Origin of the sequence: Streptosporangium longisporum, from assembly GCF_039534895.1 — a bacterium.
GTDB lineage: Bacteria > Actinomycetota > Actinomycetes > Streptosporangiales > Streptosporangiaceae > Streptosporangium > Streptosporangium longisporum.
The window spans coordinates 57,672-115,342 of sequence record NZ_BAAAWD010000019.1 but is presented as its reverse complement, the minus strand read 5'-3'; the positions used below and the strand labels follow the sequence as shown (position 1 = coordinate 115,342).

General features: G+C 71.8%; 51 protein-coding genes and 1 riboswitch (2 of these 52 cut by a window edge). Of the genes, 41 read left to right on the top strand and 10 right to left on the bottom strand.

Going from position 1 to position 57,671, the window contains the following annotated elements; all coding sequences use genetic code 11:
- The 8 genes from metH to ABD832_RS32430 form a co-directional block, all read left to right on the top strand.
- A protein-coding gene (gene metH, locus ABD832_RS32465) for a methionine synthase (protein ID WP_413224736.1) crosses the window boundary here: on the top strand, positions 1-3,207 show its 3' portion. 228 nt of this gene lie to the left of the window's left edge; only the last 3,207 of its 3,435 coding nucleotides appear in the window; its start codon lies beyond the left edge, outside the window; the stop codon is at positions 3,205-3,207.
- Positions 3,204-3,881, top strand: a complete 678-nt coding sequence (locus ABD832_RS32460; RefSeq protein WP_344903088.1) for an HAD family hydrolase — start codon at positions 3,204-3,206, stop codon at positions 3,879-3,881. The genes metH and ABD832_RS32460 overlap by 4 nt, the downstream gene beginning before the upstream one ends.
- Before the next feature lie 135 nt (positions 3,882-4,016).
- Complete coding sequence (locus tag ABD832_RS32455; RefSeq protein ID WP_344903086.1) at positions 4,017-4,643, top strand: cellulose synthase; 627 nt, start codon at positions 4,017-4,019, stop codon at positions 4,641-4,643.
- 264 nt (positions 4,644-4,907) lie between these two features.
- On the top strand, positions 4,908-5,918 hold the full coding sequence (locus ABD832_RS32450; protein WP_344903084.1) for an ABC transporter permease: 1,011 nt from the start codon (positions 4,908-4,910) through the stop codon (positions 5,916-5,918).
- A gap of 59 nt (positions 5,919-5,977) precedes the next feature.
- Positions 5,978-7,759: an ABC transporter substrate-binding protein gene (locus tag ABD832_RS32445; RefSeq protein WP_344903082.1), complete on the top strand. Its 1,782-nt coding sequence runs from the start codon at positions 5,978-5,980 to the stop codon at positions 7,757-7,759.
- A gap of 81 nt (positions 7,760-7,840) precedes the next feature.
- Positions 7,841-8,854, top strand: a complete 1,014-nt coding sequence (locus ABD832_RS32440; protein ID WP_344903079.1) for an ABC transporter permease — start codon at positions 7,841-7,843, stop codon at positions 8,852-8,854.
- Entirely contained in the window at positions 8,851-9,894 is a 1,044-nt protein-coding gene (locus ABD832_RS32435; protein WP_344903076.1) for an ABC transporter ATP-binding protein, read from the top strand. The genes ABD832_RS32440 and ABD832_RS32435 overlap by 4 nt, the downstream gene beginning before the upstream one ends.
- 58 nt (positions 9,895-9,952) lie before the next feature.
- On the top strand, positions 9,953-11,068 hold the full coding sequence (locus tag ABD832_RS32430) for an ABC transporter ATP-binding protein (protein ID WP_413224733.1): 1,116 nt from the start codon (positions 9,953-9,955) through the stop codon (positions 11,066-11,068).
- A 132-nt stretch (positions 11,069-11,200) separates the two neighbouring features.
- Here the strand turns inward: ABD832_RS32430 and ABD832_RS32425 are convergent, their stop codons facing one another.
- Positions 11,201-11,884: a response regulator gene (locus ABD832_RS32425; protein ID WP_344903073.1), complete on the bottom strand. Its 684-nt coding sequence runs from the start codon at positions 11,882-11,884 to the stop codon at positions 11,201-11,203.
- Complete coding sequence (locus tag ABD832_RS32420) at positions 11,884-12,930, bottom strand: sensor histidine kinase (RefSeq protein ID WP_344903070.1); 1,047 nt, start codon at positions 12,928-12,930, stop codon at positions 11,884-11,886. Before ABD832_RS32420 ends, ABD832_RS32425 begins: the two co-directional genes overlap by 1 nt.
- Positions 12,931-13,322: 392 nt before the next feature.
- Here ABD832_RS32420 and ABD832_RS32415 point away from each other — a divergent pair, with 392 nt between their 5' ends.
- Positions 13,323-14,879: a DUF1996 domain-containing protein gene (locus tag ABD832_RS32415; RefSeq protein WP_344903068.1), complete on the top strand. Its 1,557-nt coding sequence runs from the start codon at positions 13,323-13,325 to the stop codon at positions 14,877-14,879.
- 147 nt (positions 14,880-15,026) lie between these two features.
- Here ABD832_RS32415 and ABD832_RS32410 read toward each other — a convergent pair whose 3' ends face one another.
- Positions 15,027-15,923: a RecB family exonuclease gene (locus tag ABD832_RS32410; RefSeq protein ID WP_344903066.1), complete on the bottom strand. Its 897-nt coding sequence runs from the start codon at positions 15,921-15,923 to the stop codon at positions 15,027-15,029.
- 167 nt (positions 15,924-16,090) lie between these two features.
- On the opposite strand from ABD832_RS32410, the gene ABD832_RS32405 reads away from it, so the two are divergent.
- The 4 genes from ABD832_RS32405 (at position 16,091) to ABD832_RS32390 (ending at position 20,778) form a co-directional block, all read left to right on the top strand.
- Complete coding sequence (locus tag ABD832_RS32405) at positions 16,091-17,182, top strand: site-2 protease family protein (RefSeq protein WP_344904427.1); 1,092 nt, start codon at positions 16,091-16,093, stop codon at positions 17,180-17,182.
- A gap of 157 nt (positions 17,183-17,339) precedes the next feature.
- Positions 17,340-18,875 (top strand): hypothetical protein, encoded by a 1,536-nt coding sequence (locus ABD832_RS32400; RefSeq protein WP_344903063.1) that lies wholly within the window; start codon positions 17,340-17,342, stop codon positions 18,873-18,875.
- An 11-nt stretch (positions 18,876-18,886) separates the two neighbouring features.
- A complete protein-coding gene (locus ABD832_RS32395) occupies positions 18,887-19,324 on the top strand; it encodes a hypothetical protein (RefSeq protein WP_344903060.1) in 438 nt (145 codons plus the stop codon).
- Complete coding sequence (locus ABD832_RS32390) at positions 19,321-20,778, top strand: FHA domain-containing protein (RefSeq protein ID WP_344903057.1); 1,458 nt, start codon at positions 19,321-19,323, stop codon at positions 20,776-20,778. The genes ABD832_RS32395 and ABD832_RS32390 overlap by 4 nt, the downstream gene beginning before the upstream one ends.
- Before the next feature lie 153 nt (positions 20,779-20,931).
- Here ABD832_RS32390 and ABD832_RS32385 read toward each other — a convergent pair whose 3' ends face one another.
- Positions 20,932-21,522, bottom strand: a complete 591-nt coding sequence (locus ABD832_RS32385; RefSeq protein WP_344903054.1) for a TetR/AcrR family transcriptional regulator — start codon at positions 21,520-21,522, stop codon at positions 20,932-20,934.
- An 85-nt stretch (positions 21,523-21,607) separates the two neighbouring features.
- Here ABD832_RS32385 and ABD832_RS32380 point away from each other — a divergent pair, with 85 nt between their 5' ends.
- Both ABD832_RS32380 and ABD832_RS32375 read left to right on the top strand, forming a co-directional pair.
- On the top strand, positions 21,608-22,540 hold the full coding sequence (locus ABD832_RS32380; protein ID WP_344903051.1) for a carbohydrate kinase family protein: 933 nt from the start codon (positions 21,608-21,610) through the stop codon (positions 22,538-22,540).
- A gap of 155 nt (positions 22,541-22,695) precedes the next feature.
- The gene (locus ABD832_RS32375) at positions 22,696-23,919 is read left to right on the top strand and encodes an aminotransferase class III-fold pyridoxal phosphate-dependent enzyme (RefSeq protein ID WP_344903048.1); all 1,224 of its coding nucleotides are present in this window, start codon (positions 22,696-22,698) and stop codon (positions 23,917-23,919) included.
- Between the two features lie 92 nt (positions 23,920-24,011).
- Here the strand turns inward: ABD832_RS32375 and ABD832_RS32370 are convergent, their stop codons facing one another.
- Positions 24,012-25,160, bottom strand: a complete 1,149-nt coding sequence (locus ABD832_RS32370; RefSeq protein ID WP_344903045.1) for a GNAT family N-acetyltransferase — start codon at positions 25,158-25,160, stop codon at positions 24,012-24,014.
- A 155-nt stretch (positions 25,161-25,315) separates the two neighbouring features.
- Between ABD832_RS32370 and ABD832_RS32365 the strand changes: the two genes are divergently transcribed.
- The 10 genes from ABD832_RS32365 (at position 25,316) to ABD832_RS32320 (ending at position 37,317) form a co-directional block, all read left to right on the top strand.
- The gene (locus tag ABD832_RS32365) at positions 25,316-26,194 is read left to right on the top strand and encodes a tRNA (adenine-N1)-methyltransferase (RefSeq protein ID WP_344903042.1); all 879 of its coding nucleotides are present in this window, start codon (positions 25,316-25,318) and stop codon (positions 26,192-26,194) included.
- A 205-nt stretch (positions 26,195-26,399) separates the two neighbouring features.
- Positions 26,400-28,163 (top strand): proteasome ATPase, encoded by a 1,764-nt coding sequence (gene arc, locus ABD832_RS32360; protein ID WP_344903040.1) that lies wholly within the window; start codon positions 26,400-26,402, stop codon positions 28,161-28,163.
- Between the two features lie 272 nt (positions 28,164-28,435).
- Positions 28,436-29,602 (top strand): acyltransferase family protein, encoded by a 1,167-nt coding sequence (locus ABD832_RS32355; RefSeq protein ID WP_344903037.1) that lies wholly within the window; start codon positions 28,436-28,438, stop codon positions 29,600-29,602.
- 87 nt (positions 29,603-29,689) lie between these two features.
- A complete protein-coding gene (dop, locus tag ABD832_RS32350; protein WP_344903034.1) occupies positions 29,690-31,207 on the top strand; it encodes a depupylase/deamidase Dop in 1,518 nt (505 codons plus the stop codon).
- Between the two features lie 119 nt (positions 31,208-31,326).
- Positions 31,327-31,443, top strand: a riboswitch (cobalamin riboswitch).
- A 29-nt stretch (positions 31,444-31,472) separates the two neighbouring features.
- On the top strand, positions 31,473-31,667 hold the full coding sequence (locus tag ABD832_RS32345; protein WP_344903031.1) for a CbtB domain-containing protein: 195 nt from the start codon (positions 31,473-31,475) through the stop codon (positions 31,665-31,667).
- 7 nt (positions 31,668-31,674) lie between these two features.
- The gene (locus ABD832_RS32340) at positions 31,675-32,439 is read left to right on the top strand and encodes a CbtA family protein (RefSeq protein ID WP_344903029.1); all 765 of its coding nucleotides are present in this window, start codon (positions 31,675-31,677) and stop codon (positions 32,437-32,439) included.
- On the top strand, positions 32,436-32,999 hold the full coding sequence (locus tag ABD832_RS32335; protein WP_344903027.1) for a histidine phosphatase family protein: 564 nt from the start codon (positions 32,436-32,438) through the stop codon (positions 32,997-32,999). Before ABD832_RS32340 ends, ABD832_RS32335 begins: the two co-directional genes overlap by 4 nt.
- A gap of 67 nt (positions 33,000-33,066) precedes the next feature.
- Complete coding sequence (locus ABD832_RS32330) at positions 33,067-35,250, top strand: VWA domain-containing protein (protein WP_344903024.1); 2,184 nt, start codon at positions 33,067-33,069, stop codon at positions 35,248-35,250.
- A gap of 148 nt (positions 35,251-35,398) precedes the next feature.
- The gene (gene cobO, locus ABD832_RS32325) at positions 35,399-36,001 is read left to right on the top strand and encodes a cob(I)yrinic acid a,c-diamide adenosyltransferase (RefSeq protein ID WP_344903022.1); all 603 of its coding nucleotides are present in this window, start codon (positions 35,399-35,401) and stop codon (positions 35,999-36,001) included.
- Positions 35,995-37,317 (top strand): cobyrinic acid a,c-diamide synthase CobB, encoded by a 1,323-nt coding sequence (locus tag ABD832_RS32320; RefSeq protein ID WP_344903019.1) that lies wholly within the window; start codon positions 35,995-35,997, stop codon positions 37,315-37,317. Before cobO ends, ABD832_RS32320 begins: the two co-directional genes overlap by 7 nt.
- Positions 37,318-37,423: 106 nt before the next feature.
- On the opposite strand, the gene ABD832_RS32315 is transcribed toward ABD832_RS32320, so the two are convergent.
- Positions 37,424-38,218 (bottom strand): serine/threonine-protein kinase, encoded by a 795-nt coding sequence (locus tag ABD832_RS32315; protein WP_344903016.1) that lies wholly within the window; start codon positions 38,216-38,218, stop codon positions 37,424-37,426.
- A 99-nt stretch (positions 38,219-38,317) separates the two neighbouring features.
- The gene (locus ABD832_RS32310; protein WP_344903014.1) at positions 38,318-38,722 is read right to left on the bottom strand and encodes a hypothetical protein; all 405 of its coding nucleotides are present in this window, start codon (positions 38,720-38,722) and stop codon (positions 38,318-38,320) included.
- A gap of 230 nt (positions 38,723-38,952) precedes the next feature.
- Here ABD832_RS32310 and ABD832_RS32305 point away from each other — a divergent pair, with 230 nt between their 5' ends.
- The 7 genes from ABD832_RS32305 (at position 38,953) to ABD832_RS32275 (ending at position 46,051) form a co-directional block, all read left to right on the top strand.
- Entirely contained in the window at positions 38,953-39,162 is a 210-nt protein-coding gene (locus ABD832_RS32305) for a ubiquitin-like protein Pup (protein ID WP_344903011.1), read from the top strand.
- 709 nt (positions 39,163-39,871) lie between these two features.
- Positions 39,872-40,690 (top strand): proteasome subunit beta, encoded by an 819-nt coding sequence (gene prcB, locus ABD832_RS32300; RefSeq protein WP_344903008.1) that lies wholly within the window; start codon positions 39,872-39,874, stop codon positions 40,688-40,690.
- Between the two features lie 25 nt (positions 40,691-40,715).
- Positions 40,716-41,528 carry a proteasome subunit alpha gene (gene prcA, locus ABD832_RS32295; RefSeq protein WP_344903006.1) on the top strand — a complete coding sequence of 271 codons (813 nt, stop codon included), beginning with the start codon at positions 40,716-40,718 and terminating at the stop codon, positions 41,526-41,528.
- Positions 41,529-41,716: 188 nt separating this feature from the next.
- Positions 41,717-43,075 carry a Pup--protein ligase gene (gene pafA / locus ABD832_RS32290; protein WP_344903003.1) on the top strand — a complete coding sequence of 453 codons (1,359 nt, stop codon included), beginning with the start codon at positions 41,717-41,719 and terminating at the stop codon, positions 43,073-43,075.
- Between the two features lie 457 nt (positions 43,076-43,532).
- Positions 43,533-44,462: an FKBP-type peptidyl-prolyl cis-trans isomerase gene (locus ABD832_RS32285; RefSeq protein ID WP_344903000.1), complete on the top strand. Its 930-nt coding sequence runs from the start codon at positions 43,533-43,535 to the stop codon at positions 44,460-44,462.
- A gap of 432 nt (positions 44,463-44,894) precedes the next feature.
- Entirely contained in the window at positions 44,895-45,533 is a 639-nt protein-coding gene (locus ABD832_RS32280; RefSeq protein ID WP_344902997.1) for a helix-turn-helix transcriptional regulator, read from the top strand.
- A gap of 32 nt (positions 45,534-45,565) precedes the next feature.
- The gene (locus ABD832_RS32275) at positions 45,566-46,051 is read left to right on the top strand and encodes a DUF3291 domain-containing protein (RefSeq protein ID WP_344902995.1); all 486 of its coding nucleotides are present in this window, start codon (positions 45,566-45,568) and stop codon (positions 46,049-46,051) included.
- Here ABD832_RS32275 and ABD832_RS32270 read toward each other — a convergent pair.
- Complete coding sequence (locus ABD832_RS32270; protein WP_344902993.1) at positions 45,988-47,142, bottom strand: DUF3866 family protein; 1,155 nt, start codon at positions 47,140-47,142, stop codon at positions 45,988-45,990. The two genes, ABD832_RS32275 and ABD832_RS32270, sit on opposite strands and share 64 nt — an antisense overlap.
- 40 nt (positions 47,143-47,182) lie before the next feature.
- Between ABD832_RS32270 and ABD832_RS32265 the strand changes: the two genes are divergently transcribed.
- From ABD832_RS32265 to ABD832_RS32235, 7 genes are all read left to right on the top strand, one after another.
- The gene (locus ABD832_RS32265) at positions 47,183-48,139 is read left to right on the top strand and encodes a helix-turn-helix transcriptional regulator (RefSeq protein WP_344902991.1); all 957 of its coding nucleotides are present in this window, start codon (positions 47,183-47,185) and stop codon (positions 48,137-48,139) included.
- A complete protein-coding gene (locus tag ABD832_RS32260; protein ID WP_344902988.1) occupies positions 48,136-49,092 on the top strand; it encodes a helix-turn-helix transcriptional regulator in 957 nt (318 codons plus the stop codon). Before ABD832_RS32265 ends, ABD832_RS32260 begins: the two co-directional genes overlap by 4 nt.
- A gap of 24 nt (positions 49,093-49,116) precedes the next feature.
- The gene (locus tag ABD832_RS32255; RefSeq protein ID WP_344902985.1) at positions 49,117-49,305 is read left to right on the top strand and encodes a hypothetical protein; all 189 of its coding nucleotides are present in this window, start codon (positions 49,117-49,119) and stop codon (positions 49,303-49,305) included.
- A 79-nt stretch (positions 49,306-49,384) separates the two neighbouring features.
- Entirely contained in the window at positions 49,385-49,747 is a 363-nt protein-coding gene (gene tatA / locus ABD832_RS32250; RefSeq protein ID WP_344902982.1) for a Sec-independent protein translocase subunit TatA, read from the top strand.
- A gap of 57 nt (positions 49,748-49,804) precedes the next feature.
- The gene (tatC, locus tag ABD832_RS32245; RefSeq protein WP_344902979.1) at positions 49,805-50,767 is read left to right on the top strand and encodes a twin-arginine translocase subunit TatC; all 963 of its coding nucleotides are present in this window, start codon (positions 49,805-49,807) and stop codon (positions 50,765-50,767) included.
- Between the two features lie 16 nt (positions 50,768-50,783).
- Entirely contained in the window at positions 50,784-51,659 is an 876-nt protein-coding gene (locus tag ABD832_RS32240) for a YegS/Rv2252/BmrU family lipid kinase (RefSeq protein WP_344902976.1), read from the top strand.
- A gap of 100 nt (positions 51,660-51,759) precedes the next feature.
- The gene (locus ABD832_RS32235) at positions 51,760-54,489 is read left to right on the top strand and encodes a DEAD/DEAH box helicase (protein WP_344902973.1); all 2,730 of its coding nucleotides are present in this window, start codon (positions 51,760-51,762) and stop codon (positions 54,487-54,489) included.
- Here ABD832_RS32235 and ABD832_RS32230 read toward each other — a convergent pair.
- Together ABD832_RS32230 and ABD832_RS32225 are read right to left on the bottom strand one after the other, a co-directional pair.
- Positions 54,419-55,693, bottom strand: a complete 1,275-nt coding sequence (locus tag ABD832_RS32230) for an MFS transporter (protein ID WP_344902970.1) — start codon at positions 55,691-55,693, stop codon at positions 54,419-54,421. The genes ABD832_RS32235 and ABD832_RS32230 overlap by 71 nt on opposite strands.
- Before the next feature lie 221 nt (positions 55,694-55,914).
- Positions 55,915-56,349, bottom strand: coding sequence for a MarR family winged helix-turn-helix transcriptional regulator (locus tag ABD832_RS32225; RefSeq protein WP_344902967.1), 435 nt, complete (start codon positions 56,347-56,349; stop codon positions 55,915-55,917).
- Between the two features lie 135 nt (positions 56,350-56,484).
- Here ABD832_RS32225 and ABD832_RS32220 point away from each other — a divergent pair, with 135 nt between their 5' ends.
- Both ABD832_RS32220 and ABD832_RS32215 read left to right on the top strand, forming a co-directional pair.
- Positions 56,485-57,321, top strand: a complete 837-nt coding sequence (locus ABD832_RS32220) for an NAD(P)H-binding protein (RefSeq protein ID WP_344902964.1) — start codon at positions 56,485-56,487, stop codon at positions 57,319-57,321.
- A 12-nt stretch (positions 57,322-57,333) separates the two neighbouring features.
- On the top strand, positions 57,334-57,671 hold the 5' portion of the coding sequence (locus tag ABD832_RS32215; RefSeq protein ID WP_344902962.1) for an anthrone oxygenase family protein. It continues 196 nt past the right edge of the window; the window shows 338 of its 534 coding nt (coding positions 1-338); it begins with the start codon at positions 57,334-57,336; its stop codon lies off the right edge, out of view.

Below are 57,671 nucleotides of genomic sequence, written 5' to 3'. Positions count from 1 at the left end.
TCCGGCCGCGTCTTCGAGTACTCCGAGGCCGGGGCCCGGGTCGCCCGGCAGGCCGCCGACGCCTGGTCCACCCCGGACCGGCCGCGCTTCGTGCTCGGTTCCATCGGCCCCGGCACCAAGCTGCCCACCCTGGGCCACAAGCCGTACGCGGAGCTGCGCGACGCCTACTACGACAACGCCGCCGGGCTGATCTCCGGTGGCGCCGACGCGCTGATCGTGGAGACCTCCCAGGACCTGCTCCAGGTCAAGGCGGCGGTGATCGGTGCCCGCAGGGCCATCGCCGACGCCGGGCGGGACGTGCCGGTCATCGCCCAGGTGACCATCGAGACCAACGGGGCCATGCTGCTGGGCTCGGAGATCGGCGCCGCCCTGACCGCGATCGAGCCGCTCGGCGTCGACGTGATCGGCCTCAACTGCGCCACCGGCCCGGCCGAGATGAGCGAGCACCTGCGCTACCTGGCCCGGCACGCCCGGGTCCGCCTGTCGTGCATGCCCAACGCCGGGCTGCCGGTGCTCACCTCCGACGGCGCCTACTACCCGCTGAGCCCCGAGGAGCTGGCCTCGGCGCACGAGAACTTCACCCGAGACTACGGGCTGTCCCTGGTCGGCGGGTGCTGCGGCACCACGCCCGAGCACCTGCGCCGGGTCGTCGAGCGGGTCCGCGGGCGCGAGACCGCGCCGCGCCGCCCCCGCCCCGAGGCCGGGGCCTGTTCGCTCTACCAGAGCGTCCCCTTCCGCCAGGACACCTCCTACCTGGCCATCGGCGAGCGCACCAACGCCGTCGGCTCCAAGGCCTTCCGCGAGGCGATGCTCGCCCAGGACTGGGAGGAGTGCCTGGAGATCGCGCGCGGCCAGGCCCGCGACGGCGCGCACATGCTCGACCTGTGCGTCGACTACGTGGGACGCGACGGCGTGGCCGACATGAGGGAGCTGGCGTTCCGCTTCGCCACCGCCTCCACGCTGCCGATCGTGCTGGACTCCACCGAGCCCGCCGTGCTGGAGGCCGGGCTGCAGATGCTCGGCGGGCGCGCGGTCGTCAACTCGGTCAACTACGAGGAGGGCGACGCCCCCGGGACGCGCTTCCACCGGAACATGACCCTGGTCAGGGAGTACGGCGCGGCCGTGGTGGCCCTGACCATCGACGAGGAGGGCCAGGCCCGTACCGCCGAGGCCAAGGTCCGCATCGCCCGGCGCCTGGTCGAGGACCTGACCGGGAACTGGGGCATGAACGTCGAGGACATCCTGGTGGACGTGCTCACCTTCCCCATCGCCACCGGCCAGGAGGAGACCCGGCGCGACGCGCTGGAGTCGATCGAGGCGATCAAGGAGCTCAAGCGCCTGCACCCGGGCGTGCAGACCGTGCTGGGCCTGTCGAACGTGTCGTTCGGCCTCAACCCGGCCGCCCGCATCGTGCTCAACTCGGTCTTCCTCAACGAGTGCGTCAACGCCGGCCTGGACGCGGCGATCGTGCACGCCTCCAAGATCCTTCCCATGGCGCGCATCCCCGAGGAGCAGCGCGAGGTCGCCCTGGACATGGTCTACGACCGGCGCCGGGAGGGCTACGACCCGCTGCAGCGGTTCATGGAGCTCTTCGACGGCGTCGACGCCGCCGCCCTCAAGGCGTCCAAGGCCGAGGAGCTGGCCGCGCTGCCGCTCTGGGAGCGCCTCAAGCGCCGCATCGTCGACGGCGAGCGCAAGGGCCTGGAGGCCGACCTGGACGAGGCCCTGGCCCGGCGCCCGGCCCTGGAGATCGTGAACGACGTCCTGCTCGACGGCATGAAGACCGTGGGGGAGCTGTTCGGCTCCGGCCAGATGCAGCTGCCCTTCGTCCTGCAGTCGGCCGAGGTGATGAAGACCTCGGTGGCCTACCTGGAGCCGCACATGGAGCGGGTCGAGGGCGAGATCAAGGGCCGCATCGTGCTGGCCACCGTCAAGGGCGACGTGCACGACATCGGCAAGAACCTGGTCGACATCATCCTCTCCAACAACGGCTACGAGGTCGTCAACCTCGGCATCAAGCAGCCGGTCTCGGTGATCCTGGAGGCCGCCGAGGAGACGAGGGCCGACGTCATCGGCATGTCCGGGCTGCTGGTGAAGTCCACGGTGATCATGAAGGAGAACCTGGAGGAGATGAACTCCAGGGGCATCGCCGGCAGGTTCCCCGTGCTGCTCGGCGGGGCCGCGCTCACCCGCGCCTACGTCGAGCAGGACCTCGCCGACCTCTTCCAGGGCGAGGTCCGCTACGCCCGCGACGCCTTCGAGGGCCTGCGCCTGATGGACGCCTTCATGGCGGTCAAGCGCGGCGAGAAGGGTGCGAGCCTGCCGCCGCTGCGCGAGCGCCGCGTCAAGGGCGGCGCCACGCTGGTGCGGACCCCGGTGGAGGAGCTGCCCGCCCGCTCCGACGTGGCCGCCGACAACCCCGTGCCGGTCGCCCCCTTCCTCGGCGAACGCGTGATCAAGGGCATCCCGCTCGCCGAGTACGCCGCCTTCCTCGACGAGCGGGCCACGTTCATGGGCCAGTGGGGCCTCAAGGCCGCCCGCGGCGGTGACGGGCCGGGCTACGAGGAGCTGGTCGAGACCGAGGGCCGGCCGCGGCTGAGGATGTGGCTGGAGCGGATGCAGACCGAGGGGCTGCTGGAGGCGGCGGTCGTCTACGGCTACTTCCCGTGCGTCAGCGACGGCGACTCGCTGATCGTCCTGGACGAGGGCGGCGCCGAGCGGACCCGGTTCACCTTCCCGCGCCAGCGCCGCGACCGGCACCTGTGCCTGTCGGACTTCTTCCGCTCCAAGGACTCCGGCGAGGTCGACGTGGTCGCCTTCCAGGTGGCCACCATGGGCAAGCGGGTCTCCGAGGCGGCGGCCGAGCTGTTCGCCAAGGACGCCTACCGCGACTACCTGGAGCTGCACGGTCTGTCGGTGCAGCTCACCGAGGCCCTGGCCGAGTACTGGCACGCCCGGGTCCGCTCCGAGCTCGGCATCGGCGGCGACGAGTCCCTGGAGGACATGCTCAAGGTCAACGTGGCCGGCTGCCGCTACTCGTTCGGCTACCCCGCCTGCCCGAACCTGGAGGATCAGGTCCAGCTGATGGGGCTGCTGGACCCGGGCCGGATCGGCGTCGAGCTGTCGGAGGAGTTCCAGCTCCACCCCGAGCAGTCGACGTCCGCGCTGATCGTGCACCACCCCGAGGCGAACTACTTCAACGTATGACCGGCGACCGGGGGGACGAGACGATGCAGGCGGTCCTGTTCGACATGGACGGGCTTCTCGTGGACAGCGAGAAGATCTGGTTCCAGGTCGAGGCCGAGGTGATGGAGCGGCTGGGGGCGGGCTGGACGCCCGCCGACCAGGAGAACCTGGTGGGTGGCTCCATGGCCTCCAGCGTGGCGTACATGCTGCGCGTCTCCGGTTCCGATGCGGCGCCCGAGCAGGTGGAGACCTGGATGGTGGACGGCATGATCGCCCGCCTGTCCGGCGGGGTGGAGATGATGCCCGGCGCCGCCGCCCTGCTGACCGAGGTACGCGGGGAGGGCCTGGCCACCGCCCTGGTCACCTCCTCGTCCCGGCCGATCGCCGAGGCGTGCCTGCGCGGCATCGGCGCCCACCACTTCGACCGGATCGTCACCGGCGACGACGTGACCAGGCACAAGCCCGATCCCGAGCCGTACCTGCGGGCCGCCCGGCTGCTGGGCGCCGATCCGGCCCGCTGCGTGGCGCTGGAGGACTCGCCCAACGGGGTGACGGCGGCGACCGCCGCGGGGTGCCGGGTGGTGGCGGTGCCCAGCGTGCTGCCGATCCCCGGCGCCCCGGGACGCCTGGTGGTCGCCTCGCTGCTGGAGATCGACGTGGCCACCCTGCGCGAGCTGGCGGCGGCCCGACCCTGAGGCGGCGTCCCTGAGCCGGAGCGCCACCGGGAGCGTGATCCCTTAGGGGATGATCCCTCCTCAGGAAGGAGACCCCGTCCCGATTCCGCGTGCCAGGATGGAGGACGGGTACGCCGATACGAGGGATGGTCCGCCATGTCGTACGACCAGATCGCGTGGTTGCCGCTCTGCGCCGGGATCACCGGGGTGGGGCTGGTGCTGAGTTTCCTGACGATGCGCCGCCGGGGGGCGGCCGCCGGGTTGCGCGTCATGGCCTGGGCGCTGCTGCCGGTCGCGGCCTACCTGACCGGTGCGCTGCCCACCCTGTGGCAGATCGGCACGGCGATCGCCGGCTTCGTCGCCGGTGTGGCGTTCAACCCCATGGTGTGGGCCGGGGTGGGGGTGGCCGGGCTGTCCGTGCTGCTCTTCCTGATCTCGGGCTTCCTGCGCGGCCGGCGTCTCAGGGCCGCGGCGGCGAGCTCCGCGGGCTCCACGGGTTCCGCGATCTCCGCGTCGTCGTCCCCGGCGCGGTCCGTCCCGTCCTCGTCGTCCGGCACCGCGCTGCCGGGGGCGACGGCCGTCACCCAGCCGCTGCCCAAGCGGACCCCCAAGGGGCAGACCTCCCCGGCTGCGTCCTCGGCGTCCCCCGCGTCCCCCGCGTCCCCCGCGGCCCCGGCGGCCCCGGCGGCACGGCCCGGCGCTCCCCGGCACGCCGCCCAGCCGGCCGCGGACGACGACTTCTCCGACATCGAGGACATCCTCAAGCGCCGCGGAATCGGATGACGCAGGGTGACGGCCTCGTTTCAATGTCACAGATCCGAGACAGAAGCGGAACGGGGTACGGACATTCTTCGCGGGATCAAAACAAATGAATTTCGCGTGAATCACAGTTAAGCCACATAGCGCCTCAGGGGACTGGTCAGCGCAGTTCAGCCCATAGATTCTGCGCACGGGCCACGAAATACCGGCCCGTAGACTCACGGCGCGTCACCCCGACCCGGGGGGCGCCGACGGACGACGTCGTCTGGGATCCAGGGGGCCAACTGTATGACCGCACCGCTCGACGTTCCCGACGCGGCCATGGAGGCCAAGCCGGAGTCCGTTCTCGAAGGAGTGGGCGGCAAGGCCATCGAGGGCCGCTCGCTCGGTCAGATCGCCTGGATGCGCCTGAAGCGCGACAAGGCAGCGATCATCGGCGCCTTCGTCGTGGTCTTCCTGACCCTGGTCGCGATCTTCGCGGAGCGCCCCTTCGGCGGGCTCATCGCGTTGTTCGGGGACTCGCCGAACATCCCCAACAACGACCTCATCGATCCCATGACGAGCGCCCCGATGGGGGCGTGGGGCGGGATCAGCCTGGAGCACCCGTTCGGCCTGGAGCCGGTCAACGGCCGTGACATCTTCGCCCGGATCATCTCCGGCGCGCAGATCTCGCTGCTGGTGGCCTTCCTGGCCACGCTGCTGTCGGTGGTGCTCGGCTCGCTGATGGGCGTGCTCGCCGGGTTCTTCGGCGGCTGGGTCGACACCCTCATCAGCCGGGCCATGGACGTCTTCCTGGCCTTCCCGCTGCTGCTGTTCGCGATCGCGATCGTCGGCGCCGTCCCCGACCAGGCCCTGGGCCTGAAGGGCAACGCCCTGCGGATCGCGGTGATCGTGTTCATCATCGGGTTCTTCAACTGGCCCTACATCGCGCGTATCGTCCGCGGCCAGACCCTGTCGCTGCGCGAGCGCGAGTTCGTCGACGCGGCGCGCTCCCTCGGGGCCCGCAACGGCTACATCATCTTCCGCGAGGTGTTCCCCAACCTCGTGGCGCCCATCCTCGTCTACGCGACCCTGCTGATCCCCTCGAACATCCTGTTCGAGGCGGCCCTGTCCTTCCTCGGGGTCGGCGTCAACGAGCCCCAGGCCTCCTGGGGAGGCATGCTCACCACCGCGGTGACCTACTACACGATCGCTCCTCACTTCATGATCGTCCCGGGCCTGGCGATCTTCATCACCGTCATGGCCTTCAACCTGCTGGGCGACGGGCTCCGGGACGCCCTCGACCCGCGAGCCCGGTAGCCCCCAAGCGACCGCGTCCTTATATCACCGTCACTCATGACAAGGGGTGGACCACCACGATGAGGAAGACCAATGCCCTGGCGCTCGCAGCGCTGGGTACAGCGCTGACCATGGGACTGGCCGCCTGTGGCGGAACGGCCGGTGGCGGTGGCAACACGTCCTCCGGCGGCGGCCAGGGGACCGGTGCCGCGGCTTCGGCCGCCAAGCACAACGACGGTTACACCAAGGTCGTCAACGCCTCGGACACCAAGGGCGGCACCCTGAAGTTCGCCCTGTCCGACGAGCCCGACTCGATGGACCCGGGCAACACGTACTACGCGTGGAACTGGAACTTCACCCGCCTGTACGCCCGTCCCCTGCTGACCTACTCCCCCGAGCCCGGTGACGCCGGCCTGAAGCTGGTGCCGGACCTGGCCGAGGCCGCCGGCGAGGCCAGCGAGGACGGCAAGACCTGGACGTACAAGCTCAAGAAGGGCATCAAGTACGACGACGGCACCGAGGTCAAGGCCGCGGACGTCAAGTACGCCATCGCCCGCAGCAACTTCACCTCCGAGCTCACCGACGGCCCGAAGTACTTCGCCGAGTACCTCGACGCCGGTGACTACAAGGGTCCCTACAAGGACAAGAACCTCGACAACTTCAAGGGCATCGAGACCCCGGACGACCACACCATCGTCTTCAAGCTCAAGAAGCCCTTCGCCGAGTTCGACTTCCTGGTGGCCAACCCGCAGTCCGCGCCGGTCCCGCAGGCCAAGGACACCGGCCTCGACTACGAGAAGGCGCTGGCCTCGACCGGCCCCTACAAGCTCGACAGCTACGAGGTCGGCAAGCAGTTCAACCTGGTCAAGAACGAGAACTGGGACCAGGCCACCGACACCACCCGCAAGCAGCTGCCCGACCGCATCGAGGTGCAGTTCAAGCAGGCCGCCGACGACATCGACCAGCGGCTCATCAACGGCCAGATCCACGTCGACCTCGGTGGCACCGGTGTCCAGCCGGCCGCCCGCGCCAAGATCGTCGGGGACCCCAAGCTGAAGGACTCCACGGACAACCCCTTCACGCCGTTCAACCGCTACGCGATGATGTCGACCGCGGTGAAGCCGTTCGACAACATCGACTGCCGCAAGGCCGTGCAGTACGCCACCGACAAGACCGCCACCCAGGCTCCCTGGGGCGGCCCGCTCGGCGGCGAGATCGGCAGCACCGCGATGACCCCGACCACGGTCGGCTACAAGCCGTTCGACCTGTACCCCAACGGCGCCGACCACAAGGGCGACCTGGCCAAGGCCAAGGAGCACCTGACCGCCTGCGGCCAGCCGAACGGCTTCGAGACCAACATCGCCGTCCGTGGTGACCGGGTCAAGGAGGTCCAGGTCGCCGAGGCGCTCCAGGCCTCCCTCGACCGGGTCGGCATCAAGACCACCATCAAGAAGTACCCCTCCGGTGACTGGAGCGCCCAGTACGCCGGCCGTCCGGACTTCGTGCACAAGAACGGCCTGGGCATCATGATCGCCGGCTGGGGCGCCGACTGGCCGTCCGGCTTCGGCTTCCTGTCGCAGATCGTCGACGGCCGGTTCATCAAGGACTCCGGCAACTACAACATGATGGAGCTCAACGACCCGACGGTGAACGAGCTGCTGGACAAGGGCATCCAGACGACCGACGCCACGGCCCGCAACGAGATCTGGACCCAGGTCGACAAGAAGGTCATGGAGTCTGCCGCCTTCATGCCCTTCGTCTACGAGAAGACCCTGATCTTCCGTCCGTCGACCCTGACCAACGTGTACGTGCACCCGGCCTACGGCATGTACGACTACACGTGGCTCGGCGTCCAGCAGTAGCCCTTCCCTAGTTGACCAAAGGCAGGTGAAGGCCTGACGGTGCCCGGGAGCGACCCTCCCGGGCACCCCGGCCGAACGATCGTGGTCGCTTTCATCGTCCGCCGCGTGATCGCCGCCGTGCTGATGCTCGCCATCGTCAGCATGGTCACCTTCGCGATCTTCTTTCTCATCCCTCGTGCCCTGGGCCAGACCCCCGAGGGCATGGCGTCGCGCTACGTGGGGCGAGACGCCACCCCCGAGGCGATCCAGGGTGCCGTCGAGCGACTGCACCTGGACGATCCGATCCTGGTCCAGTACGGCCGGTTCGCGCAGGGCATCGTCGTCGGCCAGGACTACTCCCTCGGCCCGCGCAAGGCCGAGTGCCCGGCCCCCTGTTTCGGCTTCTCGTTCAACAACAACCAGCCGGTCTGGCCGACACTGCTCGACCGGCTCCCCGCGACGATCTCCCTCGCCCTGGGCGCCGCGATCACCTGGATCATCGTCGGTGTCAGCGTGGGCGTCATCTCCGCGCTGAAACGCGGGACCCTGATGGACCGGGCGGCGATGACGTTCGCCCTGGCCGGGGTCTCGCTGCCGATCTACTTCACCGGCCTGGTCTCGCTGTCGGTGTTCGCGTACACGCTGGGGATCTTCCCCGGCGGTGGCAGCTACACCGCCTTCAGCGACAACCCGATCATGTGGTTCCAGGCGCTCGTGCTGCCCTGGATCACCCTGGCGTTCCTGTACGCCGCCCTGTACGCCCGGCTCACCCGGGCGGGCATGCTGGAGACCATGGGTGAGGACTACATCCGCACGGCCCGCGCCAAGGGCCTCAAGGAGCGGACGGTCGTGACCAAGCACGCGCTGCGGGCCACGCTCACCCCGATCCTCACCATCTTCGGCCTCGACCTCGGACTGCTGCTGGGCGGCGCGGTGCTCACCGAGAGCACCTTCTCCATCCCCGGCATCGGCAAGCTGGTCATCGACGCGATCCGGGGCAACGACCTCCCCGTCGTCCTGGGCGTGACCCTGTTCGCGGCGATCTTCATCGTCGTGGCCAACCTCATCGTGGACATCCTGTACGCGGTGATCGATCCGAGGGTGAGGATCTCATGACGGCTCCCGCACCGGAGTCCTTCCTGGAGCTGCGCGACCTGCGCATCCACTTCCCGACCGACGACGGCCTGGTCAGGTCCGTCGACGGCCTGTCGTTCAGGCTCGACCGGGGCAGGACCCTGGGCATCGTGGGTGAGTCCGGCTCGGGCAAGAGCGTGACCAGCCTCGGCATCCTGGGCCTGCACAAGGGCGGCAGCGCCCGGATCTCCGGCGAGATCTGGCTGGACGGCGAGGAACTCGTCAGCGCGAGCGCGGACCACGTGCGGACCCTGCGCGGCAAGAAGATGGCGATGATCTTCCAGGATCCGCTGTCGGCCATGCACCCGTACTACACGGTGGGTGCCCAGATCATCGAGGCGTACCGGATCCACAACGACGTCAGCAAGGCCGTCGCCCGCAAGCACGCGATCGACATGCTCGGCCGGGTGGGGATCCCGCAGCCCGACAAGCGGGTCGACGACTACCCCCACCACTTCTCCGGCGGCATGCGCCAGCGCGCGATGATCGCGATGTCGCTCTCCTGCGACCCCGAGCTCCTGATCGCCGACGAGCCCACCACGGCCCTCGACGTGACCGTCCAGGCGCAGATCCTCGACCTGATGCGCGACCTGCAGAGCGAGTTCAACTCCGCGCTGATCGTCATCACCCACGACCTCGGCGTGGTCGCCGAGCTCTCCGACGACATCCTGGTGATGTACGGCGGCAAGGGCGTCGAGTACGGCACCGCCGAGGACATCTTCTACCGGCCCGAGCACCCCTACACATGGGGTTTGCTGGCATCCATGCCCCGCCTGGACCGCGAGCCCACCGAACGGCTGCTCCCGATCAAGGGCTCCCCGCCCTCCTTGATCAACGTGCCGTCCGGCTGCGCCTTCAACCCCCGCTGCACCTTCGCCGGTCGCACCGCGGGCAAGGCCACCACGGAGGTGCCGCAGCTGCTGGAGACCGACGGCGGCCACCTGGTCCGCTGTCACATGCCGCGCGCGGAGCGGCGGTCCATCTGGGAGAACGAGATCAAGCCGATCATGGAGAGCACGTGAGCGAGCGAACCGGCCGGCACGGCATGTCCCAGGGCACGCGACAGGCCGGGGAGGACACGTGACCGCGGCCGACGCCACCGAGGACAGGAGCGGCGCGACCGAGGCGGTGGCCTCCGACGCCCTGCTGTCCGTCCAGGGGCTGGAAAAGCACTTCCCGGTGACCAAGGGCCTGCTGCGCAGGCAGGTCGGCGCGGTCAAGGCCGTCGACGGGATCAGCTTCGACGTCCGCAAGGGCGAGACGCTCGGCCTGGTCGGCGAGTCCGGCTGCGGCAAGAGCACCACCGGGCGCCTGATCACCCGCCTGCTGGAACCGACCGGCGGGAAGGTCGTCTTCGAGGGCCACGACATCACCCACATGTCGCAGGGCAAACTCCGCCCGCTCCGCCGCGACATCCAGATGATCTTCCAGGACCCCTACTCCTCGCTCAACCCCCGGCACACGGTCGGCGCCATCGTCGGCGCCCCGTACCGGATCCAGGGGGTCCAGACCGAGCAGGGGACCAAGAAGGCGGTCCAGGAGATCCTGGCGCTGGTCGGGCTCAACCCCGAGCACTACAACCGCTACCCGCACGAGTTCTCCGGCGGGCAGCGCCAGCGCATCGGCATCGCCAGGACGCTCGCGCTCAAGCCGAAGCTGATCATCGCCGACGAGCCGGTGTCCGCGCTGGACGTCTCGATCCAGGCCCAGGTGGTCAACCTCCTGGAGGACCTGCAGAACGAGCTCGACCTGACGTACCTGATCGTCGCGCACGACCTGTCGGTCATCCGGCACATCAGCGACCGGGTCGCGGTCATGTACCTCGGCAAGATCGTCGAGCTGGCCGACCGCAAGGACCTGTACGAGTCGCCCATGCACCCGTACACCACCGCGCTGATGTCCGCGGTGCCCGTCCCGGACCCGGCCCGGCGCAGGGACCGCGAGCGCATCCGCCTGCAGGGCGACGTGCCCAGCCCGCTCAACCCGCCGCCCGCCTGCCGGTTCCACACCCGGTGCTGGAAGGTCCAGGAGATCTGCAGGACGGTGGAGCCCCCGCTGGCCGAGCTGGCCCCCCGCCACCGGGTCGCCTGCCACTTCCCGGAGAACGCCCCCGCGGGACACTCCCCGGGGAACACCGGGACCTCCGGCGGCACGACCCCCGGCGACGGCCAGGGCCCCGCGGTCCTCACCGGCTGAGACCCCTTTCGGAGGCCCGCACGGCCCCGCACGCGCTCCGGCCCGTGCGGGGCCGTGCGGCTTTCCGGGGCAGGCCGTGCCGGGTCTGTCGGGCCTTCTCAGGCGCCCTTCACGGGCCCTGCCGAGCCTCGGTCAGGGCAGCGCGCCCGGCGTGATCAACCCGGTCTCGTACGCGAGCACGACGGCCTGGACGCGGTCGCGCAGGCCCAGCTTGGTGAGCACGTTGCCGACGTGCGTCTTGACGGTCGTCTCGCTCACCACCAGCTCGGCCGCGATCTCCGCGTTGGACATGCCCTTGGCGATCAGGCGGAGCACCTCCAGCTCACGCTCGGTCAGCCGGTCCAGCCGCGCCGGCGTGGACTGCTGGTGGGCCGACGGCAGGTGCGCCCCGAACCTGTCCAGCAGGCGCCGGGTGACGCTCGGCGCGACGATGGCGTCACCCGCCGCCACCACCCGGATCGCCTGGACCAGCTCCTCCGGCGGGACGTCCTTGAGCAGGAAACCGCTCGCCCCGGCCCGCAGCGCCTCCACGATGTACTCGTCGAGGTCGAAGGTCGTCAGCACCAGCACCCGCGGCACGTGCGCGCCGCTCACGGCCTCGCGCACGATCCGGCGGGTCGCCTCGATGCCGTCCACCCCGGGCATCCTGATGTCCATCAGCACCACGTCCGGCAGCAGCGCCCGCGACTGGTCCTGGGCCGCCTTGCCGTCCCCCGCCTCGCCGACCACCGTCAGATCGGCCTCGGCCTCCAGGATCAGCCGGAAACCGGTGCGCAGCAGCGGCTGGTCGTCCACCAGCAGCACTCGGATCGTCATCACGCGTCCTTGAGGGGGAATCGGGCATCGACCTCGAATCCGCCCCCGGGCCGCGGGCCGATCCTCAGAAGTCCACCATAGAGGGCGACACGCTCGCGGATGCCCGCCAGTCCGTGACCGGTCACCTCCCGGTCGGCGTCCCCGGCACCCGGGCCGAGACCGTCGTCGGAGACCTGGACGGCCAGGGCGTCCGGCTCGTGGCGCACCGTCACCCAGGCCCGCGCCCGCGGCCCGGCGTGCCGCAGGCTGTTGGTCAGGGCCTCCTGGACCAGCCGGTAGACGGCCAGGTCCACCCCGGGCGAGAGCGTCTCCCGCTCGCCCTCGATCCACAACTGCGTCCGCAGCCCGGCCTCGCGCATCTGGTCGACCAGGGCGGGGATCTCCCGCACCCCCGGCTGCGGGCCGCGCTCGGCCGGGGTGGCGTCGGTCCTCAGCACCCCCACGATGCTCCGCATCTCCGACATCGCGGTCCTGCCCAGCTGCTCGATCGCGGACAGGGCCTCGCGCGCCCCGTCGGGGTCGCTGGCCAGCACCCGCCGCGCCGCCGCCGCCTGAACGGTCATCACGCTCACGTGGTGGGCGACCACGTCGTGCAGCTCACGGGCGATCCGGGAGCGCTCCTCGGCCCTGGCGGCCCGGGTGTCGGCCTCGCGGGCGCGCTCCATCCGCCGGTCCCGGTCGCGCAGCTCCGCCTGGTAGGCGCGGCGCAGCCGCACGCTCCGCCCGGCCACCCAGAGCGAGGCGGTCAGGACGGTCACCAGCAGGTGCGTGCTCCACCGGCCGCTCCCGCCGTCCGCCACGGACGACAGCAGGTAGGCGGTCACGGTCAGCACCGGGGCGCACAGGCTGAGCGCCAGCCCCCGCCGGGAGGCGATCGTGTAGACCAGCACCAGGGCGACCCCCCAGAGCGGCCACGCGCTCCGCCCCGCCACGGTCAGCGCGCCACCGGCCAGGCAGACCAGGAAGAGCAGTAGGAGCTGCGTCCATTGCGACGCGGCGCGTCGTGGTGAGGCCGCTCTTACCCGGCGACTTCCCTCGTCGCTCATCCGCTTCGCTCCTTCGCTCCTCGGTCCAGTCGCCGGCGCGGCCTCACAGGTCCATGGCGGCGCTTTCGCGTCGCGGTGAGGCCGCTGGGATCCGGCTCCTTCCCTCGTCGAGGGGGATCGTTCGTCCCTCACGATCCCCCTCTCCTCGGTCCGGTCGCCGGCGCGGCCTCACAGGACTCCCCGGGAACGCTTCGAGGGTACGTCCCTCGCGACGGCATTGCCCGGGTGGCCTCCCCGCGGTGTCGGCGAGGGGCGGATGACAGGGTGGTGTGAGCTTTTCCGGAGTTTTCGTTATCCGCGTGCGGCCCGGGGGTCTCCTGTGTGGCGGCGCGTGCGAGCGCCGCCGGACCTTCCCTGCACGGTTTCCCAACAGGACAAGGACTTCATTCACCATGAGCACAACCGCCTCGCGCGGCATCCGAGCCGGACGCGCGTCCGTCGTACGCCGGGTCCGCCGCCTGTCGCTGGCCGGTGTCCTCGTCGGCCTCCTGAGCACCTCCGTGCTGAGCGTCACCTCCCCGGCCGCCGCGGCCGAGGTACCCCTTTCGCAGGGCCGTGACGCCGTCGCCTCCTCGGCGGAGCGCGGTGACCTGTCGGCCGCGGCCGCCGTCGACGGCAAGCCCGGTACCCGCTGGGGCAGCGCGTTCGGCGACCCCCAGTGGCTCGCGGTCGACCTCGGCAGGTCCACCGCCATCAAGAAGATCGTCATCAACTGGGAGAACGCCTACGCCACGGCGTTCCAGATCCAGACCGCCGCCGACGGCGACGGCCCCTGGAAGACGGTGTACGGCACCACGGCGGGCAAGGGCGGCGTCCAGACCATCGACGTGTCGGCCACCGGCCGGTTCGTGCGGCTGTACGCGACCAAGCGGTCCGGCCGGTACGGCGTCTCGCTGTGGGAGTTCCAGGTCTTCGGCACCGGCTCGGGCACCCCGACCCCCACCCCGAAGCCGACCTCGACGACCAGGCCGACGCCCGGCGCCACGCCGACCTCCACGCCGACCTCCACGGCCAGGCCGACGCCGAGCGCCACCCCGACCTCCACGCCGACCTCCACGGCCAGGCCGACGCCGAGCGCCAGCCCGACCACCACCGCGCCCGCCGGCGGCTGGGTCCCGGTGGACCAGGCCGCGTGGAAGAAGGCCCTGGACGCGTACCACAAGGTCGCCCCCAGGCCGGTCCCCGCGGGGATCGTGAGGGTCCCCGAGTTCCAGACCAACTGCGAGGTGGCCAACCTGGCCAAGGACGACCCGATCGTGCTGCCCGGCCTGTCCGGCGCCTCCCACATGCACACCTTCTTCGGCCCGAAGGTGACGGCGGCCACCACGACGGAGGACCTGCTCGCGGGGTCCACGAACTGCGACGCGCCCGGCGACAACAGCGCCTACTGGGTGCCGACCCTGATGCGTGACGGCAAGCCGGTCCCGATGAAGAACTTCCGCGTGTACTACGGCGCCCGGCTCAAGGACCCGTCGGAGGTCGTGCCCTTCCCGCCGGGCCTGGTCGCGGTGCAGGGCGACGCCAAGCGGCAGGTGGCGACGCCGAAGAACGCCAGCGGCCAGTTCTGGTGCGCCGGCAGCGCGGAGACCGGGCGCAGCGCCGACGGCAACTGGCCCGTCTGCGCGCGGGGCGGCAACCTGATCTACCAGATGACCTTCCAGGACTGCTGGGACGGCAAGCACATCGATTCGCCCGACCACAAGTCGCACATGGCGCCGATGAAGGACGGCCGCTGTTCGGGCGCCCATCCGGTCGCGGTCCCCAGCATCTCGCTCATGGTCGGCTACGACTCCCTCGGCGGTGACGGCCTGGCGCTGGCGTCGGGCCTGCCGTCCTCGATGCACGGGGACTTCATGAACGCGTGGAAGCCGGAGACGCTCGGCGCGCTCGTGAAGATCTGCATCAATGCGAAGGCCAAGTGCGGCACCACGCCGGGCTGGGACCGCTGACCGGTCCCCGTCGCCACCTCGCCTGATCTCGCCTGACCTCGCACGACCTCGCCGTGCCGGTGTCCCCGCGTCCCGCGCGGGCACCGGCACCGTCACACGATCACGGGGCGCGCTCCGGAGCCGCCGGTCCCGCACGGCCCGGGATCGTCACGCCGGCGATCCGTCGCCGTGGTCCTGGGCGGGCTCGTCGCGGGCTCCGGCCCGGCTGCCGGTGCGGCGGACGGTGTCGCCCGGCTGGCGGGCCGGGACCGGCGGGGGAGTGCCGCCGAACTCCGGGCACAGGTCCTTGTAGTTGCACCAGCCGCACAACCTGCTGGGGCGGGCGCGCCACTCGCCCGTCTCCAGGGCCCGCTCGATCGCCTGCCACAGGGCCCAGACCTTGCGCTCGGTGGCCAGCAGGTCGGCCTCGTCGGGGGTGTAGCGCAGGATCTCGCCCTCACCGCCCAGGTACATCAGCTGGAGCAGGCGGGGCACCGAGCCGCGCAGGCGCCAGATCACCAGCGCGTAGAACTTCATCTGGAACAGCGCCCTGGCCTCGAAGGCGGGCCCGGGGGCGCTGCCGGTCTTGTAGTCGACCACGCGGATCTCCCCGGTGGGCGCCACGTCCAGCCGGTCGATGTAGCCCCGCAGCATCAGGCCGCTGTCCAGCACCGCCTCCACGTACAGCTCCCGCTCGGCGGGCTCCAGGCCGGTGGGGTCCTCCAGGGCGAAGTAGCGTTCCAGCATGACGCGGGCCCGGGCCAGCCAGGCCGCCCGCTCCTGCTCGTCGGTGAACATCTCGGCGTAGGACGGCTCCTGCTCCAGGAGCTTGCGCCACTGCGGCTCCAGCAGGTCCCAGGCGGCGTCGACCGTCCGCTCCGGGGCGGGCAGGTCGTACAGGCGTTCGAGAACCGAGTGGACCATCGTGCCGCGCACCGCGGCGGGCGACGGGGGCTCGGGAAGCCGGTCGATCACCCGGAAGCGGTACAGCAACGGGCACGTCATGAAGTCGCCCGCGCGCGACGGCGACAGGGCTCCGATGATCGTGGGCTCGGACGTCGACATGACCGCACTGTAGGTCACGGTGACGACAGTTCGCGCCCGGACGGACCCGTGGCGTCTGCCAGAGGCGCGCCGGCGCGTACCATCGAGGCCTGAGGGCGGACCGAACGAGGAGTGGTGAGCCAGCGGTGAGCAGCGAGAGCCCGCGCCGGGAGAGCCCGGGACTGCGGATGGGGCGTCCGTTCGGCATCCCGGTCTACGTCTCGCCGACCTGGTTCATCGTGGCGGCGTTCATCACCTACGTCTTCCAGCGCGTCGTGGCCTCCTGGCTGCCCGAGCTGAGCGTCCCGATGACGTACCTCGTCTCGTTCGTCTTCGCGGTGCTGCTGTACGTCTCGGTGCTGCTGCACGAGCTGGCGCACTGCGTGGTCGCCAGGATGTACGGCCTGCCGGTCCGGCGCATCACGCTCTACCTGCTCGGGGGCGTCTCGGAGATCGAACGCGAGCCGGAGACCCCCGGCCGGGAGTTCATGGTGGCCTTCGCCGGGCCGCTGCTCTCGCTCGGGCTGGCGGCCGTCGGCTTCGCCGTCTACCAGGTCGTCCCGCCGGACACGATCGCCGGTGTCCTGATCTTCCAGCTCTGGTTCGCCAACCTGATCGTCGGGATCTTCAACCTGCTGCCCGGGCTGCCGCTCGACGGGGGCCGCATGCTGCGGGCCGGCGTGTGGAAGGCCACCGGCAGGCCCGGCGCCGGCACCGTCGTGGCGGCCTGGGTGGGCCGGGTGCTGGCCGTGGGCCTGGTCGTGATCCCCGTCGGGCTGGCGCTGGTGACCGGCCAGGCGCCCGACGTGACCAACCTCGTCTGGTCGCTGGTGCTGGCCTCCTTCATCTGGTTCGGCGCCACCCAGGCGCTGCGCGGCGCCCGGGTGCGGGCCCGCATCCCCCAGGTCAACGCCCGGACCCTGGCCCGGCGGGCCATCGCGGTGACCGGTGACGTGCCGCTGGCCGAGGCCCTGCGCCGGGCCGCGGAGGCGCAGGCCGGGGCGATGGTCGTGGTCGACCACGAGGGCCGTCCCACCGGGATCGTCAACGAGGTCGCGGTGGAGGCCACCCCCGAGGCGCGCCGTCCCTGGGTGACGGCGGGCTCGCTCTCACGGAGCCTGGAGCCGTCGCTGGTGCTGGCCGCCGACCTGGAGGGCGAGTCGCTGATCGACGCCATGCGCGAGTCCCCGGCGGGGGAGTACCTTCTGGTGGAGCGCGGGGGCGAGATCTTCGGGGTGCTCGCCACCTCCGACGTCAACAAGGTGTTCAGCGGAGTTTAAGCGAACCACAGGTCGTTCACAGGCGTCCCACTGAATACTCGCCGACAGAGGGGCCGGGCGACGCACCCCGCCGCCCGGCCCCTCGTCTCCGGCCTGTACCAGGACCAGATCTCCGACCAGCGAACGGGCTGGTCACGTAGCTCAAGGGACGCATCCATTGGCACCCCCCCACACCCCGGCCCCGCCCGGTGACCTGACACCGGACCTGCTCGGCACCCCCGAGTGGACCGACCAGATGGTCGCGGCCGCCGGCATCCCCATGTACGACATCCCGTTCCTCAGCGTCGGTGGCGGCATCGGGTCCTTCGTGACCCTCGACTACCTGCGCATCTACGGGGTCCCGACCTCGCAGATGCGGGTGGTCTCCAACATCGACCACCCGTGGCAGACCTACGAGTTCCTCACCCGGTGCTCGCAGATCCCCCGCGGGGAGCGGATCCGCTCCGACTCCTCCTCCCGCCCCGACAACCTGTGGGGATTCCCCTCCTACGCGCTGGAGGAGGCGTGGAAGGAGAAGAAGCCGTCGTACCTGTGGCAGATCCTCACCGAGCCGCTGCTGAACGACTACTGGACCCCGCGCGCCGGCACCGTCTTCGAGAACCTGGAGCGCGAGGCCAGGCGCATCAACTATTGGGACATGCTGGTCAAGGGCCAGGTGCGGATGGTCCGCCGCCGGGCGGGCGGCGGCTACTTCACCGTGGTCACCCCGCCCGACGGCGCCGCGCCCACCAAGCGCATCGTCTTCCGCTCCCGCTTCGTGCACATCGCGGTCGGCTACCCGGGCCTGAAGTTCCTGCCCGACCTGCAGGAGTTCCGCACCGAGCACGGTGACTACCAGCACGTCGTCAACGCCTACGAACCGCACGAGCAGGTCTACGAGTTCCTCAAGACCAGGCCGGGCACGGTGGTCATCCGGGGCGGCGGCATCGTGGCCTCCCGGGTGCTGCAGCGGCTCTTCGACGACCGGGAGCGGCACGGCCTGCAGACCCAGATCGTGCACATCTTCCGCACGTTCGTCACCGGCTCGCACGGCCCGCACGTCTGGTCGCGCCGCAAGGGCGGTCACGGCTGGGCCTACCAGGGCTTCAACTACCCCAAGTCGGTCTGGGGCGGCCAGCTCAAGGCGGAGATGCGCAAGCTGGAGGGCGCCGACCGGGCGAAGAAGTACAAGGAGATGGGCGGCACCAACACCCCCTTCCGGCGGCGCTGGCAGGAGCAGCTGCGCGCGGGCCGCGAGGGCGGCTACTACCACGCGGTGCAGGGCACCGTCGACCGGGTGGAGCACTCCGCGGACGGGCGGCTGGTCAGCTACGTGCGCAGCAAGGACGGCATCGTCCGCGAGCCGGTCTCCGACTACATCATCGACTGCACCGGCCTGGAGGCCGACATCGCCGAGCACCGCGTCTTCGACGACCTGCTGCGCAACACCGGGGCGGGCCGCAACCCGGTCGGCAGGCTGGACGTGGAGCGTCACTTCGAGGTGAAGGGCACGGCCAGCGGCGACGGGGTGCTGTACGCCTCGGGGTCGGCCACGCTCGGGGGCTACTTCCCCGGTGTCGACACCTTCCTGGGCCTGCAGATCGCCGCCCAGGAGATCGCCGACGACCTCGCACGGCGCGGGTTCGTCAAGAGGATGGGGCCGCTGCGCTCGACCGCGCAGTGGTTCAAGTGGGCCCGCAACTCGCCGGTGTAAGGAGTACTTCCGTGGTTCCGACCCTGCTGGGCCGTGTCCAGACGCGCCTGTTCATGCTCGCCACCCTCGGCGTGCTCGTCACCCTGCTGATCGTCCCCGTGCTCCCGGGCTCCTCCGGGCCGCTTTCCGGGCGCTACGCCGACGGGCTGCTGCTCGTCGTGGCGGTCGCGGTGCTGGGAGTCGTCTGGGAGCTGATATATCACTTCCTGATGCAGTTCAGATGGGAGAAGGACTGGCCGACGTCGTTCGGCCTGCTGACGCTCATCCCCGAAGGCCTTGTGCTGTACTTTTTGCTACGGTCCGGTGCAGTCGGTTTCATCGATCCGATTCCGCCGGCCGCCTTCTGGACGCACTTCACCGTCGTCTGGGTATGCATCTGGCTGGTGACGAACGGGCCCATGCGGGTGCCGTTCATCCGGTGGCGTTTCCGGGGAGGGAGAGTTCTGTGACCGACCAGGGCTTCGGGGTGGTGCGTCCGCTTCCGGGCAACGGGCTGGTGGCCCATGTGGGCGGCCTGCTGCTGGTGTGCGACGCGGCCGAGGCCGTCGTCGGGGATCTGCTGGGAGCGCTGCGGGAGACCGCGGGCTCCGGCGGCGACGGCAGGGCGCTGGCCCGCCGGGTCGCCCAGATCCTCGCCGTCTCGATGGGGGAGCCGGTGGCGTGCGCCGTCGCCGGCCCCGTCGGTGGCGGTGTGGCCGTCCTGGTCAGTGGTCCGGCGTTCGCGTCGGTGACCGGCTCGGCCGGGGAGGTCCAGCTCGCCGGGCGTGACGCGCTCACCTGGTCCGACCGGCTGGTTCCCGGCCCGGTGACCCGGGTCGAGCTGCGCCTGCCGGACGCCGGGCCGGTGCACCCGCTCTCCACCCTGGACGCCGGGGTGATCGTCGCGGGCGGGGTCGAGTGCGACCTGACCGAGACGCCCACCTGGACACCGGCGCCGCGACGCACGGAGCCCGCCGCGCCACAGGACGTGCTGGAGGCGCCCCGGATGCAGTCCGCCGCGCCCCGGGGCGTGCACGAGGCGCCGCGGATGGAGTCGTCCGCGCCCGCGTCCACCCCGATGCCCGCGCCGCCCGAGCGGATGGCGCCCCCCGAGCGGCCGTCCGTCCCCGAGCGGCCGTCCGTGCCGGACACCGGCGCCCCCGCGCCCTACCCGATGGGGCAGGCCGAGTCCCACCCGCCGGTGGCGCCGCCCGTGGAGCCGCGGCGTGAGCCGCAGCCGCAGTGGCACGCGGGCCCGGACCGCGACCACCCGGTGGAGACGCCCCCAGGGCCCTCGCGCGCGCAGCACGCCGACATCGACACCGCCATGGCGAGCGGGATGGGCGGCGACCCGGTCGACGTCCGCGAGCAGCCGTTCGAGTACGACCTGCCGCCCGGCGGCGCGCAGCCCGCGGACGAGCCGCCCCCGGCCGCCGAGCCCGAGGCCCGGCCGCTGGTCTACGGGGTCGACTGCAAGAACGACCACTTCAACGACCCCCGCGTGCCCTACTGCGCGGTCTGCGGCATCGCGCTGGTGCAGCGGACCCTCGTCCCCTACAAGGGGCCGCGCCCGCCGCTGGGGGTGCTGCTCCTCGACGACGGCCTGACGCTGCGCCTGGACACCGACTACCTGATCGGGCGCGACCCGGAGAGGGCACCGGAGGTGGCCGACGGATCGGTGCGCCCGGCCAAGGTCACCAGCCCCGACGGTTCGGTCTCCCGCCGTCACCTGCGGGTGGCGCTGGACGGGTGGGACGTGAACCTGGTCGACCTGGGATCGGTCAACGGCACCCAGATCCAGCCGCCCGGCGACCCCAACTTCTACGACATCCCGCCGAACGAGCCGGTCGCGATCATGCCCGGCACCACCGTGCGGATCGGGGTCTCGCGCACCATGCGCTACGAGTCGCACCGCAACCGCTGAGCGTCCCCGCTTTTCCTGCTTTTCCTGCTTTTCCGGGCGGTACGGCCGTGGCCGTGCCGCCCGTGGTGTTCCCAGGTCTGCCCCGGCGCCTCGGCGCCGGTCGGGAGGGTTCCGGTCTCAGGGCCGCGGGACGGGGACGACCGGCTCCACGCCCTACCGGCTGAGGCGTTCCAGCTCGGCGCCGAGCATCCTCTCCAGCCGTTCCGGGCCGAGCCTGCCCGGGTACAGCAGGCGGTGCACGCTCAGGCCGTCGACCAGGGCCAGCAGCCGCTCGGCCACGTCGTCGAGGTCCTCCGAGGTGACGATCTCCCCGTTCGCCGCCGCCGAGCCGAGCAGGCTGCGTACCAGATAGCGCAGTTCCTCGGCCTCGGCGCGCTGGGCCTCCAGCAGCGCGGGGCTGGTCATGCTGCGGCTCCAGAAGCCGACCTCCAGCCCGCTCTCGGCGACGCGCTCCTCGTCCAGCGGCAGGTTGTCCAGCAGCAGCTCGCGCAGGGCGGCCAGGCCGGTGAGACCCGCCAGCTTGCCGCGCAGCCGCTCCACGATGCGCCGGTGCGAGGAGCGCAGGGCCGACAGCATGATGTCGTCCTTGTCGGCGAAGTAGTGGGTGAGCACGCCGTTGGAGTATCCGGCCTCCCTGGCGATGGCCCGGGTGGTGGCGGCCTCGATGCCGTCGCGCAGGATGATGCGGCGGGCCGCCTCGACGACCTCCTCGCGGCGCTCCCCGTGGTCAACGATCTTCGGCATCTCGTTCCCTTCCGCGTACGGCATCCGTTGACATTTTAGTCGGTCGCCCGTCTATCATCCGCTGAAGACATGAGGAGGACCCGTCATGACCGTCGTCACCCTCGGGGTGCACATCGTCGACGTGCTCGCCAGGCCGGTGGAGTCCATCCCCGCCGGGCAGGACACCCATCTGCTGGAGCAGATCCGGGTCACCGCCGCGGGGGCCGCGGCCGGGACCGCCGTCGACCTGGCCGCGCTCGGCGTCCCGGTCGCCTCGGTGGGCGCGATCGGCGACGACGAGCTCGGGGACCTGCTCGTCATGATCATGGAACGGCGCGGCGTCGACGTGTCCGGGATCGTCCGCAGGACGGGGGAGCAGACCGCGGCCTCGATCCTGCCCATCCGCCCTGACGGCGGCCGTCCGTCCTTCCACGTGCCCGGAGCCAACCTGGGCCTGTCGGCGGCCGACGTCGATCGCGAGCGGATCCTCGGCGCGCGGATCGTGCACCTGGGCGGCATGGACGTCACCTGGGGCCTGTACGACCCGGGGTTCCTCGCCCTGCTGGACGAGGCGCGGGCCGCGGGCACGATCGTCACGATGGACCTGCTGTCCAACATGCCGGACCTGATGCAGGGGGTACGGACCTTCCTCGGCCACGTCGACTACCTGCTGCCCAACGAGGAGCAGGCGCTGATGATGAGCGGTGCCTCCGGCGCCGAGGAGGCCGCGACCGCGCTGCTGGCCGAGGGACCCTCGGCGGTCCTGGTCACGCTGGGCGCCGAGGGGAGCCTGATCGCCTCCAAGGAGGGGATCACCCGCGTCCCCGCCCTCGACGTCCCGGTGGTCGACACCACCGGGTGCGGTGACGCCTACTGCGCCGGGTTCATCGCCGGGCTGGCCGACGGCCTGGACGTGATCGGGGCGGCCCGGCTCGGCACCGCGCTGGCCGCCCGGGTCGCCGGAGGGCTCGGCTCCGACGCCGGGCTGACCGGCGCGCGGGAGCTCCGCGTGATCCCCGAGCCCCCCGACCCGGCGTGAGCCCGTGATCCCGCGTGGCTCCGTGATCCCGCCTGGCTCCGTGCCCCCGCGTGGCTCCGTGACCCGGTGCCCTCGCACCCCCGAGCCCCTTCCGGCCGTGATCTCCCGACCGCGACCTTCCCGACCGTGATCTCCCGACCGTGAAAGGACGACGCATGTCCATCGACGCCGAACTCAGGGAACGGGCCGTCAAGGTCGTCCCCGGAGGCATGTACGGCCACCTCAACGCGGCCCTGCACGGCCCCGCCTACCCGCAGTTCTTCGTCGGCGGTGAGGGCTGCCGCCAGCGGGACGCCGACGGCCGCGAGTACGTGGACCTCATGTGCTCCTGGGGTCCGGTGGTGCTCGGTCACCGCCACCCCGCGGTCGAGGCGGCCGTGGCGGCCCAGCTCGCCGCGGGCGACTGCCTGAACGGTCCCGGACCGGTCTACGTCGAGCTCGCCGAGCTGCTGGTGGAGACCGTGCCGCAGGCCGACTGGGTGATGTTCTCCAAGAACGGCACCGACGCCACCACCCAGGCGCTGATGGTGGCCCGCGCCGCCACCGGCAGGGACAAGGTGCTGATGGCGCACGGCGCCTACCACGGGGCCGACCCCTGGTGCACGCCGAGCACCGCGGGCACCACCCCGGCCGACCGCGCCGACCTGACCGAGTTCACCTACAACGACCTGGCCTCGGTCGAGGAGGCCGCGGCCCGGATCGAGGGCGAGGTCGCCGCGATCATCGTCACGCCCTTCAAGCACGACTCGTTCGAGGACCAGGAGCTCGCCACGCCCGAGTTCGCCCGGGGGGTGCGGGCCCTGGCCGACCGGATCGGCGCCGCGCTGGTGATCGACGACGTGCGCGGTGGCTGGCGGCTGGACCTGGGCGGCTCCTGGGAGCCGCTGGGGGTCCGCCCCGACCTGTACGCCTTCAGCAAGGCGATGGCCAACGGCCACCCGATCGCGGCCGTCACCGGCGTGGACTCCCTGCGCGCTCCGGCCCAGACGCTCTACACCACCGGCTCGTTCTGGTTCAACGCCGCCCCGATGGCCGCGGCCAAGGCCACGATCGAGACGCTGCGCGACATCGACGGCATCGCCCTGATGGAGCGGGCGGGCACCCGCCTGCGCGAGGGCCTGGCCGCCCAGGCCGTCTCGCACGGCTTCACGGTCAACCAGACCGGCCCGGTGCAGATCCCCTGGCTCTCCTTCGAGGGCGACGCGACCCTGGAGAAGGGCATGTTCTGGGCCGCGGCCTGTGTCGAGGAGGGCGTCTACCTGCACCCCTGGCACAACTGGTTCCTCTCGGCCGCCCACACCGACGCCGACATCGACCGGGCACTGCAGGGCACCGACGCCGCCTACGCCAAGCTCAGGGCCCACTTCGGGGCCGACTGAGACCCGGCCCGGACCCCGCGGAAAAACCCGGAGGGCCCGAGGGGCCGGAGGGGCGAGCCCGGAAGGGAGCGGCCTGGCCCTCCCGGGCGGGTTCAGCGGCCCCCGGACCCGTCCGGCCCGTCCGGCCCGCCTGACCCGCCCGGCGCCTCCCGCAGGCGGTACCACTGCAGGTCGTCCAGGCGCGTTCCGTCCGGGCCGGGCAGCAGCCCGCGCATCAGCGCCTCCCTGGTGAAGCCCGCCCGCTCCAGCACGCGCTGCGAGGCGAGGTTGTCAGGGGAGGTGCCCGCGATGATCCGTTCCAGGGGAGTGTGCTCGAAGGCCCAGCCCACCAGCAGGTTCACGGCCCGGGTGGCGAAGCCCCGGCCGCGGAACCCCGGCAGCACGCTGTAGCCCGTCATGGCCTGCCCCAGCGGGGGGATCACCCCGCTGAGCTGGATGTCCCCGGCGAACGCGCCGGTCGAGGCGTCCAGGATCACCGCCTGGGCCATCGTGCCGGCCAGCCAGTCCGCGCCCGCGGAACGGCACCGCTCGGCGGCCTCCTCCACGCTGGGCGCCTCGGGCGGGACGCTGTGCTCGACCACGTCCGGCAGGACCTGCAGCGCCAGGTACTCCTCCGTGTCGGCCGGGGTGAGCGGCCTGAGCCGTACCGTCCCGTCGGTCAGCGAACCCCCGGGGAACCAGGGCAGGTACGGCCGCACGCGCTCGCCGGAGTCGGTGCGCAGGCGCGCGAAGGAGACCAGGTCGCGGCGGGTGCCGTCGCGCCGCCCTTCGGCCCCGCGCCGCACGCCCTCGCGCCGGAAGCCCGCGGCCATCGCCACGCACTGGCTGGTCAGGTTCTCCACGTCGGCGAGGAGCTCGACGCGCTCCAGCCCGTGGGCCAGGCCCCAGCCGGTCAGGGCCGAGGTCGCGGCCGTGGCCACCCCGCGGCCCCGGGCCCAGGGCGCCACCAGGTAGCCGATCTCGGCGGTGTCGCGCGGCAGCGGGGGCTTGATGCCGATGTTGCCGAGCCACTCGCCGGTCTCCGGGTCCGCGATCGCGAACTCGGCGCCCCCGGCCTTCCAGGCGGCGCGGGCCGAGTCCAGGTACCGCAGCGCGTCGTCGTGGGTGTAGGGGGAGGGGACAAGGGGGATGAACCGGACGATCTCCGGGTCGGCACAGGCCCGCACGATCGACTCGGCGTCGGCGTCGGTGTGGGGCCTGAGCGTTACGGGGCCGGCGGGGATCACTTCTTCTGGGAGCACAGGGCAACAGCTACCAGGTTCCGGCCCTTACCGGCGAACCGTTTACCCCGGTCCGCGGTTGGACCCGCCCCCCGGCCCAGCAGGCCGGCGGGTCCAGTGGGGTCCGCCGGGGCGGGCGGGATCGGCCGCCGCCGGGCGCCGTTAACCTTGCGCTCATGGGTTTTCGCAGGCATGGGCCGTTTCAGGCCGGGGATCAGGTTCAGCTCACCGACCCCAAGAACAAGCGTCACACGGTGACGCTGAAGGAAGACGGCGTGTTCCACACCCACAAGGGCGGGATCCCGCACAGTGAGCTGATCGGCCAGCCCGAGGGCTCGGTGGTGCGTTCGTCCGGCGGCACCCAGTATCTGGCGTTCAGGCACCTGCTCCAGGACTACACGCTCTCCATGCCGCGCGGCGCGGCGGTGATCTACCCCAAGGACTCGGCGCAGATCGTGGCCATGGCCGACATCTTTCCCGGTGCCCGGGTGGTGGAGGCGGGCGTCGGCTCCGGCGCGCTGTCCTGCTTCCTGCTGCGCGCCGTGGGCGCCGAGGGCACGCTCACCTCGTACGAGCGGCGCCAGGACTTCGCCGAGATCGCCACCAGGAACGTCGAGAAGTTCTACGGCGGGCCGATGGAGCAGTGGCGCTTGGTGGTCGGCGACTTCGTCGAGTCCCTCGACGAGAGCGACGTCGACCGGATCGTCCTGGACATGCTCGCCCCGTGGGAATGCGTGGACGCCGCGGCGAAGGCGCTCACTCCCGGGGGTGTGATCTGCTGTTATGTGGCGACCACGACTCAGCTGTCGCGGACGGTGGAAACTCTCCGGGAGCACGGGAGTTTCACCGAGCCCCATGCGTGGGAGACCCTGGTTCGTGACTGGCATGTCGAGGGACTGGCCGTGCGGCCCGACCACAGGATGGTCGGCCACACCGGTTTCCTGGTCACGGCGCGTCGCATGGCGGACGGCGTGACGCCGCCACCTCGGCGCAGACGCCCGGCGAAGGGGGCCAATGCCGAGGACTCCACCACCTCCACCACCTCCACCAGCTGATGACGATTCGGACACGAGGATCCGTGAGAGAGTGACGCGCGAACCGACCCTCATGTTCATATACTTCTAGTACTAAAAGCACTAAAAGGGATTAATCATCACGCACTTAATGTAGTCATACGAACACTGCTCGACCAGGTAAGGGACAGCCCCCAGATGGGTAGGGTTTTGAGTAGTCGGTCTCGACTGGGAAGGAGGTGACGCCGTGGCAGCTCGCGACGACGCTGAGGCTCGTGCCGCGCAGCGCGAACGGGAGGTCGCCGACCTCACAACACAGGTCTCCTTCTTGCAGGAGGAGATCACGGCGTTGCGCAGGAAGCTGACGGAGTCTCCCCGGCAGGCCAGGATCCTCGAAGAGCGTCTCCATGACGTACAGGCGAACCTCGCGGCCGTGACGGGCCAGAACGAGCGTCTGGTGGCCACCCTCAAGGAGGCCAGGGACCAGATCGTCGCCCTGAAGGAGGAGGTAGACCGGTTGGCGCAACCGCCATCCGGGTTCGGTGTTTTCCTCGAAGCACGAGAAGACGGCACGGTGGAGGTCTTCACCGGTGGCCGCAAACTCAGGGTGAACGTCAGTCCCGCGGTGGAGGCCGAATCGCTGAAGCGTGGCCAGGAGGTCATGCTCAACGAGGCGCTCAACGTGGTGGAGGCCCTCGGGTTCGAGGACCTCGGCGAGATCGTGATGCTCAAGGAACTCCTTGAGGACGGCCAACGCGCGCTGGTGATCTCGCATGCCGACGAGGAGCGGGTGGTGAAGCTCGCCGAGTCGCTGATGGACCAGCCGATCCGGGCGGGCGACTCCCTGCTGCTGGAACCGCGCTCGGGCTACGTCTACGAGCGCATCCCCAAGTCCGAGGTCGAGGAGCTCGTCCTGGAGGAGGTGCCCGACATCTCGTACGAGGAGATCGGCGGGCTGATGCGGCAGATCGAGCAGATCCGGGACGCCATCGAGCTCCCGTACCTGCACGCCGACCTCTTCCGCGAGCACAAGCTCCGCCCGCCCAAGGGCGTGCTGCTCTACGGTCCCCCCGGTTGCGGCAAGACGCTCATCGCCAAGGCCGTCGCCAACTCCCTGGCCAAGCAGGTCGCGGAGAAGACCGGCCAGTCCGGCAAGAGCTTCTTCCTCAACATCAAGGGCCCGGAGCTTCTCAACAAGTACGTCGGCGAGACCGAGCGGCACATCCGCCTGGTCTTCCAGCGGGCTCGCGAGAAGGCCTCCGAGGGCACCCCCGTGATCGTCTTCTTCGACGAGATGGACTCGATCTTCCGTACCCGTGGATCGGGCGTCTCCTCCGACGTCGAGAACACCATCGTCCCGCAGCTGCTGAGCGAGATCGACGGCGTCGAGGGCCTGGAGAACGTCATCGTGATCGGCGCCTCCAACCGCGAGGACATGATCGACCCGGCGATCCTGCGGCCCGGCCGTCTGGACGTCAAGATCAAGATCGAGCGGCCGGACGCCGAGGCGGCCAAGGACATCTTCTCGAAGTACCTCATCGAGGAGCTCCCCCTGCACGCCGAGGACCTGTCCGAGAACGGTGGCGACCGCCGGGAGACCATCTCCGGCATGATCCAGCGGGTCGTCGAGCGGATGTACACCGAGAGCGAGGAGAACCGCTTCCTCGAGGTGACCTACGCCAACGGCGACAAGGAGGTCCTGTACTTCAAGGACTTCAACTCCGGGGCGATGATCCAGAACATCGTCGACCGCGGCAAGAAGATGGCGATCAAGCAGTTCCTGGAGACCGGGCAGAAGGGCCTGCGGATCCAGCATCTGCTGGCCGCCTGCGTGGACGAGTTCTCCGAGAACGAGGACCTGCCCAACACCACCAACCCCGACGACTGGGCCCGCATCTCCGGCAAGAAGGGCGAGCGGATCGTCTACATCCGCACCCTCGTGACGGGCAAGCAGGGCACCGAGGCGGGACGCTCCATCGACACGGTGGCCAACACCGGTCAGTACCTGTAACGGCGCCCCGCCGGTCCGCGCGGACCGGCGGCACCCGCTGCGGACCGGCGGCGCGGTTCCCCTCCCAGGGGAGCCGCGCCGCCGGCGTTCCTGGGCCCGGGATCCTCCATTGTCTGACGCCGTCCTCGTGGCCTTTCACCGTGACCGGCCGGGACGTCACCTCGTTCCCACAGGTCACAGGGGTGTACGGGAACAACCCCCGGTCACAGGGAACCCAGGTGATCGAAAAGCCGTCCAAGTGGCGTGCGTGAACACTGCGGCCCGGCCCCCGGGTGAACGGCACGGCTCCTCGCGAGACGCCCCGGGAAGGCGGCCGTCTCGCCGAACTGGACCTGCTGAGGTTCACCGCCGCGCTGGCGGTGCTCGCCTTCCACTACTTCATCGCCTTCGCCTCGGTGTGGGGCGACCGCCCGGCCGAGCTGTTCCCGGCGATCTCCACGATCTCCGGGCTCGGCATCCTCGGTGTCGAGCTGTTCTTCATGATCAGCGGCTTCGTGATCCTGATGAGCATCTGGGGCAGGAGCCTGGGCGCGTTCGCGCTCTCCCGGCTGGTCCGGCTCTTCCCGGCGTACTGGGTCAGCGTGGCCGTCACCGCCGCGGTCTACGGCCTGACCGCGGCCACGGCCCTGGACCCCAAGCTCAGCGCGGGGGAGTACGGCGTCAACCTGACGATGCTCCAGCGGGCCTTCGGCGTCTACGACGCCAACGGCGTCTACTGGTCGCTGTGGGTGGAGCTCCGCTTCTACCTGCTGATCTCGATCCTGGTGATCGTCGGGGTGACGTTCGCCCGCTGCCTGGTCTTCATGGGCGTCTGGCTGCTGGCGGCCGGGTTCTTCGCCGGGAGCGAGGAGGCCTGGGTCGATCTCGTGATCATGCCCAAGTACGCGGCGTACTTCGTCGGCGGCATGGCGTTCTTCCTGATGACCAGGTTCGGCCCCCGGCTGGTGCTGTGGTGCCTGGCCGGGATCAGCGGCGGCCTGGCCGTCAGCGCGGCGCTCGACCGGGTGGCCGGCCGGGTGGAGAGGGTCGGCTACGCCGCGATGCCGGTGCCCGACTGGGCCGTGGTGGCCACCGTGATCGGCTTCTACGTGCTGATGGCGATGGTGGCGCTGGGCTGGCTGCGGTGGCTGCGCTGGCGCGGCCTGGTCGTCCTGGGCGCGCTCACCTACCCGCTCTACCTGTTCCACACCGCGGCCGCGGTCGTGATCGTCCCGGCCCTGCGGGACACGCTGCCGCCCCCGCTGACCGCGCTGGTCACGGTGCTGGCCGCCGTCGCCTTCTCCTACCTGGTGTACCGGGTGGCCGAGCGGCCCCTGCAGGAGCTCGTCAGGGCCCGCAGGCGCAGGAGAGGTCCGAGCACCCCCGGGACGCCCTCCCCGGCCTCAGGACCGCTCTCCACGATCCCTGCCGCATCGGGCGAAAAGGCTTCGGTGCCATAACTGTCCGACCACCGGGCATAGTGAAGGGTCTAGGGTCGGGAATAGACACCAGGCAGAGAAACAGTCCCTGATGAACAGAGGGTGCGCATGACGGTACGGCGGGTGATGGGCATCGAGACCGAATACGGCATCTCCGTGCCCGGACAGCCGGGGGCCAACGCGATGGTGACCTCCTCTCAGGTCGTGAACGCCTACCTGGCGGCCTCCGCGGCCCGGGTCCGGCGCGCGCGATGGGACTTCGAGGAGGAGAACCCGCTGCGCGACGCGCGCGGGTTCGACCTCGCGCGGGAGGTGGCCGACCAGAGCCAGCTCACCGACGAGGACCTCGGCCTTGCGAACGTGATCCTCACCAACGGGGCCCGGCTGTACGTGGACCACGCCCATCCCGAGTACTCCACGCCCGAGTGCACCAATCCCCGGGCCGCGGTGATCTGGGACAAGGCGGGTGAGCGGGTCATGCACGACGCGGCGGTCCGCGCCTCGGCGATGCCGGCCAACGCCCCCATCCAGCTCTACAAGAACAACACCGACAACAAGGGCGCCTCCTACGGCTGCCATGAGAACTACCTCATGCGCCGGGCCACCTCCTTCGCCGACATCGTCCGGCACCTGACGCCGTTCTTCGTCTCGCGGCAGGTCGTCACCGGCGCGGGCAAGGTCGGCATCGGCCAGGACTCCCGGGGCGAGGGCTTCCAGATCAGCCAGCGCGCCGACTTCTTCGAGGTCGAGGTGGGGCTGGAGACGACCCTCAAGCGGCCGATCATCAACACCCGGGACGAGCCGCACGCCGACCCGGAGAAGTACCGGCGCCTGCACGTCATCATCGGCGACGCCAACATGTCGGAGATCTCGACCTACCTCAAGCTGGGGTCGACCGCGCTCGTCCTGGCGATGATCGAGGACGGCTACTTCACCCGGGACCTCACCGTCGACAACCCGGTGCAGGCGCTGCGGGCGGTCTCGCACGACCCCACGCTCAAGTACGAGATCTCGATGCGCGACGGCCGGAAGCTCACGGCCGTGCAGCTCCAGATGGAGTACCTGGAGCTGGCGCGCAAGTACGCCGAGGAGCGCAGCGTCAACGGCCTGGACGAGCCCACCAAGGACGTCCTGGAGCGCTGGGAGTCGGTCCTCACCCGCCTGGCGGACGACCCGATGCAGCTGGCCGGGGAGCTCGACTGGGTCGCCAAGCTGGAGCTGCTGGAGGGCTACCGCACCCGGGACGGCCTGCCCTGGTCGCACCCGCGCCTGCAGCTCGTCGACCTGCAGTACTCCGACATCCGGCCGGACCGGGGGCTGTACAACCGGCTGGTCGCCCGGGGCCGCATGAAGCGTCTGGTCACCGAGGAGGAGGTGACCCGGGCCATCGAGGTGCCGCCCAATGACACCCGGGCCTACTTCCGGGGCCGCTGCCTGAGTCAGTACAGCGAGTCGGTGGCCGCGGCCTCCTGGGACTCGGTCATCTTCGACATCCCGGGCAGGGAGTCGCTGCAGCGCGTCCCGACGATGGAGCCGCTGCGCGGCACCAAGGCGCACGTGGGCGAGCTGTTCGACCGCTGCCGTACCGCCTCGGAGCTGGTGACGGCGCTGACCGGCGAGCAGTGAGCACCGCCGAGGGGGGAGGTGGCCCGGCCGGGCCACCTCCCCCCTCGGCATGCCGGGCCGCTTTTATCAATAATTAGTGATTTATGCGAGATTGACGGGAGATGGGAAACCGGGATACGTTCCGGGTGTTTTGTGGCGGTGCGAGGGAAACCGGTGAGATTCCGGTACGGTCGCGCCACTGTAACGGTCCTCACGGGCCGCAAGTCAGGTCACTCGGCCGCCACCGACCTACGAAAAGGGACGCGTGATCCCGGAGGAGGTAGCCGTGAGCCAGATTTCGGCTCCGCACACCCAGCCCATTCCCTGGACGTCGCTCACCCGCTGGCTTCTCGCCGTGCCGGTGCTGCTGCTCCTGGCCTACCTGGTCACCTTCGACCAGGGAGCGGTCTCCCAGGCGGGTGACTACCTGCACGAGCTCATGCACGACGGGCGCCACCTGCTCGGCGTACCGTGCCACTGAGCCGCATGTGATCACCAAACTGATCGTCCGGGGACTCGTCGCCGGACTGCTCGCAGGGCTGCTCGCGGCCGTCTTCGCCTACGCCGTGGGCGAGCCGGGCATCGACCGGGCCATCGCGCTGGAGGAGGCGGCCGCGGCCGCCGCCCCGGCCCACGACGGCACGGCCTCCGGGACGCACTCCCACGAGGCCGGCGCCGCCGAGGCCCCCCACTCCCACGGGGAGGAGGCCCTGGTCAGCAGGAACGGGCAGCGGTTCGGCCTGTTCCTGGCCCTGGGCCTGTACGGGACGGCGGTCGGCGGCCTGTTCGCCCTGGTCTACGCGGCCGTACGTGGCCGGGCCGGGCCCCGCTCGGAACCGGCGCTCGCGGTCACCCTCGCGGCCGCCGGGTTCGTCGCGGTGGTCCTCGTCCCCTTCGTGAAGTACCCCGCCAACCCGCCCGCCGTGGGCGATCCGGAGACCATCGGCCAGCGCACCCTGCTCTACCTCATCGCGGTGGCCATCGGCATCCTCGCGGTGGCCGCGGGCATCCTCGCCCACCGGTACGCCGCGGGCGGTGAGCCGTGGGTGCGGTGGCTGGTCGCGGGCGCCGCGGTGCTCGTCCCGGTCGTCGCGGCCTGGGCCCTCCTGCCGGAGATCGCGGAGGTGCCGCGAGGCTTCCCCGCGGACCTGCTCTGGGACTTCCGGATGGCCTCCCTGGGCACCCAGGTGGTCCTCTGGACCGGCGTCGGCGTGCTGTTCGCCTTCGCCGCGCGCAGGCGCAGCCCGGTGTGACGGCCCCCTCGGGGGTCGCTCGCCTGCTGCTGGTCTGCCACGCCTCCACCGTGGCGACCGCACGGGCCGCGTTCCCCCTCGACGAACCGCTCGACGAGCGCGGCCTGCGCCGGGCCCGCGGGCTGGCGGACGAGTTCGTCCCCGGCCCTGCGGCCTGCCCGCCCGAGCTGCGGTGCCTGCAGACGGCGGCGGCGCTCGGCCTGCGGGCCGAGACCGACCCGCTGCTGGCCGACTGCGACCACGGCCGCTGGGCCGGCAGGACGCTCGCCGAGGTCGAGGCCGCCGAACCCGAGGCGCTCGCGTCCTGGCTCGGCGACCCCGCCGCGGCGCCGCACGGAGGTGAGCCGGTCACCGCGCTCCTGGCGAGGGTGGCCGGCTGGCTCGCCGTCCGCACGCCGGGCCGGACGGTGGCGGTCACCCACCCGGCGGTCATCCGCGCCGCCGTGGTGCACGCCCTCGGGGCCCCGGCCCGCGCCTTCTGGCGCGTGGACGTGGCACCGCTGGCCCGGGTGTCGCTCACCGGGCGCGGCGTGCGCTGGCGGCTGACGTACTCCCCGTGACGGCGCTCCCGTGACGGCGTTCTCGCACGACGACCTCCCCGCACGACGACGCAAGGAGATCCCGAAGGTGCCTGACTCCCGTTATCCGTTCACCGCGATCGTGGGGCTGGAGGACCTCAAGCTCGCGCTGATCCTCAACGCCGTCTCCCCGCGGGTCGGGGGCGTGCTGGTCAGGGGGGAGAAGGGCACCGCCAAGTCCACCGTCGTGCGGGCGCTGGCCGCCCTGCTGCCTCCCGTCGAGGTGGTGACCGGCTGCCGCTTCTCCTGCGACCCGGCGGCGCCCGACCCCGGCTGCCCCGACGGGCCGCACGAGGTCCCGTCCGCGGTCCCCTCCGCGGTCCCGTCCGCGCAGGGGGCGCTCCGGCCCGCCCGCCTGGTCGAGCTGCCCGTCGGCGCCTCCGAGGACCGGCTCGTCGGCTCCCTCGACATCGAACGCGTCCTGACCGAGGGCGTGAAGTCCTTCGAACCCGGCCTGCTGGCGGGCGCCCACCGGGGCGTCCTCTACGTCGACGAGGTCAACCTCCTGCACGACCACCTGGTGGACCTGCTCCTCGACGCCGCCGCCCTGGGCACCTGCTACGTCGAGCGCGAGGGCGTGTCGGTCCGGCACGCGGCGCGCTTCCTGCTGGTCGGCACCATGAACCCGGAGGAGGGCGAGCTGCGCCCGCAGCTGCTGGACCGCTTCGGCCTGACCGTGGAGGTCCGCGCCTCGCGGGAGCCGTCCCGGCGGGTCGAGGTGGTACGACGGCGCCTGGCCTACGAGGCCGACCCGGGCGGCTTCGCCGCCACCTGGGCGGACGAGGAACGCGAGCTGGCCGCCCGGATCGCCGAGGCCAGGGCCCGGCTGCCGCGGGTCGTCCTGCCCGACGCGGCGCTGCTGCGGATCGCCACCGTCTGCGCGGAGTTCGAGGTGGACGGCCTGCGGGCCGACCTGGTCACGGCGAGCGCGGCGATCGCGCACGCCGCCTGGCAGGGCCGCACCCGGGTCACCGCCGACGACGTACGGGAGGCCGCCCGGCTCGCGCTCCCGCACCGCCGCCGACGCGACCCCTTCGACGCACCCGGCCTGGACGAGGCGAAACTCCAGGACCTCCTGGACCGCATCCCCGACGACCCCGACGACCCCGACGACCCCGACGACCCCGAAGGACCCGGCGATCCCGACGACCCGGACGGCCGAGGTGGCCCTGACGGCCTCGACGGTCCCGGTGGCGGGGATCCCGGCGACGGCCCCGAGGTCCCCGGGAGCCGGGAGCAGGCCCCGGACGCCTCGGACGCCCGGGACGACCCCGGTGACGCCGGGGCTCCCGGAGAGGCGGACGCCCCGGGCGTACCCGGGCCCCGTGGCGCCGCCGACCCCGCCGACCCCTCAGACCCCGCCGGTCCCGGCGCGGAGCGGGGGGAGCCCGGACCCGGGACCGAGGGCCGGGAGCAGGGCGGGCGTGAGCGGACCTTCGGCGCCGACCCGGGCGGCAGGACCAGGCTGTTCACCGTCCCCGGCGTCGGTGCCGGAGCCCCGGGGCGGCGCTCGCGCGCCAGGACCCCGCTGGGCCGCACCACCGGGGCCAGGGTCCCCGAGGGCCGTACCGGCTCGGTGCACCTGAGGGCGACGGTCGGCGCCGCCGCCCCGCACCAGGCGGCGCGGGGCAGGAGCGGCCCCGGCCTGCTGCTGCGGCGCGGTGACCTCCGGGAGGCGGTCCGCGAGGGCAGGGAGGGCAACCTGGTGCTCTTCGTGGTGGACGCCAGCGGCTCCATGGCCGCCAGGCAGCGCATGCGCGCGGTCAAGACGGCCGTGCTCGGCCTGCTCCTCGACGCCTACCAGCGCCGCGACAAGGTCGGGCTCGTCACCTTCCGCGGTACCCGCGCCGACCTGGTCCTGCCGCCGACCTCCTCGGTCGAGGCGGGGGCGGCCCGGCTGCGCGAGCTGCCCACCGGGGGGCGTACCCCCCTGGCCGCGGGACTGCTGCGGGCGGCCGAGGTGCTGCGCGTCGAGCGGCTGCGCGACCCGTCCCGGCGCCCGCTGCTGGTCCTGGTCACCGACGGCAGGGCGACCTCGGGAAGCGTCGAGGACTCCCGGCGGGCGGCCGGGCTGCTGGCCGGGGTCGCGAGCGTGGTGGTCGACTGCGAGGACGGCCACGTGCGCCTCGGCCTGGCCTCCGCGCTGGCGGCGCGGATGGGCGCCGAGACCGTACGCCTGGACGACCTCACCGACCTGGCCGGAATGATCCGCGAGCGGCGCGGTGCCGCGTGAGGACCGGACCGGCACGACCCACCCCATGTCACCTGCGGGCCACCCGCGGGTCACCCACGGGGGCGGCGACACCGGAACGATCCGTGAGCGGCACCGTGCCGCGTGAGCGAGCGGCACGGTGCCGCGCGAGAACGAGGGGAGGACGAGGATGCCGCAGGGCAGACCCGTCAGCGTGCCCGAGGACGGCCTGACCACCCGGCAGCGCCGCACCCGGCCGCTGCTGATCGTCCACACCGGCCCGGGGAAGGGCAAGTCCACCGCGGCCTTCGGCCTGGCGCTGCGCGCCTGGAACCAGGGCTGGCCGATCGGGGTCTTCCAGTTCGTCAAGTCCGCCAAGTGGCGCATCGGCGAGGAGCGCGCGCTGCGGGTGCTCGGCGACTCCGGGGAGGGCGGGACGGTCTCCTGGCACAAGATGGGCGAGGGCTGGTCCTGGATCCAGCGGCCCGGCAGCGAGGAGGACCACGCCGCCGACGCCCGCGAGGGCTGGGAGCAGATCAAGCGGGACCTCGCTGCCGAGACGTTCCGGCTGTACGTGCTCGACGAGTTCACCTACCCGATGAAGTGGGGCTGGATCGACGTCGACGAGGTCGTCGCCACCCTGCGCGGGCGGCCCGGCGGCCAGCACGTCGTGGTCACCGGCCGCGACGCCGACCCCCGGCTTCTGGAGGCCGCCGACCTGGTGACCGAGATGGGCAAGGTCAAGCACCCGATGGACGCCGGTCAGAAGGGGCAGAAGGGCATCGAATGGTAGCCCGCCTGGTCATCGCGGCCCCCTCCTCCGGGGCGGGCAAGACGACCGTGGCCACCGGGCTGATGGCGGCCTTCGCCCGGCGCGGCACGACGGTCTCCCCGCACAAGGTGGGGCCCGACTACATCGACCCCGGCTACCACTCCCTGGCCACCGGCCGTCCGGGCCGCAACCTCGATCCGTGGCTGGTGGGGGAGGACCTCGTCGCCCCGCTGTTCCTGCACGGCGCCGCCGGGGCCGACCTGGCGATCGTCGAGGGCGTCATGGGCCTGTACGACGGCGCGGGCTCGGGCGAGTTCGCCTCCACCGCGCACGTGGCCCGGCTGCTGGAGGCCCCCGTGGTCCTGGTGGTGGACGCGGCCAGGCAGAGCCGGTCGGTGGCGGCGCTGGTGCACGGGTTCGCCTCCTACGACACCCGGATCAGGCTCGGCGGGGTGATCCTCAACCGGATCGGCTCCGAGCGGCACGAACGCATCTGCCGCGAGGCGCTCGCCGAGAGCGGGGTGCCGGTGCTCGGCGCGATCCGCCGCAGCGACGCGGTGGAGACCCCCTCCCGGCACCTGGGCCTGGTGCCCGCGGCCGAGCGCCGTACCCAGGCCGTCTGGGCCATGGACGCCGTCGCGGACCTCGTCGCGGCCTCCTGCGACCTGGAGGGGCTGCTGCGGCTGGCCCGTACCGCGCCGCCGGTGACGGCCGTGCCCTGGAGCCCGGGGCCGTCCGTCCCGGCCGTCACCAGGATCGCGGTCGCCGGCGGCCAGGCCTTCACGTTCGGGTACACCGAGCAGGCCGAGCTGCTGGCGGCGGCCGGGGCCGAGATCGTCCCCCTCGACCCGCTGGCCGACGAGGCCCTTCCCGAGGGGACCCGCGGGATCGTCATCGGCGGCGGGTTCCCCGAGGTCTACGCGGCCGAGCTGTCGGCCAACGAACCGCTGCGCAGGGAGGTCGGCGCGTTCGACGGGCCGATCTCGGCCGAGTGCGCGGGCCTGCTCTACCTGGCCAGGCGGCTGGACGACCGGCCGATGTGCGGGGTGCTCGACGTCGAGGCCCGGATGACCGGCACCCTGACGCTCGGGTACCGGGACGCGGTGGCCGTCCGGGACTCGGCGCTCACCCGGGACGGCGAACGCTACCGGGGGCACGAGTTCCACCGCACCGCGATCGCGCCTGCCCCCGACCGGCCGCTGTTCCGCTGGCGGGGAGGGGCGGACGGCTTCGCCGACGACCGGGTCACCGCCTCGTACCTGCACCTGCACTGGGCCGGCAGCCCCGACCTGGCCTCCCGGTTCGTCGCCGCCTGCCGCCGCGTCCCGGTCGGCTGACCCCGCCGGCCTCACCGCCTCCCGCGGGGCCCGCCGGTCCGCTGCACCGTGACCCTCGGACGCCCTCGCCCGGCCGGGACGCGGCCGGGCAGGTGTCAGGCTGGTGTCAGGCGGCGGTGAAGCAGCGCACGTCCTCCAGCATCTTGGCCGCCCGCGCGGAGCTCAGCCGGGCCCGGGGGTCCTTGCGCAGCAGCCCGCGCAGCACCGGCTCCAGGGCCCCCGCCCGCTTGGGCGCGCGCGGAGGCTCCCGCAGCGCCGCCACCAGCGCGGCCATCGAGTTCACCGTACGGAACGGGGTCCTGCCCTCGACCGCCATGTACAGGGTCGCGCCGAACGACCACATGTCCGCCTCGCGGGTGCCGCCCCGGCCCTGGAGCGCCTCCGGCGCGATGAACGCCGGGGTGCCGCGCATCGAGCTCGTCGCGGCCCCCTCGGGCGCGGCGAAGCCGAAGTCGGCCAGCACCACCCGGTCGCCGGTCAGCATGATGTTGGCGGGCTTGATGTCACGGTGGATCACCCCGCCGTCGTGCGCGTGCCGCAGCGCCTCCAGCAGGCGGCAGCCCATCGCCGCCACCAGGTCCACCGGGAGCGGGCCCGCCTGCACGAGCGTGTCGTGCAGCGTCAGCGCCTCCAGGAACTCCATGACGATCCAGAGACGGTCGGCCTCCTCGGTGAGGTTGTGCACCGTCACGATGCCCCGGTGGCTCAGCCGAGCCGCCATCCGCGCCTCCCGGACCACGCGCCGCCGCTGTTCCGCGGCGGCGGGTCCTGGAGGCAGGGGTATCTCCTTGAGTGCCACCTCTCGCTCCAGAAGCAGGTCGTATGCGCGCCAGACGACGCCGGTCGCCCCCTGGCCGACGCGGGAGACGAGCTTGTACCTGCGCGCGATGATGGTGCTCACCCGACAATGATCGCAGTTTTCCACCCCCTAGGCCTACCTGGAACGTTCCCAACACGCCTTCCGGCGGCCGTTCCTTGCGGATCCGGCGGGTGAGGGTGGTCACACCAGGCCGATGCCCAGCAGCAATGTACCCGCGCCCAACGCGACACCGCCCGCCGGGACCAGCCAGATCAGCCGGTTCGGCTTGGTGTCCGAGGGGCGGACCACCGACAGGAAGAAGCCGATCGGCATCAGGATCGGCGCGGCCACGATCAGGACCCGGATCAGGTCCTTCATGCCGCCGGACAGGTCCGCCCGGTCGATGTACAGGAGCGCGACGAGCGCGAAGAGCACCAGGACGCCCGCGTGCGCGTGCCCGGCCCGCCACAGCCCGCGGCGGACGGGGTTGTCCATGTAACCGGGGACATCGCGCATGATGTGCGCGAGCAGGGAGACCCCGCCGAAGGCCACGGCGGGAACGGTGATCAGGAGCACTCCGGCGGTGCTCAGCGAAGACGGTGACACGGGGGGTCCTCTCATTGGATAGCGGCGCTGACCAATTATTGGATAGGAGGGCTATCCGGTCAAGGGGGCGGCGGATTTGCCATCAGGTCGGGTGAGGGGGTTCCCTGACGGGCAGGACCTCGGCACGGCCCGTGCGGACCCCGCAAAGATCGCGGGACCATCCGCGCGCAATGTCGCCCGGTTCGGGGAAGATATGAATCAGATGCGTCCCCCAGGTGGAGGTGCCACAGATGGCGAGCAATGACACGGGCGGCCAGAAGCAGACCGGCCGCACCGACAGGGAGGTCGAGGAGACCGCCCCGGCCGAGACCTCCGACGTCCAGGAACGTCACGAGAAGCTCTCGGACGACGTCGACGCGATCCTCGACGAGATCGACGAGGTGCTCGAGGAGAACGCCGAGGAATTCGTCAGGTCGTATGTCCAGAAGGGCGGCCAGTAGGTCCCACATCCAGGTCCCACATCGAGATCCGTCCCACCGGGGCCGGGTGAGGGCGGACCCGTCGTGATCCGCAGGCTCGCCCCGGCCGTGGGCCGAGTTCGGCGAGTGCCGGACCCGGCGGGCGGGTGACGCGCGGCCGTCCCCGCCGGGAGCGTTCTTCACGGCGCTCCACCGCGGTGGCCACCGGTGCCGAGGCCGAGCGGTGAGGGGTCCCTCCGGGAACGGTTCCCGGAGGGAACGAGACCCCGTCCCGCGGCCCCCGCCTCCCGTTCTCCGGTCCCCGGCGGGGCACCCGCGGCCCCGCGTCCCGTACTCCCGCGCCGCCGTCGCGCCGGACGGCGATCTCCGCCCCGGCCCCGTCCGCGCCTTTCCCACGGCCCCTGATCACCGCTCCCGCGCCGCCGTCGTACCGGACGGCCACCCCCGCCCCGGGCCCCGCTCAGGACCCCGCCGGCATCTCTGACCACCGCCGGTGCCGGATTCGTCGTGTCCGTCCGCACCCGTCCGCGTCCGCTCCGCGGGGCGGTGGACCCCGCCGTGGCGAGGCCGGTCACCCGTGAAGATTCAAAAGCCGGGCACCGGTAGGTGGTTCGCGCTGAGCTGATCCAGGGAAGTGCAAGCAGCACGGCAAGATGAGTAAGGTCGGGCCTTAAAGGACTGCACCTTTGGAGGGAGTCGCGTGGGATCGCACAGGGACCTGCCCGCCGGCATGGTGAATCATATCTTTACCGACACCGGGAGCTCCTCGTTCACCGAGTTCGTCAGGTCCCACTCGCCGGACTTGTTGCCTGGCCGTAACGAGACGCTGGCGACCCCGGTGGGTGACCAGATTCCGCATGCCACCACGATCGTCGCGGCGATGTGCGCCGGCGGCGTGGTGATCGCCGGAGACCGCCGGGCGACCTCCGGCAACATCATCTCCCAGCGCGACATGGAGAAGGTGTTCCGTACCGACGACCACTCGGCCATGGGCATCGCCGGGGCGGCGAGCACCGGGATCGAGCTGGCCCGCCTCTACCGGGTGGAGCTGGAGCACTACGAGAAGCGCGAGGGCCGCACGCTCTCGGTGACGGGCAAGGCCAACCGGCTCGCCACGATGATCCGCGGCAACCTGCCGATGGCCATGCAGGGACTCGTCGTGGTGCCGCTGTTCGCCGCGTACGACCCCGACATCGACGGTGGCCGGATCTTCGGCTACGACGTGGGCGGCGGTCCGTACGAGCAGCACCACCACCACGCGATCGGGTCCGGCTCGATCTTCGCGCGCGGGGCCTTGAAGAAGCTCTACCGGGAGGGCGCCTCGCCCGAGGACACCGTCCTGACCCTGGTCCACGCCCTCTACGACGCCGCCGACGACGACTCGGCCACCGGCGGCCCCGACGTGATCCGCAGGATCTGGCCCGTCATGGCGGTGATCACGGCCGACGGGTACCGCCGGCTCCCCGACGAGGAGGTCGCCGAGTACGTCCGGATCGTGGTGGACTCCCGGACGAACTCCCCCGACGGCCCCACCGCCCCGCTGCGCTAACACGAGAGGATCACCCCAGGTGTCCATGCCTTTTGGATATGTCTCGCCCGAGCAGCAGATGCGGGACAAGGCGGACTACGCGCGTAAGGGGATCGCGCGGGGCCGCAGCGTCGTCGTCCTGCAGTACGAGGACGGCATCCTGTTCGTCGCGCCCAACCCTTCCCGTGCCCTGCACAAGATCAGCGAGATCTACGACAAGATCGGTTTCGCCGCGGTCGGCCGCTACAACGAGTTCGAGGCGCTGCGTCTCGGCGGCATCCGCTACGCCGACATCAACGGCTACACCTACGCCCGCGACGACGTCACCGCCCGCGGCCTGGCCAACCTCTACGCGCAGAACCTCGGCCAGATCTTCACCGAGTCGCCGAAGCCGTTCGAGGTGGAGATCGTGGTCGCCGAGGTCGGCGACTCCGCCGACGAGGACCACATCTACCGGCTGACCTTCGACGGCTCGGTCTTCGACGAGGCGGGCCTGGTCGCCATGGGCGGTCAGGCCGAGGCGGTGGCGGGACGGCTCAAGGAGCAGTACCGCGACGGCCTGTCGCTGGGCGAGGCGCTGGAGGCCGCGCTGTTCGCGCTGACCGAGCCGGGCGGCGAGCGTTTCCCGGCCGCCCAGCTCGAGGTGGCGGTGCTCGACCGCAACCGGCCGCACCGCAAGTTCCTGAGGCTCAACGGGCCGAGGCTGGAGCGCCTGCTGGCCGCCGGTGCCCCCGCCGCCGAGTCGGCCGCCCAGGCGGTCAGGGACGAGCAGGCGCGAAACCCCCTCACCGCCCCCGAGACGCCCGGTACCCCGCCGACCGCCCCCGAGGGTGACATCGACACCGGATCGAGCGGCTGACCCCGACGCGCACGCACCGGCCGCCGGCCCCGTACGGGGCCGGCGGCCGGTTCTCGTACGCCCCGACGCCGACGATCCGGACACCAGGCACGTTCGCGCTTAGCAGGTCATCAGCCTGGGCATAAGCCGTACGACCGAAAACCCCATGATCCCTCCCACGAGAGGGGTTCGGCGAATAGTGTGAGGCAATGGATCGTCGCATCTTCGGGCTTGAGAACGAGTACGGCGTCACCTGCACGTTCAGGGGACAGCGGCGGCTGTCACCCGACGAGGTAGCGCGATATCTATTCCGCCGTGTCGTCTCCTGGGGCCGATCGAGCAACGTCTTCCTCCGCAACGGCGCCCGCCTCTACCTCGACGTGGGGAGCCACCCCGAGTACGCCACCCCCGAGTGCGACAACGTCGTGGAGCTCGTCACCCACGACAAGGCGGGGGAGCGCATCCTGGAGGGTCTGCTCGTCGACGCCGAGAAGCGTCTCCGCGAGGAGGGCATCGCCGGCGACATCTACCTGTTCAAGAACAACACCGACTCCGCGGGCAACTCATACGGCTGCCACGAGAACTACCTGGTCGGCAGGCACGGCGAGTTCGGCCGCCTGGCCGACGTGCTGATCCCCTTCCTGGTCACCCGGCAGATCGTCTGCGGCGCCGGCAAGGTGCTGCAGACGCCCAGGGGAGCGGTCTACTGCGTCTCCCAGCGGGCCGAGCACATCTGGGAGGGCGTCTCCAGCGCCACCACCCGGTCGCGCCCGATCATCAACACCCGCGACGAGCCGCACGCCGACGCCGAGCGGTTCCGCCGCCTGCACGTCATCGTCGGCGACTCCAACATGAGCGAGACGACCACGCTGCTCAAGGTCGGCGCGACCGACCTGGTGCTGCGCATGATCGAGGCGGGCACCGTGATGCGCGACCTCTCCCTGGAGAACCCGATCCGGGCCATCCGCGAGGTCTCCCACGACATGACCGGCAGGCGGCGGGTGCGGCTGGCCAACGGCAGGGAGGCGTCCTCGCTGGAGATCCAGGAGGAGTACCTCTCCAAGGCCCGCGACTTCGTGGACCGCCGCGGCGGCGACGAGCTCAGCCACCGGGTGCTGGAGCTGTGGGAGCGCACGCTCAACGCGGTCGAGACCGGTGACCTGGACAAGGTCGCCCGCGAGATCGACTGGGTCACCAAGTACCAGCTGATCGAGCGCTACCGCAGGAAGTACGACCTGCCGCTCTCCAGCCCCAGGGTCGCCCAGCTCGACCTGGCCTACCACGACGTGCACCGCCGTCGCGGCCTGTTCTACCTGCTGCAGAAGCGCGGCGCGGTGGAGCGGGTGGCCTCCGACCTGAAGATCTTCGAGGCCAAGTCGGTGCCGCCGCAGACCACCCGCGCGCGGCTGCGCGGGGAGTTCATCCGCAGGGCCCAGGAGAAGCGCCGCGACTTCACCGTCGACTGGGTGCACCTGAAGCTCAACGACCAGGCGCAGCGCACCGTGCTCTGCAAGGACCCCTTCCGCAGCGTCGACGAGCGGGTGGACAAGCTCATCGCCGGCATGTGACGGACGCCGGGCCGCGGGACCCTGCACACGGGGCCGGGCCCGCCGGCCGTCCGCGCGTACGGACACCGGGCCCGCCGCCCCTGCACGGGTGGCGGGCCCGTCGGGTGCCCGCGCCCGCCGGTCGTCCGTGCCCGCCGGTCGTCCACGGATGCCGGTCGTCCGCGCTCGTCGGTGTCCGCGGCCGCCGGTCGTCTGCGGATGCAGGTCGTCCGCGGGTGCCGGGAGGCCGGATCCGATGATCGTCCGCATGCGGACGGGGACCGGCCGCGATGAATGTTTCACGGGCGGCGGGCGGCCTTGCGTCGATCGTCGGCATGTCATGGTCACGCTTCGGCAAGCTCGACCCGGTCTTACCCTCTCCGTACACCGGGACGGGTAGTGTGGCGCAAACCTGACGTCTGCTTGAGGGATACCTATGCGCCGCCGCAGTATGGCCGTACTGGCCGCAGTGCCTCTGATGTTCGCCGCAGCATGCGGGTCCGGAGGGGACGCCGCCACCAGCACCACCGGTGCCTCCAGCTCCGCGAGCTCCGCGAGCAGCGGTGGGGTCGCCGAGCTGCAGGTCACCGGAGCGGCCGGGGCGAAGCCGACCGTGGCCTTCCCGTCCAAGGTCGTCGAGAGCTCCTCCTTCAAGGTGCTCACCCCCGGCACGGCCGGTGAGCCGGTGAAGCCCGGCGGCAGCGTCGTGGCCAACTTCACCGTCTTCACCTGGGACGGCAAGGAGAACAAGCTCGCGGGCTCGACCTACGACGAGGGTGGCCCGCAGGTCATCACGCTCAACGAGCAGGTCCCCGAGATCCTCCGCAAGGGCTTCGCCGAGACCAAGGGCGGCGGCAGGTTCCTGTCCGTCGTCGGCAAGGACGCCCTGCCCAAGGAGCAGCAGGCGCAGGCCCCGCCGGGACAGTCGCAGGTCTTCGTGGTCGACGTGGTCGGCGTTCCCGCCGAGAAGACCGCCAAGGGCACCGCGAGCGACCCCGGCCTCAAGGGCGTCAAGGTGGAGAGCCCGGGCGGCGACGCCGCGCCGAAGCTCACCACCAAGACCAAGGAGAAGGCTCCCAAGGATCTCGTCGTCAAGACGGTGATCAAGGGCACCGGCCCCGCGGTCAAGTCCGGCCAGTCGATCCTGGTCCAGTACGCGGGCAAGATCTGGGGCTCGGACGTCGAGTTCGACAGCAGCTGGTCCCGCGGCGCTCAGCCGATCATGTTCCAGATCGGCACCGGCAAGGTCATCAAGGGCTGGGACCAGGGTCTGGTCGGCGTCCCGGTCGGCAGCCGGGTGCTGCTGAGCATCCCGCCGGACCTCGGCTACGGCAAGGCCGGCTCCGGCGAGAAGATCAAGGGCACCGACACCCTGGTCTTCCTGGTCGACGTGGTGGCCGCCTACTAGAGCCCCGAAGAACCCCCGGGAGCCCTGAGGAGTTCTCAGGCCCCGGGGAGCCCCGGGAGAGCCCGCAGGGATCTTCCGCCCCTTTCTCCGGCGTATCCCGCCGGATCCCTCCGCGACGTGTCCACCGTGACCGGGCCCGATCGGGCCCGGTCACGCGGCCGTTGCCGCACCCGTCACCCCCGCACGCTTCACCCTCGCGCCCGTCACCCCGCACCGGTCACCCCGTGCGGTTCCCGCGTCGCCCCGCACCGCGTCGTCCCGTACCGCGTCGCCCCTTACCGCGTCGTCCCGTACCGCGGTGCCTCCCGCCCGCGGTATCCCCGTCTCCCCGTCTCCCCGTCCCCCCGCCTTCCAGGCGCGCCTTCGCGCGGAAGCGGAGGCGGAAGCGGACGTCCCGGCCGCCGTCCGGCCCCGCGGGCCTAGAATCCGGCTGTGAGCGACGACCTCGACACGGTGGCGGTACTCCACGACCCGGTGCGCCGGGCCGTCTACGACTACGTCGCCTCCCTGGGCCGGGACGTGGGAAGGAACGAGGCGGCCGAGGCGGTGGGGGTGCAGCGGACCCTGGCCGCGTTCCACCTCGACAGGCTCGTCGAGGCGGGCCTGCTGGAGGCCGGGTTCCGGCGGCTGACCGAGCGGACCGGCCCGGGCAGCGGCCGGCCCGCGAAGGTCTACCGCAGGGCGCCGGGGGAGTGGCAGGTCAGCGTGCCGGCCCGCGACTACCGCACGCTCGCCCTGGTGCTGGCCGAGGCGATCGAGGAACTCGGCGAGGACGAGCGGGCCGAACGCGCCGCCCGCCGGGCCGGGGCCGGGCTCGCCCTGGAGGGGGAGGACCTGCCCGGGGTGCTGCGCCGGCGCGGTTACCAGCCCTACGAGGAGGACGGGCAGGTCCGGCTGCGCAACTGCCCGTTCCACCTGCTCGCCGAGGAGCACCCGCTGCTGGTCTGCTCGGTCAACCTGGAGCTCTGCCGGGGCATGCTGGAGTCGCTCGGCCAGGACGCCTCCGCGGCCCGGCTGGACCCGCGCCCGGGGGAGTGCTGCGTCGCCTTTTCTAAAAACAATGAAGATTGACATAGAGGGATGGCGGGTGGTGTGCTGTGTCCATGCACCTGGCACAGCTCAACGTCGCCCACATGCGCGCGCCCAAGGACTCCCCGGAACTGGCCTCCTTCATGGCCGGCCTCGAACCGCTCAATCAGCTCGCCGAGGCCTCGCCCGGCTTCGTCTGGCGGCTCAAGGGCGGTGAGGGCCCCGAGGACACGGTCGAGCACCTCTACGGCGACCACCTGCTGATCAACTTCTCGGTCTGGGAGTCGCGCGACACGCTGTGGAACTACATCTACCGCACCGTCCACCTGGAGTTCCTGCAGCGGCGCAGGGAGTGGTTCCTGCACATGGCCGAGGCGTACTCGGTGATGTGGTGGGTCCCGGCCGGGTACGAGCCGACCCTGGACGAGGGCATGGAGCGCCTGGCGCTCCTGAGGGCCGAGGGCCCCACGCCCTCGGCCTTCACCTTCAAGAACTTCTACGACCCCGAGGACAGCAGCGAGGCGGCCAGCCTCCCGGCCGCGGCCGAGGCCAGGAAGTAGGCCAGGTCCTCGTCCAGGCCACGGCCCATCGTCGACAGCCGGACCGGGGAGCCGCGCAGCGCCTCCACCAGCCCGTCCACCGGCACCTCCACCAGCTCGTGCCGGGCGCCGAGCGGGCGTGACTGCTCGGCCACCCGCCTGCCGAAGTCGCCCGGCAGCACCGGGACGGCCACCTTGGCCGGTGCCAGCGCCACCCGGCCGTAGGCGGTCAGCGAGTGGTGCGAGACCCCGATGTGGCGCTCGCGCAGGTCGCCCTCGCTGACCCGCAGCGCCGCCACCGGCCGGCCGCCCAGCACGGCGGCCGCGTTGATCGCCTCACCGGCCGAGACGCCCGAGAAGCCCCACCGGGTGCCGCCGCCCAGGTTGCCCGGCCCCTGGGTGACGATCGCGACCTCGGCCCCCAGCACGTGCCGGGCCGCCAGCAGGCCGGTGTGCGGCGTCACCGCCTCCACGTCGCCGCCGAAGGACTGCCCCGCCGTCACCACCCCGCACAGCCAGCCCGTCTGCCGCAGCCGCGCGGACGACATGGAGAACCAGGCGGGCAGCGCCCCCCCGTCCAGCATCACGTAGGCCACCCTGGGCGGCCGGCCGGACGACCGGTGCCCGCCCTCCCCTTCCGCCCCGCCCTCCCCGGCCTCGGCCGGCCGGTCCGGCGCGCCCGGGGGGGTGGTGCCGTACAGGCCGCAGAGGATCGCCGGCAGGGCCGAGTGCAGGTCGGCGACGATCACCGGCATGCCGTCCACGGAGTCGGCGTCGCGCAACACGTCGTGAAACGGCGAGTCCTGCTCGTCGGCGCCGAGCACGGTGGCCTGCAGCGGGGTGTAACGTGCCTTTACCAGGTGTCCGGGACCGCGCGGATCTTGTGGCAAACGGTCGGGAACCGCCACCACCATGGCGTAGCCTCCCGTACCGAGCCCCATGGCGAGCGCGGTCGTGTTGAGCAGCACCGCGTCACCGGGTTCCGGACGTCCCACCAGGGCCGGATAGGCGAGAGCGCGCGCCTGGCCGTCCTCGGTGGTCACGTCGAGCTCCATGGCCCCCGGCCACTCGCGCCGGACCCGCACGACCTCGCCCCTGCGCCATCTGATCACGGGGGAAGGGTAGCGTCACCCCGAACAGGAAGGAGGCCGGATGTCGCGCCGGAAGACCGAGCGGCTGCTCAATCTCGTGATCTGCCTGCTGGCCACGCGGCGGCCGCTCAGCGCCGAGCACATCCGCCAGGCGGTGCCGGGCTACGACGCCGACAACGACGAGGCCTTCCAGCGGATGTTCGAGCGGGACAAGAACGAGCTGCGCGAGATCGGCATCCCCATCGAGGTCCACAAGGACCCCTGGGAGGAGGATCCGGGCTACCGGATCGTCCGGCAGGCCTACGAACTGCCCGAGATCACCCTGGAGCCGGACGAGGCGGCCGTGGTCGGCCTGGCGGCCCAGGTCTGGCAGCGCGCCAGCCTGGCCGAGGCGGCCAGCGGGGCGCTGCTGAAGCTGCGCGCCGGGGGCGTGCAGACCGACGAGGCCCACGGCGTGCTGGGCGGGGCGCTGGAGCTGCGCGTCGACACCCGCGACCCGTCCTTCCCGGCCCTGTGGGAGGCCGTACGCGACCGGCGCGTGGTCCGCTTCGCCTACCGGGCGGCGGCCAGCCAGAACGTGCTGACCCGCACGGTCGAGCCGTGGGGCGTGGTCAGCCGCCGGGGCCGCTGGTACATGGTCGGCCACGACCGCGACCGCGACGCGCCCCGCGTCTTCCGGCTCAGCCGGATCAGCGGCACGGTCACCACCGTCGGCCGCCCCGGCGCCGTGGTGGTGCCCGAGGGCGTCGACATCACGTCCATGGTCGGCTACCGCGACGCCGCCGTGCAGGAGCGCACCGCCGCCGTCCGGGTCAGGCGCGACACCTGCCAGGGATTGCGCCAGGTGGCCAAGAGCGTACGGCCCGCCGACGACGAGTGGGACGAGCTGGAGGTCGACTTCACCGACCCCGAGCGGCTGGCCGGCTGGATCGTGGGCTTCGCCGACGACGCCGAGGTGCTCGGCCCGCCGGACGCCCGCGACGCGGTGATCTGCCGCCTGAAGGGAGCGCTCGCGTGAGCACCGCCGACCGTCTGCCCAGGCTGCTGGCCCTGGTGCCCTACCTGATGTCGCACCCCGGGGCCCAGGTGCCCGAGGTGGCGAAGATCTTCGGGCTGACCGAGAAGCAGCTCATCGACGACCTGCAGCTGGTCTGGATGTGCGGGCTGCCCGGCCACACCCCCGGCGACCTGATCGACGTCTCCTGGGACGGCGGGGAGATCGTCATCGACAACGCCGAGACCATCGCCCGGCCGCTCCGGCTGGGCGTGGACGAGGCCAGTGCCCTGCTGGTGGCGCTGCGGCTGCTCGCCGAGATGCCGGAGTTCGGGCAGCGGGACGCGCTGGCCCGGGTCATCGCCAAGTTCGAGCAGGCCTCGGGCGAGGGCGCGGCCGCGGTCAGCAGCCAGGTCGCGGTGGAGGTGGACGCCGCCCCGGACGCGCTGCCGGTCGTCAACGAGGCGCTGCGCCGCGGCAGACGCCTGTCGCTGCGCTACTACGTGCCCGGTCGCGACGAGATCACCCCGCGCGACGTCGACCCGATGCGCCTGGTCGTGGTGGACGGGCGGACCTACCTGTCGGGCTGGTGCTACCGGGTCGAGGCGGTCCGGCTGTTCCGGCTGGACCGGATGCTCTCGGTCGACCTGCTCGACGTGCCCGCCGACCCGCCCGAGGGGGCCGTGCCCGACGAGGTGACGCCGGGGGTGTTCCGGCCCTCGCCGACCGACGAGCTGGTGGAGCTGGAGCTGACCGCCGTCGGCCGCTGGGTCGCCGAGTACTACCCCTGCGAGAGCGTCGAGGAGCTCGGTGAGGGCCGCGTCCGGGTGGCCCTGCGCGCCAGGGACCACGGCTGGCTGGTACGCCTCGCGCTGCGCCTGGGCGACAGCGGCAGGGTGGTCTCGCCCGCCTCGCTGGACGAGAGCGTGCGCGCCGCCGCGAGGGCCGCGCTGAATCGTTATGAGTCGGTCTCCTGACATGCGACGACAGGGACTCCTCCGATGAGCTGGATGATCGTCTCGCTTCTGGTGGGGCTCGCCGGGTCGGTGGTGCTCGGCGTGCTCGCCCTGCGCGCGCTGCGTGCGGGCGCCGCGCTGCGCCGCGAGGTCGACCGCACCCAGGGCAGGCTGGAACCCGTCCGGATCCTGTTCGGTGATCGCACCGGGGAGATCCGCCCGCCCCGGAGATGAGCCGGTGGGGGTGAGAGCGCGCGCCGGGGAGCGTACGATCGGGGCAGAGACCGCACGTCGCTCGGCGTAAGGATGTGTAATGCCCACTCTCGGACCCACTGAGCTGATCATCATCGGCCTGATCCTGGTGCTGCTCTTCGGAGCCAAGAAGCTGCCGGAGGCCGCCCGCGGGCTGGGCCGGTCGCTGCGCATCTTCAAGTCGGAGACCGCCAAGCTCCGCGAGGAGGACGAGGCCGAGAACACGACCGCCACGGTCGTCCAGGCCCAGCCCGCCGTCGCCCCGGCCCCCCAGCCGATCCCCCCGGCCGCCTCGGTCCCCACGCCCCAGCCGGTCCCGGCCCCCCAGCCGGTCTCCGTGCCGAGCGCGGAGGAGGAGGCCCGCCGCCTGGAGGAGGAGGCGGCCAGGCTGCGCGCCCGCTCCGCCGCGCCCAAGGCGCAGTGATCGGCGGTAGCCTGAGGATCTCCCCGATCAATCGACTCGTCACCCCAGGATTCGCGAATGGCGCTGCTGAAGTGGCCCAAGCCGGGCCGGAACGGGGCGTCCCCGCCCGCTGAGGAATCCGGCGACGGCCGGATGCCGCTCATGGAGCACCTGCGCGAGCTGCGCAACCGGCTGGTCATCGCCCTGCTCGGGCTCGTCGCGGGCACCGTGGTCGGGTTCATCTTCTTCGACCCGATCTGGGAGTTCGTCTCGGCCCCGTACTGCGGGCTGCCACAGGCCCAGGAACTGCGGTCCGGGCAGTGCACGATGCTGATCCTCGGCGTCTTCGACTCGTTCTTCGTGAACCTCAAGGTCGCGGCGATGTTCGGCCTGGTCGTCTCCTCGCCGATCTGGCTGTGGCAGATCTGGGGCTTCGTCACCCCGGGCCTGTACCGCAACGAGAAGCGCTACTCGATCCTGTTCATGCTGCTGGCCGTCCCGCTCTTCCTGGCGGGCGCGGCGCTGGCCTACTTCGTGATGGACACCGGGCTGGCGATCCTGCTCGGCTTCGCCCCGCCCGGGACGGTCACCGGCATCACGATCGACGAGTACCTCGGCTACGCCCTGATCATGCTCATCGTCTTCGGCGTCTCCTTCGAGCTGCCGCTGCTGATGGTCTTCCTCAACCTCATCGGGGTGCTGCCGCACGCACTGGTGGCCAAGCACCGGCGCATGGTCATCTTCATCATGTTCGTCTTCGGCGCCGTGGCCACCCCCGGCGGCGACCCGTTCACGATGATCGCGCTGGCCCTGCCCATGGTGCTGCTGTTCGGCCTGGCCGAGGGCTTCATGTACCTGCGGGAGAGACGGCGGCCCAAGGACGAGGACTTCTCCGGCCTCTCCGACGACGAGGCCTCCCCCCTCGGCGACCCCTCCTCGGGCGCCGCCCTGGACGACCCCTCGCCGCTGGACGAGGTGCAGCCCGTCCCCGCGCCCGCTCCTATCGATTCGAGAACGGCCGATGCCGACCGCACCCCGTAACGGATAGATTCCGTCCGTGCCCGCAGAGATCGCAGTCCTGGTCAACCCCGCCGCCCGGGGCGGCCGCTCGCGGGGCCTGCTCTCCCCGGTGCTCGACCGGCTGCGGCAGGGCGGGCGCGAGGTCTCGGTGATCCTCGGGGACTCCGCCTCCGACGCGCTGGAACGCGCCTGCACGGCCGTCGCCGAACAACCCGAGGCACTGGTGGCCTTCGGCGGCGACGGCCTGGTCCACCTGGCCGTCCAGGCCGTCGCGGGCAGCGGCGTGCCGCTGGGCGTCATCCCGGTGGGCACCGGCAACGACATCGCCGCGGCGCTCGGCGTCCCCCTCAAGGCCCCGCTGGCCGCGGCCGACGTCGTGCTGCGCGGCCGGGCCCGCACCGTCGACGCCGCTCGCGTGGGCCCCGACGAGTGGTTCGCCGGGGTGCTGGCCTGCGGGTTCGACTCCCGCGTCAACGAGCGGGCCAACACGATGACCTGGCCGCCCGGCATGGCCAGGTACCTGGTCGCGCTCGCCGAGGAACTGCGCTCCTTCCGGCCCATCCCGTTCCGGATCGGCCTGGACGGCGAGATCGTCGAGCGCGAGGCCATGCTGGTCGCGGTCGGCAACACCCGCTCCTACGGCGCCGGCATGCGGGTCTGCCCCGGCGCCGTGCCCGACGACGGCCTGCTGGACGTGACCGTCCTCGGCGCCGTCCCCAAGGGGGAGTTCCTGCGCACCTTCCCCCGCGTCTACCGGGGATCGCACGCCTCCCACCCGGCCGTCACCATGTACCGCGCCCGCACGGTCACCCTGGAGGCCCCCGGCGTGATCGCCTACGCCGACGGCGAGCGGATCGGGCCCACCCCGCTCACCTGCGAGATCGTCCCCGGCGCGCTGCAGGTCCTCCTCTAGGGACCGGCCCCTCGCCCCCGGGGGCCCGGACGCCCGGCGGGGCCGGGCCGCGGGCCCGACGGAGGACGGACCGGAATCCCGATATCGGTAGGCTGGGGGTATGACGACCCCAGCGGAACGATACGCTGCCTTCCGTCAGAGCCAGGCCGAGAGCGGGCCCGCGCTGACCTCGTTCCGCGGACTGTACGACTTCGAGCTGGACGATTTCCAGCTCGACGCCTGCCGGGCCCTGGAGGCCGGTGACGGGGTCCTGGTGGCGGCGCCCACCGGCTCCGGCAAGACCGTGGTGGGCGAGTTCGCGGTGCACCTGGCCCTGGCCGAGGGCCGCAAGTGCTTCTACACCACCCCCATCAAGGCGCTCTCCAACCAGAAGTACAACGACCTGGTCCGACGGTACGGCGCGGCCAAGGTGGGCCTGCTGACCGGTGACAACAGCGTCAACGGCGACGCGCCGATCGTCATCATGACGACCGAGGTGCTGCGCAACATGCTCTACGCCGGGTCCGGCACCCTGGCCGGGCTCGGGTTCGTCGTGATGGACGAGGTGCACTACCTCGCCGACCGGTTCCGCGGCGCGGTCTGGGAGGAAGTGATCATCCACCTGCCCGAGTCGGTGCGGCTGGTCGCGCTCTCGGCCACGGTCAGCAACGCCGAGGAGTTCGGCGAGTGGATGGGCGAGGTCCGCGGCGACACCAGCGTGATCGTCGACGAGCACCGGCCGGTCCCGCTCTGGCAGCACATGCTCGTCGGCAACCGCATCTACGACCTGTTCGTCACCGGCGAGGACGACCGCCGCCCCCAGATCAACCCCAACCTGCTGCGCATCGCCAGGGACGAGGAGCGCCAGGCGTTCGGCAGGGGCCGCCGCGGCTACTCGCGCCCCCGCAGGAGCGGCCCGCCCGACCGGGCGGCGGCCATCGAGCGCCTGGACACCGACGCCCTGCTGCCCGCGATCACGTTCATCTTCTCCCGGGCCGGCTGCGACGCCGCCGTCATGCAGTGCCTGCACGACGGCATCCGGCTCACCACCGAGGCCGAACGCCACGAGATCCGGCAGATCGTCGACGAGCGCACCGCGCACCTGCCCGACGAGGACCTGGGCGTGCTCGGCTACCTGGAGTGGCGCGACGCCCTGGAACGCGGGCTGGCCGCCCACCACGCGGGCATGCTCCCGGCCTTCAAGGAGGTCGTCGAGGAACTGTTCACCCGCGGCCTGGTCAAGGCCGTGTTCGCCACCGAGACCCTCGCGCTCGGCATCAACATGCCGGCCCGGTCCGTGGTGATCGAGAAGCTCGACAAGTGGAACGGCGAGACCCACGCCGACCTCACCCCCGGCGAGTACACCCAGCTCACCGGACGGGCCGGGCGGCGCGGCATCGACGTGGAGGGCCACGCGGTCGTCCACTGGCAGCCCGGCACCGACCCGGTCCAGGTGGCCGGCCTGGCCAGCACCCGCACCTACCCGCTGCGCTCCAGCTTCCGCCCCTCGTACAACATGGCGGTCAACCTGGTCGGGCAGGTGGGCCGGGAACGCGCCAGGACGCTGCTGGAGTCCTCGTTCGCCCAGTTCCAGGCCGACCGGGCCGTGGTGGGCATCGCCAAGCAGGTGCGCCGCGCCGAGGAGGCGCTGGAGGGCTACCGCCAGGCGATGACCTGCCACCTGGGCGACTTCGAGGAGTACGCCGCGATGCGCAGGGCCCTGTCGGACCGGGAGGCCGAGCTGTCGCGCCGGCGGGGCGCGGCCCGGCGCACCCAGGCGCTGCGCTCCCTGGAGGCGCTCAAGCCCGGCGACATCATCCGCGTCCCGGGCGGGCGCCGCGCCGGGCTGGCCGTCGTGCTGGACCCCGGCCTCAACTCCCGGGGCGAGGGCCCCTCCCCGCTGGTGCTGACCATCGGCAAGCAGGTCAAGAAGCTCTCCCCGGCCGACTTCCCCGTCCCGGTCGAGCCGGTCGAGCACCTGCGCATCCCCAAGAACTTCAACGCCCGTTCCCCCAAGGAGCGGGCCAACCTGGTCTCCTCGGTGCACGCCAAGATCGGGGATCGGGACTTCGGCAAGCCCGTGCGGGCACGCGACCACGCCGCCGAGGACGACGAGATCATCCGGCTGCGCCAGGAGATCCGCCGCCATCCCTGCCACGGGTGCGACGAGCGCGAGGACCACGCCCGCTGGGCCGAGCGCTACCACAAGCTGCTCCGCGAGACCGAGGGCCTGCGCCGCAGGGTCGAGGGCCGCTCCCACGTCATCGCCCGTACCTTCGACAAGGTCTGCGGGGTGCTCGACCAGCTCGGCTACCTCGACGGGGAGAGCGTCACCGCCGAGGGCCGCAGGCTGGCCCAGCTCTACACCGAGCTGGACCTGCTGACCGCCGAGTGCCTGCGCTCGGGGCTCTGGGACGACCTGGACCCGGCCGAGCTGGCCGCGTGTGTGTCGTCGCTGGTGTTCGAGTCACGTCAGGCCGACGACGCCCGCCAGCCCAGGATCCCCGCGGGCGCCGCCCAGAGGACACTGGCCGACATGGTCCGCCTCTGGGGCGAGCTGGAGGCCATCGAGAGCGACCACGGCCTGTCGTTCATCAGGGAGCCCGACTTCGGGTTCGCCTGGTCGGCCTTCCGCTGGGCCAAGGGCCACACCCTGGACGCGGTCCTGCGCGACGGCGTCGCCGGTGGCGAGCTGGCCGCCGGTGACTTCGTGCGCTGGACCAAGCAGCTGCTCGACCTGCTCGGCCAGATCTCCGACGCGGCCCCGGCCGGGAGCAAGGTCAAGCAGACCGCGGGGAAGGCGATGGACGGCCTGCGCCGGGGCGTGGTGGCGTACTCGTCCCTGTCCTGAGGTCCTCGCGGCGGGGCAGCAGCAGCGGGGTGGCCAGGAGCAGCACGCCGGCGGCCACGATCGCCGCGCGGGGGCCGACGGCTGTGGCCAGCAGCCCCCAGACGGCGGTCAGGGCCGCGATGCCGAGGGTGCCGCCGACCGACCACGCCGACAGCGTGCGGGCGACCCGGCCGGGGTCGGTGTGGTCGAGCCGGTAGGTGGCCAGCACCGGGTTGAACACGCCGCAGCAGGTCACCAGGCCGAGCTGCACGACGATGACCAGCACGATCCCCGGGACGCCGGGCTGGACGAGCGCCAGCCCGACGGGCCAGCACGCGCGCAGCGCCCCGGCGGTGAGCATCACCCCGTGCCGCCCGAACCGCGCCACGAGCCGGCGCGCCAGCCGCGCCCCGACGAGGCCGCCGACGCACGGCACCGCGAACATGAGGCCGTACTCCCAGGGGGCGAACCCCAGCCGGCCGAGCAGGAGCACGGCGAGCAGCGGCTCGGTCGCCATGATCAGGCCGTTGACCAGGATCGTGTTGAGGAACAGCCGGCGCAGCGTCCGGTGGGACAGGATGGCGCGCCATCCCTCGAGCAGGTCGCCGGTGTGCGAGCCCGGCGCGCCGGTGCGCGCGGGACGCGGCTCGTCCCCGCCGATCGCGCGGATGCCCAGTGCCGACAGCAGGTGACTGACCGCGTCGGCCGCCACCGTCACCACCGGGCCGAGCACCCCGATCGCCGCCCCGCCGAGCGGCGGCCCGACCATGATCGCGGTCCATGTCGTGGACTCGAACCGGCTGTTGGCGACGAGCAGGTCCCGCGGCGGCACGAGCTCCTTCAGGTAGGCCCCGCCCGCCGCGTTGAAGGTGATCCTGGCCGCGGCGACGACGACGGAGACGACGAGGAGCTGGACGAAGCCGAGCCGGCCGAGCGCGAACGCCACCGGGACGCTCATCAGCGCCGCGAACCGCACCAGATCCATCGCGATCATCACCGGCCGCTTGCGGCGGAACTCCACCCACGGCCCGAGCGGCACCGCGACCACGGCCCCCACGGTGAGCCCCACGGCGGACAGCGCCGACACCTGGGCCGGCCCGGCGTGCAGCACCAGGACCGCGACCAGAGGGAACGCCCCGAAGGCCAGGCTCGTGCCGTACGAGCTGACCGCGTACGACGCCCACAGCCACCCGAACCGCCGTCCGAGCGCCCGTCCGTCCCTCATCCCCGCCCCGCCCCTCGCCGACCCGTAGAACCGTGTGGTGACCACTGGCATCCAAGCGGCCGGTGCAGGCGGAGATCAAACAACCGTTCGCCTCGTCGGCACAACCTTCCGTTGTGCGGTCACCCTGGCGGCGTGGATCTCGACGCCGTGCGCACCTTCGTGGCCTCCGTGGACGCGGGGCGGTTCCAGGACGCGGCCGACGAGCTGTCGATCTCTGAGCCTCACTCCGCGGTCAGGCTCTCGGCCGCGATCCGGCCGGCCTCGGCGGCCCGGCCGAGGAAGTCGGCGACGAGTTCGAGGTCGGCGTCCTCGTAACCGGCGCAGATGTGCTCCAGCGAGGTGTTCATTCCCGCGAAGAGGCCGAGGAGTTCCGCGTTGCGGTCGCGGCGGGTGCTGATCCGGACGGCGCGGCGGTCGGACGGGTCGCGGTCGCGGGAGATCCAGCCACCGCGTTCGAGCCGGTCGAGGATCCCGGTCATCGTGGCGGGGTGCAGGCCGGTCCGCCGTGCCAGGGCGCTCGGGGTGAGCGGGCCGTGCGCGTTGATGAGGTCGAGACAGTCCAGGTCGACGTCCTTGAGCTCCAGACGGGCGCCGACCTGCCGGTTGAGCAGCGACAGTTGCACGCTCAGCTCGCGCAGCGCCCCCCTGATCGCCACGGTGGCCTGCCGATGCCGGCGAGCCCCGCTCCCAGATGGTACGGAAGTCATATTTTCCTTCCTTGAATCATATGCTACGTTTTCCATATCTTACGAAACTCGTACATTCAGACGTTGCACGTCCAGGGGAACATCATGATCGTTGTCACCGGAGCCACCGGAACCGTCGGACGCCTCGTCGTCGACCTGCTTCTCCAGGCCGGCCAGAAGGTTACGGCCATCACCCGCGACCCGGCCACCGCGGAGCTGCCCGGCGATGCCCAGGTCGTCCGCGGCGACCCGTCCGCGCCGGAGACACTGGGGTCGGCGCTGGACGGGGCCGAGGCCGTCCTGCTCAGCCCGCGGGCCGTCGGGAACGCCACCGGCCGGTTGCCGGCGCTCGCCGCAGATCTCCGGCGCGCGGTCGTGCTGTCGGCCGCCACGGTCGAGTTCCCGGCCGGGCATCCCCGGTTCCACGCCCATTTCCGGGCGGTCGAGGACGCCGTCACGACCTCCGGCCTGGAGTGGACCTTCCTGCGCTGCGCCGACTTCGCCGCCAACGCCCTCGCCTGGGCGCCGCAGATCCGCGCGACCGGCATCGTCCGCGGCGCCTACGGTGCCGCGGCCACCTCGCCCGTCCACCAGCGTGACATCGCGGAGGTCGCCGTCCGGGCCCTGCTCGACGACGGCCACGCCGGGCGCTCCTACGTGCTCACCGGCCCGCAGTCGCTCACCCAGGCCGACAAGGTCCGCATCATCGGCTCGGCCCTCGGCGAGGAACTGGCCTTCCAGGAGGTCTCTCCCGAACAGGTCCGTCAGGGCATGCTCGCCCAGGGTCTTCCCGAGGAGATCCCCGACCGCCTTCTCGGCTCGCTGGCCGACTACGCCGTGCAGGCGGGCCCCACCACGGACACCGTGGAACGGCTCCTCGGCCGCCCCGCCCTCACCTTCGCCGACTGGGCCGCCGAGCACGCCGCCGCCTTCCGGGCCTGAGGGGAGGCCGTCGTGAACCTCTCCCCGATCGCCCGCATCTCCGGCCTGCTGTCCGCCGGCCTGTTCGCGGGCTTCCTCGTCGCGGTCCTCGTTCTCGAACTGTCCCTGCGGCGGTTCGGCGCCTCGGTCTACACCCAGGTCCGTATGGTCGAACTCGACGCCCTCGACAGGCTCGCCGCCGCCACCCTCGTCCCGGCGTTGATCGCCATGACGACCGTCGTCGTCCTCGCCCTCAGGGGCGGGACCCGCGTCCCCAGGCCGCACCTGACGGCACTGATCCTGCTGACGGCGGTCCTCGTCACGACGATCACGGTCAACATGCCGATCAACGCCGACCAGCTCACATGGGA

What these genes read in the sequence shown, in the direction of transcription:
- ABD832_RS32460 (WP_344903088.1), top strand. Translation starts at nt 3,204, where the DNA reads ATGACCGGCGACCGGGGGGACGAGACGATGCAGGCGGTCCTGTTCGAC.
- ABD832_RS32455 (WP_344903086.1), top strand. Translation starts at nt 4,017, where the DNA reads ATGTCGTACGACCAGATCGCGTGGTTGCCGCTCTGCGCCGGGATCACC.
- ABD832_RS32450 (WP_344903084.1), top strand. Translation starts at nt 4,908, where the DNA reads ATGACCGCACCGCTCGACGTTCCCGACGCGGCCATGGAGGCCAAGCCG.
- ABD832_RS32445 (WP_344903082.1), top strand. Translation starts at nt 5,978, where the DNA reads ATGAGGAAGACCAATGCCCTGGCGCTCGCAGCGCTGGGTACAGCGCTG.
- ABD832_RS32435 (WP_344903076.1), top strand. Translation starts at nt 8,851, where the DNA reads ATGACGGCTCCCGCACCGGAGTCCTTCCTGGAGCTGCGCGACCTGCGC.
- ABD832_RS32425 (WP_344903073.1), bottom strand. Translation starts at nt 11,884, where the DNA reads ATGACGATCCGAGTGCTGCTGGTGGACGACCAGCCGCTGCTGCGCACC.
- ABD832_RS32420 (WP_344903070.1), bottom strand. Translation starts at nt 12,930, where the DNA reads ATGAGCGACGAGGGAAGTCGCCGGGTAAGAGCGGCCTCACCACGACGC.
- ABD832_RS32415 (WP_344903068.1), top strand. Translation starts at nt 13,323, where the DNA reads ATGAGCACAACCGCCTCGCGCGGCATCCGAGCCGGACGCGCGTCCGTC.
- ABD832_RS32410 (WP_344903066.1), bottom strand. Translation starts at nt 15,923, where the DNA reads ATGTCGACGTCCGAGCCCACGATCATCGGAGCCCTGTCGCCGTCGCGC.
- ABD832_RS32405 (WP_344904427.1), top strand. Translation starts at nt 16,091, where the DNA reads ATGGGGCGTCCGTTCGGCATCCCGGTCTACGTCTCGCCGACCTGGTTC.
- ABD832_RS32385 (WP_344903054.1), bottom strand. Translation starts at nt 21,522, where the DNA reads ATGCCGAAGATCGTTGACCACGGGGAGCGCCGCGAGGAGGTCGTCGAG.
- ABD832_RS32380 (WP_344903051.1), top strand. Translation starts at nt 21,608, where the DNA reads ATGACCGTCGTCACCCTCGGGGTGCACATCGTCGACGTGCTCGCCAGG.
- ABD832_RS32375 (WP_344903048.1), top strand. Translation starts at nt 22,696, where the DNA reads ATGTCCATCGACGCCGAACTCAGGGAACGGGCCGTCAAGGTCGTCCCC.
- ABD832_RS32365 (WP_344903042.1), top strand. Translation starts at nt 25,316, where the DNA reads ATGGGTTTTCGCAGGCATGGGCCGTTTCAGGCCGGGGATCAGGTTCAG.
- dop (WP_344903034.1), top strand. Translation starts at nt 29,690, where the DNA reads ATGACGGTACGGCGGGTGATGGGCATCGAGACCGAATACGGCATCTCC.
- cobO (WP_344903022.1), top strand. Translation starts at nt 35,399, where the DNA reads ATGCCGCAGGGCAGACCCGTCAGCGTGCCCGAGGACGGCCTGACCACC.
- ABD832_RS32320 (WP_344903019.1), top strand. Translation starts at nt 35,995, where the DNA reads ATGGTAGCCCGCCTGGTCATCGCGGCCCCCTCCTCCGGGGCGGGCAAG.
- ABD832_RS32305 (WP_344903011.1), top strand. Translation starts at nt 38,953, where the DNA reads ATGGCGAGCAATGACACGGGCGGCCAGAAGCAGACCGGCCGCACCGAC.
- prcB (WP_344903008.1), top strand. Translation starts at nt 39,872, where the DNA reads ATGGTGAATCATATCTTTACCGACACCGGGAGCTCCTCGTTCACCGAG.
- prcA (WP_344903006.1), top strand. Translation starts at nt 40,716, where the DNA reads ATGCCTTTTGGATATGTCTCGCCCGAGCAGCAGATGCGGGACAAGGCG.
- pafA (WP_344903003.1), top strand. Translation starts at nt 41,717, where the DNA reads ATGGATCGTCGCATCTTCGGGCTTGAGAACGAGTACGGCGTCACCTGC.
- ABD832_RS32285 (WP_344903000.1), top strand. Translation starts at nt 43,533, where the DNA reads ATGTTCGCCGCAGCATGCGGGTCCGGAGGGGACGCCGCCACCAGCACC.
- ABD832_RS32275 (WP_344902995.1), top strand. Translation starts at nt 45,566, where the DNA reads ATGCACCTGGCACAGCTCAACGTCGCCCACATGCGCGCGCCCAAGGAC.
- ABD832_RS32265 (WP_344902991.1), top strand. Translation starts at nt 47,183, where the DNA reads ATGTCGCGCCGGAAGACCGAGCGGCTGCTCAATCTCGTGATCTGCCTG.
- ABD832_RS32255 (WP_344902985.1), top strand. Translation starts at nt 49,117, where the DNA reads ATGAGCTGGATGATCGTCTCGCTTCTGGTGGGGCTCGCCGGGTCGGTG.
- tatA (WP_344902982.1), top strand. Translation starts at nt 49,385, where the DNA reads ATGCCCACTCTCGGACCCACTGAGCTGATCATCATCGGCCTGATCCTG.
- tatC (WP_344902979.1), top strand. Translation starts at nt 49,805, where the DNA reads ATGGCGCTGCTGAAGTGGCCCAAGCCGGGCCGGAACGGGGCGTCCCCG.
- ABD832_RS32235 (WP_344902973.1), top strand. Translation starts at nt 51,760, where the DNA reads ATGACGACCCCAGCGGAACGATACGCTGCCTTCCGTCAGAGCCAGGCC.
- ABD832_RS32230 (WP_344902970.1), bottom strand. Translation starts at nt 55,693, where the DNA reads ATGAGGGACGGACGGGCGCTCGGACGGCGGTTCGGGTGGCTGTGGGCG.
- ABD832_RS32220 (WP_344902964.1), top strand. Translation starts at nt 56,485, where the DNA reads ATGATCGTTGTCACCGGAGCCACCGGAACCGTCGGACGCCTCGTCGTC.